The following is a 40,394-nucleotide window of genomic DNA, read 5'->3' on the forward strand; positions in this document are numbered from 1 at the left end:
AATCTTACGCTTCGTCATGCCTTGGCGCCTCTGGTGAGAAAAACCCAGTGTTTCTGTAAGGATCGGGCCCAAATGAGACGGCGTGTGACCTTCTTTCAAGCCTTCTATAATTTTGCCAGGCCACATATGAGTTTGCGCTTACCTTTGTCTGAGCAGGAAACATCCGCCTTGGGATTGATTCACCCCAAGTGGCAACATCGAACCCCTGGAATGGCTGCCGGACTGACGAATCATGTTTGGACATTTCGAGAGCTTCTGACCGCTAAATTTGAGCCGTTTCATAATCAAAGTATTAGCGGGTGAGCACCGTAAATTAAGGGATAGAATTAATGATAAAAAGTGAAGAAGCACTCTATTATGGCAATAGATCAATGTATATTCTGCGGAAATCTGAAGAAGCCATTGATGTATTCCCGTTTTGAATGTATGCAAAAACTTAAGTGTACACTGTTGATGATGTTTGGAGAAAGCGGATGAAACTAACTGAGTATACAGATGCGGCTATTAAAAAGCGTAAAAAAACAGATTCCTCATTAGCAGTAACAATCAAAAAGCTTTCAAAGGACGAATTAGCCAACATAGTTATAACTTATGCTCAAAAATATCCTGACGTGAAACGGGATTTGATGGTACGTTTGGAATCGAACAAAAAAGCTACTTTTGAGACGATTCGAAAACATATCTACAATGCCTTTTCCTCAATTGAATCACAGAATTATTCCACATCAACGATCTCTAAAAAACTTTCAACTATTTTGCAATCAGTCGAGGATGCATCGTCCGAAATGCAGGCAAAAGTTTATTGGGCTGCAGCAGATGCAACCCTCTCGGAGTTAAATGCATATGGCATATATGATGATCCCCTGGAAGATCTGATCATTGATACATTTGAATCATTAGTGAATATTTTTACGGATAATGAATCGCTGAACGATCTGAAATCAGATGTTATTGATGGACTTATGTCGTATTATATTTCGGGAAACTCCGGGATAACGGATCTTATTTATGAGACTGCTTCAGGGCTGTGTCGGGAGGAATCTGATTACCAGATCATGATTGACAGATTAAAACGGTCTGGAAGCTCATACCATAAAGATCTGCTGGCTGGCTTGTATGCAGCGATAGGCGACACTGATACCCAGCAAAAAGTCCTGGAAAGCAAACTTGAATACGGAATGGATTATTGGAAACTGGCAAAGTATTGGTTTGACCAGGGTGATCGCACGAAAGCATTCGATGTGATATTAGATGGCATTGAAAAAGGCAATGGTCGAAAAAACGAATTATATGAGGCATTACAAAAGCATTATCAAGAAGAGAATGATTACGACAACATCTTGAAATTACTAAAACAAAAAATCGACAAAAACGAACTTGACCAGCGGATGTTAAGGGATGATGGCGCCTATCAATGTCTATGGGAGTACTACAGCAGAACAAATGACTATTCACAGCAAAAACAGCTTCTGGAATTGTGTTTGATGAGAAATGAAGTTGATCTGTTTTTTTACAAGAAAGCTGAAAAGACCCTGAATAAAGAAGACTGGGAAAATTTTGAATCAAAAATTATAATAAATCTGCAGAACAGCATCACGCAGCAACAGGAAAAACTTAAATCCCAGAAATGGACTTATGATGCGCCTTATGGGAGTTATGAAACATCGATATTGGCGGAAATTTATAATTATAAAAAGGAAGTTGACAAGTTGTTTGAAATCGTCAGGGGGAATATTGACCTCCTGCGGACGTATGAATCGCTCCTGCTTCCAAACTATGCTTCCGAATACCTGAATGTGTACAGGAACCGCATTGATCGTTTAATCGCAGCTCGTGGGCGTAAGAATTATCAGACCGCAGTACCATATGTAAAAAAAGTGAAGCAGATTTATACTGAGATGTTGGAGAAACCCTCAGATTGGAAGGCCTATATTACACACCTGCGCACCTCCAATAAATCCTTGCCGGCATTACAGGAGGAGTTGTCAAGGATGTGATGTCTATACAGCTACATATGAGCTTAAATGTTTATTTATTCCAGGCAGTAGTGTTCGGTGATCAACGGTCAGAAGACGATTTGATGCACAGGGCTATGCATTCAAAAGAAGCAGGAAAAGGGAATGAAGTTAGCATACGACTTCAAGGATACTGGTCCTATTTTATACAATGCCACTGCATTAGGCCTTGTAGGAAGTATTTGGGGAATATTTATTGGAGGGTTATGTTTTTTTTTAACAGGGACTAAAAACCATTTTAGACAAAGGCTGAACAATATACAATGCTATCAGAATTGCTAATACCGGCGTAAAAAAAAATGATTAAATATAATGATATTGTTGAAGCCAGAAAACTGTTGAATCTGCCTGAGCGGGCATCAATGGAAGAAATTAAATCAAATTACAGAAAACTCATCATGCAATGGCATCCAGATAAATGCCCTGATAATAATGAAAAATGCAATGAAATGACGAAAAAACTAATCTCTGCATATAAGACAATTCTTCTTTACTGCAATCAATATAAATATTCTTTTAAAAAAGAAGAATTTGAGCAATATTTGTCGGCTGAAGATTGGTGGTTTGAGAGATTTGGCAACGATCCTTTATGGGGAAATACCAAAAAATCTTAAAATAATGTTTGGTATTGTGTATGGACCAGGCTTTAAGCGCAGGAAAACAGCCAATTTCATCACGTCAGAACTTGAAAGTAGGTTTCGTGTGGACGATGATTTTTACAAAAACTGTTTCGTCGATGAAACACTCACGTCGATAAATTGGGATAAACAGAACAGGTGTTGAACATGGAAAATTCATTCGGACCCGAATATGCCTCCCTGGAAGACACGGGCTTTGTTGCCAAGTACCAAGCCTCATGCTTTTGCGGGGCCGTCCTATATGAGGTGAGCGCTGATCCAGTGGATGCCAAGCTTTGCCATTGCACAACTTGCCAGAGGCTACATGGAGCACCTATGCAGTGGGCAGCGATTTTCCACAAATACCATGTAAGATTCACCGCTGGTTTGGAGAATTTGGGTTTTTATAACAGTGAACAAAACCGGCCAGAACGTATCCTCCCCTGTAAAGTTCGCTGCGGCAAATGTGGCACCCCCATTGCTGATGAAGGGCGTAGGATGTGGCTCGCTTTCCCATCATTGTTTAATTTCGGACATCCCGCCAAGGTGCCGGAGTTATTCAAACCAACTTGCCATCTTTTCTATGGATCAAGGGTTGTCGAGCCACAAGACGATCTGCCCAAGTGGTCCGGGCACAAAAATCATTCTCAACTGCTGTAAACTGTTTCATCAATGAAACAGCAAAAAATTATTTTGGGGGGAAAGGACTGGCTGAAGAAGTGCTCACCACCGCACTCAAAGTTCCAACGACACAATGCTGGAGTAGTCAACGCCTTGATTGGAAAGGCTATGGGGCCCCAATTATAGACAAATCTGTCGTTTTACTATTCCTCTAAAATTCTGATTCGTTAAGATTTTAAATGTTAGCGTTACTCTTCTGCGGTCCCGGCTTTTTACGCCCCGTCGCAAGAGCATTGTTGAAACGCCCATGTTAATTTTTTAGAATAGTCGAATTTCTGAATTAAGCTGCCTTGGTCTTACTCCCAGAGGAAGGAGGACAATCAAATTGAAAACTCACCAATCAACTTTTCTCATAATTTCCACCAAATGTCCGGGACCCTTTTTTTTGATGCTGATATTGTCTAAAAAAACCAAATGAAAGGAGGTGATCATATGTCAAAAGGTAGAACAAGGGGACCTTCAAGTCATCCTGGACAGGGCGGAAACTGGCCAAGCTCGACAGGCAAACCCTCAGGTGGCGGACGTGGTAATGCTCCCACAAAAGGCAAATAGTTTAAATAATGAAATCAAAAAGTCAGGAGAATTAAAATGGCATTAAATCCGGATTATGATTACAGCCAGGACGAACTTGATAACCATTCCAGAAATATGGATCCTGAACATGACCAATACTGGGATTCAAGAGGCGAAGACAGGCCAGATGACGACGATTAAACTTTAATCACCACTGCCCCTTTATCTATCTGATATTGGGGCAGTATATTTTTGAACAAAATAGTCGTAGTAGATGTTATAATCCTGAAAAAACTCTTCAATGTCCTGGTTCGAACCTTTGTAAAATCGCACCTTATTAATCATTTCATCAAGGCCATGAAAAATGAAATTGAAATGCTTAACCCATTTGTAAAACATATAATGATGGAAAGTGTAATGTTCAGGGAAAAGGCAGGCAAGTATTTCAAGCACTGTGGAATTCTTGGGTTTCACTTTCTCCAAAGACCACCGTCGAAATTGCCTTGCTAAAGATTGGGGGTCCAATTTCTCTGACTTAATCATGTATTCTTCATCTTCGAAATTATCTTTTTCTTGTTCTGAAAGTAGCCGTCCTAATCGCTTCTCTTGTTTCTTAACAATTTCCTGTTTTAGACACGCGTCTTTTTCAGAAATGATTTTTTCAGCTATTTCTTCCCAACTTCTGCATGCCGACCTTTTCATAAGATACTCAAACCACCTTTTGATAGGGGATTTAATTTCATTACTTTCAAAACAGGGCAAAAAATCTCGAAATTGGGATTTTTTCTCTGGAATGTCAAAAAGTTCCGCATCAAGAGAGGCCATACAATAAAGCAGAATTCTTAAAAAAAAGAGCATCGTAAATCGGCAATATTCATTCACTGATGTCGCTTTTCTACTGGCTAAAAGTATATCTTGTTCGAATTTTAATTTCGCCAACGACAACTCAGAAAAGCATTCAGAATGTTTAATAAAATCTTGGTTTTTCGCATATGTGCTGAATTCAAGTCCTCGCTGTTCTAAGAACAAAATGAGTTTTTTCGTTTCCGGCAGGTGTTTTTGACAGAATTTTTTATTCACAGGATTGTTAAAAAATAATTCCCAAGGATTTCCTGGTTCCAAATTTTTTAACATTTCTGGCTTCAAACCCATATCCATGCCAAATTCATTCAATATCGTTGTGTTATAGCCATCACATGCCTTTTGTATGGTGCTATCTCTCGGGCTCCTTTCATTGTTGAAAATTGACTTCCAGGTTTTTCGACCGACATCAGTTATTTTTTCACACTGGATGGCAAGGTCAATTTCTTCAACTGATTCCAAAAGAAAATTGGGATGAAAAAGCATTGAATCTCTCGCTATAAAATTAGTATTTCAAGATCATATACCACTGAAATAGATGAAGATGCCACATGTTTTAGAATTCTGATCATGGTCACACCTTTCAAATTCTGTCCGTCAAAGAACTTGCCAGCCATCTGCTCCAGGCAAATTACGATATCAGTACAATTCAGGAGCTTTTGGGACATAGTGACGTTAGAAGTACTATGATTTACACGCATACTGTAAACTCAAAAGCCCTTTGGATCTTTAAAAAACATTCAATCCTTGAAAAGAAGTAATCTAACGGCAAGCACTAATGGTATGATTGTAGGGAAGCCGCACCTCTCAGTACCCCCACCACTACCAAAAGCATTGTTCACCATAACAAAAAAAAGTCCAGCCATCACTACCGCAACTAAAGCTCACCCCAAAGCCTTCACCAAAGGATCATCACTTCTCAAAACAGTACAGGATTCGGTTCCCTGGTCAAAAACGATAACGGCCTTGCCGGACCTGAGCAGACCCAGCACTTGGGCAATCTTCGTGCCTAAAGGCATTTCAACCTCACCATAGTCCGTTCCATCCCTGGTTACAAATTCTTCAACAACACCATGCAAAGCTTCGGGGCTCAGTTGGTCGTATGGGATTTTGACAGCTTTCAATTTTCAGGTTTCCAGTCATTCAGTGTTGTTATTTTTTTGTGGGTCGGTGTTTTCTTGATTTGATATTCCAACTGGTAAATGTATCCTTGGGCATGAAAATAGGGTGATTATTGAAATTTATCTTCATTCAATTGGTGATGGAGAACGAGCAGCTGTAGAGCGTCTGGAAAAGAGATTTGATCAATTTTCTCACACAGACTCTCACTCAGAAAGCCTTTAAAACGCAAAAAAGCCTTCAACTAAAAACGCTGAAAGCCTTGTTGCTGTGATGGTGGGCCATCGGGGAGTCGAACCCAGGACCTACTGATTAAGAGTCAGTTGCTCTACCAATTGAGCTAATGGCCCATCAAATTAAAGCCGAATAGTATCCAAGACTGCCGTTATTGTCAATGATTTTTTGATCATGAGCCTTATGATAATTTGGGGTTTGAATCTGTTATGGGGTTTTGTGCCGAGCATGATCAAATTTTTTGGAAATTTTATGATTCTCATGTTAAATCTTCGATCTGGAATAATTTAAAAGACAAGGGAAAACACATTGCAGGAAACGTTCATAACCTTTGAAAACAGTTCGCCTATGTGCCTTTCCCAGGTGCCGTCCAAGCCGGTTTCACGCCTTGCACCAACTCCCAGTGGCTTTTTGCACCTTGGCAATGCCGTAAATTTTCTGGTGACCTGGGCCATTGTCAGAAGCCGTAACGGAAGCCTTCATCTGCGCATTGATGATATGGACGGTATCCGTTTTAGGCCCGATGTGCTGGAAGATATCTTTACCAGCCTTGACTGGCTGGGCCTGGACTGGGATACAGGGCCATCGGGACCGGATGATTTTTATCAAAACTTTTCGTTGCACAAAAAAAAGGAATATTACCGGGGCAGGTTACAAGCCCTTGATAAAATGAGGCGAAAGACTTTTGTGTGTAGATGCAGCAGGGCATCCATAAAAAAAGTATCTCCCAATGGACTGTATCCGGGCACATGCCGAAATGCCGACTTGGTATTTGAACCCGGTCTTCATGCTGTTCGGTTAAGGGTGGACAATGATACCGGCATTCAGGTCAATAATCATCGTATTGATCTGGCCGAAGCATTTGGAGATTTTGTCCTCTGGCGCAAGGATGATCAACCCAGTTATCACCTGGCAAGTCTTTTGGAAGATGAAGAAGGCGGTATCAATTTAATTGTCCGGGGCCAAGACCTGCTCTTTTCCACGGCAGCCCAGATTTATCTTGCCCAATGTTTTGGTTTCTCTTCATTTCCGGCATGCCGATTTCTTCATCACGGGCTTGTTTTGGGGGATAATGGCGAAAAGTTGTCAAAGTCAAGGGGTGCCTATGCCCTCAAAGACCTGAGGCAGTCTGGGGGCTCTCCTGCCTTCGCCGTAAAAACAGCAGCCCGGGTTTTAGGGCTTAAACACAATCCAATTCTTACCGCACAGGATCTAAAACACGCATTGATTTCATTGAACAGGCAAAACGCTTTTTTTAAACCCGCATGAACGGTCCGGGCATTTCAGAATTTTGCCATCCCGCTTTGTCTCTTTTTCCAGGAGGTAGGGGCTGCCGCAGTCCGGGCAGCTTTCGTTGACAGGTTTGTCCCAGGTGGCAAAGGTACAATCCGGATATTTGGAACACCCGTAGAATATTTTCCCCCGTTTTGAGTGTTTTTCCACAATTGTGCCGTCGCACCCTTTTTCAGGACAGGGTACGCCTGTATCTTTGCTTGAGTTCTCCTGGGCCACGGACTCCGTGTGTTTGCATTCGGGATATCCGGTACAGGCGATAAACAATCCGAATCTGCCGTCTTTTTGCACCATGGGCTTGCCGCATTTGGGACAGTCTTTGACCGGTTCGCTGTCCTGGATTTTTTCGACAATTTCAATATTGCCCTTTTCATCCCTTGTGTAATTACTGGTAAAGCTGCATTCGGGATATCCGGTACAGGCCAGAAAATGCCCGTTTTTGCCGATTTTGATATTCACGGGTTTTCCGCATAAAGGGCATTTGATATCGGTTTCAATGCCTACGCCCTTAACGGAAACCATATGGTCCTTGGCGTTATCCAAGGTGGTTTTAAAATTGGAATAAAATGCTTTTAACAGATCTACTTCGTTGAGTTTCCCCTGTTCCACATCATCAAGATTGGTCTCCATCTGGGCCGTGAATGAAATATCTAAAAGGTTGGGAAATGAACCCACTAAAAGATCATTAACAATAAAGCCAAGCTCGCTTGGGGTAAAATACCGTTTGATCAGATCCACGTATCCTTTATCCTGGATCACGGCCAGAATAGAGGCATAGGTGGATGGCCTGCCAATGCCGTTTTTTTCAAGCTCCTGGACAAGGGAGGCTTCTGAAAACCTGGGCGGAGGCTTGGTAAAATGCTGGTCAGGATTGATTTTCCGGGTTGTCAGCGCTTCCTTGGGTTCCACCGGCGGCAGGGATTGGATCTCTTTTTCACTGTTTTTTTCCTGGGTCGCATACAACCGCATGAACCCGTCAAATCGGGTCGTGGATCCGGAAACGGAAAACAGATACTTGTCCGTTGCCTCAATTAGGATGGATTTCTGGTCGATCAGGGCCTGGGCCATCTGGGAAGCCACAAACCGTTTCCATATCAGATCATAGAGTTTGAACTGATCCGGCGACAGAAAGGATTTAAGTTTTTCCGGGGTGTTGGAAACCGAGGTGGGGCGGATGGCTTCATGGGCATCCTGAACCTTGTTTTTGTTTTTAAAGAATCTGGGTGCATCCAAGGCATAGGCGTCTCCAAAGGTTTGGCGGATCAAATTTAAAGCCTCGTGGGCTGCTTCCGGGGCAATACGGGTGGAATCCGTACGCATGTAAGTGATCAGACCTTCGGGACCACCGCTGCCGATCTCAATGCCTTCATAGAGCTGCTGGGCCACAATCATGGTTTTTTTGGCGGAAAAGCGCAGCCGGTTAATGGCATCCTGCTGGAGTTTACTGGTGATAAACGGCGGTAAAGGATTGCGCTTGATGGTTTTGTTTTTGATCTCCAGGACAATGAAACTGGCCTTTTCAAGGTCTGCCACAATGGCATGGGCCTGGTCCGCATTGGTGACCTTGGCTTTTTTGCCGGATATTTTTATCAACGCTGCATTGAAAACAGGCGGATTTCCCGCCTCAAGATCCGCGGTAATGGTCCAGTACTCTTCCGGCTCAAACGCCCGGATCTCCCGCTCCCTGTCACAGATGATTTTAACGGCTACGGACTGAACCCGGCCGGCACTTAGTCCTCGTTGGATTTTTTGCCATAAAATCGGTGATATCTGGTAGCCCACCAGCCGATCCAGTTTTCTTCTGGCCTGCTGGGCGTCATACTTGTCCGCATCCGGTTGCGTGGGATGGGAAAGGGCTTCGGTAATCCCTTTTTTTGTTAATTCATGGATAAGAACCCGGTGGAATTTGCGGTCCTTTTTTTTCAAAACTTCCATGATATGAAAGGCAATGGCTTCCCCTTCGCGGTCCGGGTCAGGGGCAAGGAATATCTCATCTGTATCACCGGCGGTTTTTTTCAAATTGGAGATGATCTTTGATTTATCTTTTATATTGACGTAGTTGGCCTTAAAATTGTCGTCCACATCAATACCCAGCGTTTTCACCGGAAGGTCACGGATGTGGCCGGCACTGGCCGCCACATTATACTCCTTTCCGATATACTTTTTCAGGGTTTTGATTTTGGTTGGCGATTCGACAATGATAAGCGGCTTTGCCAATGTTATTCCTCCAAAATTGAAAATTTATTGCCTGGATGACGAACAATAAGTCCTGACAATTCCAAGTCAAGCAGGGCTGCAGAAACCTGCGCGCTTGTCAGACCGCTTGAAGCGGTAATATGATCAATATGTCCGGGATAAAGATCGAGGTGTTTATATACCATGGTCTGGATTTTGTCCATGGCTGGTTTATTTTTTGCCGGTTTTGGTGAAGTCGGTTTTTCTGCGGCATGGACAAACTGGGACAGTTCATCAATGATGTCCATCTCATTTTCTATGAGGCGCGCGCCCTGTTTAATCAGGTGGTGGGTGCCCCGGCTTTGGGTTGATTTGATGCTGCCCGGGACGGCAAATACCTCGCGGTTGTATTCCCCGGCTAATCGGGCAGTAATCAGGGACCCGCTTTTTTGGGCCGCTTCCACCACAACTGTGCCGCAGGACAGGCCTGCAATAATTCTGTTGCGCCGGGGAAAATTGGCGGGCAACGGGGCCGTGTCCGGAAAAAATTCGGAAATCACAGCCCCCTGTTTTCTGATCCGGCTGTACAAGGGGCGGTTGTGCCTGGGGTAGATATGGTTAAGGCCTGATCCGAGAACAGCCAGTGTCTGTCCGGTATCATTTTCAAGTGCGCCTTTATGGGCCGCGGTATCAATCCCCAGGGCCATGCCGGACACAATGGTAAAACCAAATGCCGTGAGGCGTCCGGCAAGGTAACTGGCTGTATCCATGCCGTACCGGGTGGCCTTTCGTGACCCCACAATGGAGATACAGGGGGCATGGGGATTAAATGTGCCGTCATAAAATAAAAGGGCAGGGGGATCGGGAATTTCTTTAAGCAGGGCAGGGTATTCAGGTTCGGTTAACACCACAGCCCGGTATCCGGAATCCTGGACCTGGGCAAGGCGTTTTCGGGCACCCGGTTCAAATTTTTTGTGTCCAAGAAGGCTTTTTATAGCTCTGGAAGATATAATAACATCCGGCACAGATAAAAGTTGTGTTTCAGATGCCTTTAAAATGGCTTGGGGTGTTTTAAAATACTGAATCAGATTTTTAATTACACGGGGGCTGAGCCCCGGCAGTTCCGTTAACATGAACCAAGGCAGATATGTATCCGGACAGTGCATCATTTAAATAATTACTGTGTCTGGGATAATTTTTGTTGGGCCTTGTCCGCTGCCAGTGAAAAGGGGTAGCGGGTGATGACTTGCTTGAAGTAGTGATTGGCCTGGTTCACATCATCCATGGACATGTAGGCATATCCTGTTTTAAGCAGGGCGTCCGGGACTTTTGAACCCTTGGGATAAGTCAGGACAAGCGTTTTAAAAATTTCTGCCGCTTTTTCATACTCGCCTGTGGTGTAACTGCATTCCCCAAGCCAGTAAAGGGCGTTGTCTGCCAGTTCATGATCTGGATATTTTCTGACAAAATCTGAAAACAGTGTCCGGGCCGTGGAAATATTACGTTCAAGCAGCAGGGCTCTTCCTTTGTTGTAAAGCTTGACAGGGTCTAAATCCCCGGTCGCTTCATGGGATGTTGGCTGATTTGGCTTGGCAGGGTACGCTGGGTACGCCTGATTGGGGACCGGAGGAGAGGATTTGCGCTGTGAATAAGATTTTTTTTCAAGCAGTGCAATCCGGTTTTCAAGCCGGGTGATTTTTTCTTCCATATGCCTGGTGCGGATATCCTGGTCAAGTGATGTATCTATTGGAACGTTGGTGGGAACGGATGTGCCGTCAGACACAGTCTCACTGGTGTTCTGTGTCTGACCGGCAGTCAGTGTATGTTTTTTTATGCACCCGCAGGAAGCGGTCAAAAAAAGAATGGAAAAAAGCAGCGCAATCCTTGAAACATTTCTTTTGGATGCGGGCATAGGCCTTATTTTTATCCTTTCTTATTTCTATGGGCCATAAAAACAATGGGGGATGCAATGAAAATGGATGAATAGGTACCCACCACAATACCGATGATCATGGCAAAGGCAAAGTTATGAATGATTTCTCCGCCAAGGAAGAAAAGAGCCAGCAGCACGACCAATGTGGTGAACGATGTCAATATGGTCCGTGACAGGGTTTCATTGATACTCCGGTTAAACAGGTCCGGTACCAGGGAATGGTCTGAATTCCCTTTGATATTTTCCCGGATTCGATCAAACACGATGATGGTGTCGTTCAATGAATACCCGATGATGGTTAAAAGGGCGGCAATGATCTGCAGGGAGAAATCAAGATTGAGCAGGGAAAATACGCCCACAGTAATGGTTACATCGTGGATCAGGGCCACAATGGCGCCAATGGCGTACTGAAGCTGAAGATACCAGAACAGTACCAGAGAGACAACCAGGGCTGCTGCAATCAAAAAAGGCATGGACAGGTTGAAGACGGATAAAAAATAAACCGCCGCCATCAATGCGCCTGCCGTGATTCCGGCGATGGTCCATTTCTGTTCAAAACGGCCGGATATGTAAATCGTGATAAACAGCAGGGAATAGAAAATGGCCAGAAGTGCCTTTTTCTTTAAGTCATTTCCCACCTGGGGGCCGACCATTTCCACACGCCGGATATCAGGCTCAAGGGAAGTTGCGTCCTTCAATCCTTTTGAAACGGTGTCAGAGAGCTGATTGCCCAGGGCGTCGGCATCACTGGAGGTGCGGATCAGGTATTCATGTGCCCCCTGTTCACCAAATCCCTGGACAGAGACATCTTTAAGGCCAATCTCGTCCAATCCTTTGCGGATGTCGGAAACATCAACTTTCTGGGAAAATTTAACCTGCACCAGGGTGCCGCCGGCAAAATCTATTCCGTAATTGGGGCCATTATGAATAATCAGGGAGACAATACCTGCCAGAATCAGGATCAGGGAAAAAATAAAACCCAATTTCCGCATTCCCATAAAATCGATATGAGTACCCGGCTTGATAAACTGCATGATGATAAGTTCCTTATATGCTCAATGCGTCGGATTGTTTGTTTGCAAGAATCAGATCGTAGATGCTCTTGGACAGGATCAGGGCAGTAAACAAACTGGCGACGATACCTAACCCCAGGGTTATGGCAAATCCCTTGATCGTGCCAGTGCCGAACTGGAACAGAACAATGGCTACGATCAGGGTGGTGACATTGGCATCCATGATGGTCAGTGTAGCACGGTCATATCCGGCATCCACAGCTGCCTTGGGAGATCGGCCGGCCCGAAGTTCCTCCCGGATCCGCTCAAAGATAATCACATTGGCATCCACTGCCATACCAATGGTCAGGATGATACCGGCAATACCCGGCAAGGTCAGGGTGGCACCGAAAACTGCCAGTCCGCCACCGATCAGAAGGATATTCACAATCAGGGCAAGGTCGGCGACCAGACCTGCTCCTTTGTAATAAATGATCATGAAAAAAATGACCAGGGCACCGCCCACCAGCATGGAAACCAGGCCCATGCGCACAGAGTCCGCACCCAGGGTGGGGCCAACGGTTCGTTCTTCAATGATTTTAACCGGCGCAGGCAAGGAACCGGCTCGCAGGGCAATGGCAAGGTCCGTGGCTTCTTCAAGGGTAAAATGTCCTGTGATCCGGGCTTTGCCGCCGGAAATACGGTCCTGGATATTGGGGGCGGAGTATACGTTTTTATCCAGTACAATGGCCAGGCGTTTGTTCACATTGGCACCGGTGATCCGTTCAAAGATTCTGGAACCTTTGCGGCTGAACTCAATACCTACCTGGGGCTGCTGGAACTGGTCAAACTCCACCCGGGCATTGGTTAAATGGCTGCCGTCAAGCTCCACATGTTTTTTGATCAGAAATGGCGTTCTGGTCTGGCTGCCTGTACCGGAGTTTTTTCTTACCTGGTAAAGGATCTCATCTCCCACAGGCGGTTTTCCGGCTAGGGCGGCATTGACGTCGCCCTGTTCATCCACAAGCTGGAATGTGAGCTGGGCGGTTTTGCCAATCAACCCTTTGGCACGTTCGGGATCACTGATGCCCGGCAGCTGAAGGAGAATTCTGTTGCCGCTCTGGATTCTGATATCCGGTTCACTGACACCGAATTCGTCAATACGGTTTCGAATGGTCTCCAACGCCTGCTCCGTAGCCATTTTCTTGATGGAATCCGATTCCTTATCAGGCAGACGCAGGGTAAAGGCAATGCCGCCGTCAATATTTTTAACCGAAGGAACCTCAAGGCCGGCATATTCATCTGACAACAATTTTTCCACCGCTGATCTGTTGTCTGCCCCGGATATTTGGGCGATTATTTTATGATCAGCGGTCTTGTCAATGCCCATGTGCTGTATTTTTTCATTTTTCAGGTCCAGTTTAAGCTGGCTGATGGTGCGGTCAATCTCGGCCTTGACCGCTTCTTCGCTTTGTACCTCAAGCACCAGATGCATGCCGCCCTGCAAATCAAGGCCAAGGTTTATTTTTTTATGCGGCCAGGTATTGGTGAATGTGGGCAGCAGGCATACAACAGCAGCGACAATGACCCCCAGAATCAATACGCGCTTTATGGTAAAGAATTTCAATCTCATCACTCCTGAAGGATTTGGTTAATTTTTTTCTTTGGGTGTTGCCGCAGCTTCATTTTCCGAGATCAGACCGCCGATGTTTCCCCGAGCTACCTTGATTTTAACTTTTTCAGCAATCTCAAGGCCAATGGTGGTGTCGTCCAGGGAGACAATGGTGCCGAAGATGCCGCCGGATGTTACAACCCGGTTGCCTTTTTTCAGATTGTCGATCATGGCCTTATGTTCTTTGGCCTTTTTTTGCTGGGGCCTGATGAGCAGGAAATAAAAAATGGCAAACAGAATAATAATGGGTAAAAATCCAGCCAGTCCGCCGGCTTGTCCGGCCTGTCCACCAGGGGCGCCCATGGCGTATGCAGTGCTAATAAACATGTTCCTCCTTAAATTGGGTAAGTTAACTTTTTAAAAATTAATGCACCGGTATCCAGATATTGCTTCCATCAAACCGGAGTCTATCCACATGATTAAAATCAATTTGTTCAAGCAGGGCAAATACCTCATCCATATTGTAGATGACCACTTTGCTTAAGGGGTCTATGATGTTTATATCCGCGGTTATTTTTTTTTCTTTTAGATTATAAGTAACCACCATGGTTTCCGAAAATTTTAAAATTTTACCTACACCCGAACTTATGCCTGAACGTTTGGGTTCATCAGCGGTTTTTCCCAGGTGAATACCTTTACGGGTATAAAAGTCTTTAAGCATCCTGAAGTGGATGTTCCAAATATTGTCGCCCGGCTGGACCACATATATCCCGTAAGTGGCTGATGCCACCGGCTTTTGGGCGCCGGATTCGTCAAGTTCCTTTTCAAGCACCTTGCCTTTGCCGGCAAAGGTCTGTTCAATCACCTTTTCCATGGAAATCGTATTTCCTCCCACGGTAAAGGCCTCATCGGATTTGACAATCAGATCCACACTGTCTTTGACACCCAGATCCTTTTTACGGGACGCCATCAGATCTTTTATAATACCTTCTTTTGCAAGCTCATTATAGTCAATGACTGCGGGTTTGTTTATCTGTTTGACCACCCCGCCCGGCAAAGGATCTGTTTTTTGGGCCCCGGATTTATCCTGGGGGAGTTCAGTCTTTTGGCCTTGGGGCGGTCCAGAGTTGCCGGGCTGCCTGCCCATGATAATCCAGACCACGACAAGAGCGGCTGCAATAACCACGGCAAGGGCGATGATAGGCATCATTGAGTGTCGTTTTTGTTTGTAAGTACGCACAGCCTCTCCTTTCTAAACTCACCTAAGGTTGCTTCAGATACAATAAAAAATCAGACATTGTCAAGTTGACCTTACTTGCAGATAACACTAATTAATGCTGTTCTGGCCGGAAATCATGGTATGGTCAATTTCAATATTTATGGTTACCTGGCGTTTTGTTTCAAGCTCAAGAAGTTCTTCTCTTTTGGTATTGAGCATGTAATAGGCGACGTCTTCGGGAACCCGGCAGGTAAATTTCTGATCAGGTTCCGCTTTCAGGGTTTTTAGCGCTAACTGTCGCAGCAGTGCAAGTGCCTGGACTTCAACAGAAGGCGTCATACCCCGGCCATTGCAATGTCTGCAGGTCTCATAGGCCCCGTAAGTGATGGAGTGGCGGATCCTTTGCCTGGACATTTCAAGAAGTCCGAACGCGGTGATCCCTCCTACCTTGGTTCTGGCCTTGTCAGTTTTTAAATGTTTTTTCATGGTTTTGGTAATTTCTGCCTTGTGGCGGCGTTCCTTCATGTCAATGAAATCCACCACAATAAGCCCGCCCATATCCCGCAGCCGCAACTGCCGCGCCACTTCTTCGGCCGCTTCAAGGTTGGTGTGAAAGGCTGTCTCCTCAATGCTGTTTCTTTTTGTAGACTTTCCGGAGTTGACATCAATGGAAACCAGGGCCTCGGTCTGTTCGATCACCAGAAAACCACCGGATTTTAAAGCCACTTCTCTTCTGTAAATGGAAGATATCTGCTCCTCAAGCTGGTATTTGGTAAAAATGGGTTTTTCACTTTTGAACAGCCGGACAATTTTTTTCTGTTTGGGTGCAATCATCCCGATAAAGTCCAGAACCTCCTTGTAGGTATCTGGATTGTCAATGAGTATCTCGGTGATATCTGTTGTAAAATAGTCCCTTAAAGAACGTACGGCAAGGCTTTGTTCCTTATAGAGAAGACAAGGCGCCTGGTTTTCCATGGCCAGTTTGTCGATGTTTTTCCATACGCGCATCAAATACCGAAGGTCCGAGGTCAGCAAGGTTTTGGTGGCGCCCTTGCCTGCGGTTCTGACAATCATTCCGAATCCTTCGGCAATTGTCAGGCCCTTGAGAACCCCAACCAGACGTTTTCGTTCCTCTTCTTCTTCAATTTTGCGGGAAACCCCCCTGGTATTGTTACCCGGCATTAGTACACCAAAGCGTCCGGGAAGGGAAATATAGGTGGTCAGCATGGCCCCTTTGAGATTAATCGGGTCTTTGGTGACCTGGACAATCATCTCCTGGCCTTTTTTAATTAAGTTGAACAGGGATCTGTCATTTTTTTCAACTTCCTGGAAATAATCCGGGTGGATTTCGTTTTTCTGCAGAAATCCGTTTTTCTCGGCGCCGTAATCCACGAATACGGCCTGCAGGCTGGGTTCCACCCGGATGACAATACCTTTATAGATATTCCCTTTGGTTGCCGCTTTGGCAGTTGTTTCGATGTGAAATTGATCCAGTTTGTTGTCAAAAACCATGGCAATACGGTTTTCTTCCGGATCCATTGCATTAATTAGAATTTTTCTGCTCATTCATGATCTCGTTTTTCGTTATAATCGTTTAAAATTGGGTATGTCTCTGCAATGCATTGAATGAAATATCTACAACGCGCTGCAGATTGATATGTCTTATATACCTGCCACAACTTTTTATCCGGCTATGGCAGCTTTTTTTTGTTTGAGAATATCGAAATATGTCCGGATACGCTCCACATAATGAACCGGTTCCCAGCCCCGGGCATATCCGTATTTTGTCTGGTTATAGTATTTTTCTTTGGACAACAAAGGAAGCGCCGCCTTCAGTCCTTTCCAGGTATTTGGGGCATACCCTTTTCCCTTTGCCAGGCTTATGGCGTCTTTAACGTGCCCGTATCCGATATTATAACTTGCCAGGGCAAACAACAGCCGCTGGGATTCATCTTTAATATAATCAAATCGCTTGTACATTAAAGCTAAATATTTTATTCCTGCGCGGATGCTTTGTTGGGGGTCTCTGCGGTTTTTAATGCCCATTTCCCTGGCGGTTTCTTCGGTAACCTGCATCAGCCCGCGAACATTGGTAAAGCTTTTTGCATTCGGATCAAAATGGGATTCCTGGTACACCATGGCTGCCACCAGGCGCCAGTCAAACCCGTGTCTTTCGCATTCTTCCTTGATCACGTCTTTGTATTTGGGCAGCCGGGTCTCTATACGCTCATGAAATTTTTTCATCTCATAGGCGTCAAAATTGTCGATATTATCATAATATTTGGCTGTAATGCGTTTTAATATACCCGTGTTGATGGCATGAAGGAAGAATTTATTGACCTGCTTGAGCATCTCTTCATCGTTTTTCCGAACCGCCCAGGCCAGGGACTCACGTTCCTGTACGGGAATGCCGATGCGTATGTCCGGAAAAAAACGCCGGGTGAGAAGGGCGATATTGGAATCGGCAATAGTGAATTTAATCTCCCTGTCATGGACCATGCCGATGAGCTCTTCTGTGGGGATGTTGTTATGCAGCACATACTCCAGATCCACGCCCGAAGCCTTTATTTCTGACAGCCTGCAATGGTAGGATGTTCCTCGCCTGACATGAAAAGTTCTGAATTCCATGTCGTTGATGTTCTTGGGACCAAAGGTGAGGTTGTGGTGGATAATACGCTGCTGTATGGTCATGTAGGGGATTGAAAAATCAGCATATTCCATGCGCGGGGCAGTAATGGAAAGCCCTGCAGCGATAAAATCACCTTTGCCCTGTTTGAGGTACTCGAACATGTTATTCCAGCCGGGTGTTATGACATCAAGTTCCACATTCATGAATTTGGCAAACTCCAGGGCCAGGTCATATTCAAATCCCGTGGGCTTGTTGTTGTACAGATAGTAGGTGTTTATGGCCTTGCTGGTAATCAGGCGCAGCTTGCCGTTTTTGCGTATTTTTTCAACGGTGTTCAGGGTACTGTCGATTTCCTGGTGGTGAATCAGCACACAAAACCGTACAAACCCTATGGTTACAATGATAAGCGTTAGTAATACAAAATGTTTATTTAAAAATAATTTCATGAATCCGTATCATCTGTAGCCGACTTGATGGGGATAATTTCAAGGTTATCAACGTTTCTGTATCCCCGGGGAAGCAGTTTTCCCCGCCGTCCCCTTGTGCCTGTGTAATCCTGCTGATTACCTGGCGTCAGCCGCAAGAAATGTTTGCCCGAATGTATAACAAGATTTGAACTTAAAGGCAATATTTTTAGAAGCTTAAGCTTCTCAGGCTGATTCTGGCCTTTTCCGGAAGCCGGAATATGAATGATTTTGTTGCCCTTGCCCTTTTTCAGGCGCGGCAGCTGGTTGGCCGGGAAAATCAGCATCCTGCCGCCGGTGGTGACTGCGGCAATGCGGTCGCAGTTGACATCGGGTATGGGAAGGGGTGCCATGGGCAGATCATTGTTGGATAAAGTGATCACTGCCTTGCCGTTTTTAAAATGGGTTAAAAAATCACTGAATTTGATGATATAGCCATACCCATTATCTGCGCCGGTGAGGAACAGGTCCTCATCTTCGGCGGCAACCATGTAGCAGATGGTGGTATCCGGGGCAAGGGTGAGATGCCCTGTAACAGGTTCCCCGTTTCCCCTGGCCGAGGGCAGGGCATGGGCGAACAGGGTGTAGGCCCGGCCCGACGTGTCGATGAGCACAATGGGTTTATCAGACCGGGTGTGCAGATGGCACAGCAGATCATCCCCGTTTTTAAATTTTACATTTGCAGGATCTATATCATGGCCCTTTGCTGCCCGTATCCATCCATTGGCGGACAGGATGATGGTTACCGGTTCCACCTCGATAACATCCGTAACCGAGAATGCTTCGGCATCTTTGCGTTCTTTAATGGGGGATCTGCGCTTGTCACCAAAGTTTTTGGCATCTTCTTCAATTTCTTTGATCATAAACGCTTTAAATGCATCAGGCGAGTTCAAAAGATTGTCCAGATGGGCCTTTTCCTTGGCCAGTTCAGTCATCTCCCCGGTGATTTTGATCTCTTCCATTCTGGCTAACTGGCGCAGCCGGATTTCCAGGATTGCCTTAACCTGGATTTCGGACAGGTCAAAGGTGTCCATGAGTTCTTTTGCCGGATCATCAGCCCTGCGGATAATTTCAATCACCTGATCAAGGTTGAGGTAAACGGTTTTAAATCCTTCCAGGAGATGCAGCCGGCTGACAATCTTTTCGAGACGAAACCGGAACTTTTTTTCAATGGTTGCTTTTCTGAAACCTAGCCATTCGTTCAGGATCTCTTTTAGATTTTTTACCTTTGGGCGGCCGTTCAGGCCGATCATGTTCATGTTGATTGAAAAGGATTTTTCAAGCTCCGTGGTGGCAAAAAGATGGTCTGCCAGGGCGTCAAAATCCACACGGTTTGACCGTGGAATCACCACCAGCCGGGTGGGGGCCTGGTGATCGGATTCATCGCGCAGATCCGATACCATGGGCAGTTTTTTGGCGCTGATCTGGGCGGCGATCTGCTCGTAAATCTTTTCAGTGGACGCATGATAGGGAAGGGCGGTGAATATCAGTTCCCCGTCTTCTATGATGTACCGGGCCCGCATTTTTACACGCCCTTTGCCTTTTTCATAGATGTCGCAGATCTCTTCTGCGGACGTTATGATTTCAGCTTCCGTTGGAAAGTCAGGGCCTTTAATGCATTTACAGATCTCTTTTGTGTCGGCATTTTCATTTTCAATGAGAAGAATCAATGCCTTTGCCACTTCCCTTAAATTGTGCGGCGGGATGGAAGTGGCCATGCCCACGGCAATGCCGGTGGTGCCGTTGAGCAGAATATTGGGCAGACGGGCCGGCATCAGGGACGGTTCTTCCAGGGTTCCGTCAAAATTGGGAACCCAGCCCACCGTGCCCTGTTCCAGTTCGTCCAAAAGAATTTTTGCATACCGGGACAGCCTTGATTCCGTATACCGCATGGCTGCAAAGGACTTGGGGTCATTGGGGTCTCCCCAGTTGCCCTGTCCGTCCACCAGGGGGTATCTTAACGAAAATGGCTGGGCCATCAGGACCATGGCCTCGTAACAGGCTGTATCTCCATGGGGGTGAAATTTGCCCAGGACATCACCCACGGTCCTGGCCGATTTTTTGAACTTGGCCGTGGAAGAGAGTCCAAGCTGGCTCATGGAGTATATGATTCGGCGCTGGACAGGTTTGAGCCCGTCACCGATATGGGGCAGTGCCCGGTCCAGAATGACATACATGGAATAGTTCAGGTAAGCGTTCTGGGTAAACTCCTGAAAGGGCAGACATTCAAATTCTTCTACATTGGAAGACGGGGTCTGAATCATGTGTATTAAATCTCTTTGATTACTCCATGGGTTTCAATCCAGTGTTTCCGGTCCCGGGTTCTTTTTTTGCTCAAAAGCATGTCCATGACCTGGATCACATCATCCTTTTCAGACGTCCGCAAATTATCTGTTGCCAATGGGACCGCCGAAGGCGTGTTTTCAGATGTGTCTGGTGACGCTTGGTTTTCTAAAACCCGGATATTTTCCTGGTCCTTGATACCTGGTTTATCTGAAACTGTGAGCTGGACCAGGCGTCTGGAGTCCGGAGCAATGGTGGTCTCCCGAAGCTGTGATGGATTCATCTCCCCTAATCCCTTGAAACGCTGGATATTGATTTTTGATGGCTTTTTCCTGCGGCTCAGCCGTTTGGTGATGGCGTTTCTTTCTGAATCATCAAGGGCGTAAAACACCTCTTTTCCCATATCAATCCGGTAAAGGGGCGGCATGGCCACAAATACATGGCCCTGCCGCACCACTTCCGGAAAATGCTTTAAAAAAAGTGCGCACAAAAGGGTAGCAATGTGCAGGCCATCGGAGTCTGCATCGGCCAGAATACATAATTTGTTGTACCGCAGTCTGGAAATATCATTTGATCCCGGGATCACGCCCAGTACCTGGGAAATGTCCCGGATTTCCTTGGATTCAAGAATGGCTGTAGAGCTTAAATCCCAGGTATTCAAAATTTTTCCCCGCAGGGGCATGATGGCCTGGAAACGCCTGTCTCTGGCCTGCTTGGCCGAACCGCCGGCAGAGTCCCCCTCCACAAAGAAAAGCTCCCGCTGGCTTTGGTCATCACTGGCGCAGTCTGACAGTTTGGCCGGCAAAGAGGCTCCGCTGGTCCGGGTTTTCAGGGGCACTTTTTTGCGTTTTCGTTCACGGTTTTTGGCATTTTCAATGGCTGCCCGGGCAAGGGTTGCGCCCAGGGCCACGTTCTGGTTCAGCCACAGACTGAACGCGTCCCGGACTTGAAGATTCACCAGGTTTGCACAGTGCCGTGAAGAGAGGCGTTCTTTGGTCTGGCCTGAGAACTGGGCTTCCACAAGTTTCACAGACAGTACATATCCCACATTCTGCCAGATATCCTCGGGGGTAAGAAACACGCCTTTGGGCAGAAGGTTCCGAAATTTGCAGAACTCTTTGACCGACTCCAGCAGGCCTGATCTGAATCCGTTGACATGGGTGCCCCCAAGTTTTGTGGGAATGAGGTTAACATAGCTCTCCTCAAGGTCAAGGCTGTCCGTTTCACCCCAGTTCACTGCCCATACGGCCTGGAATTCATCATTGTCCGAAGATCCTGTGAACGGTTCCGGAAAAAGGGTCTTTGTGTTTTTGACCCTCTCTCTAAAATATTGATCCAGACCCTGGTCGTAATGCCAGGTGTCGGTTTCGCCGGTTTGTTCAAGGGTAAAGGTTGTGATCAGCCCCTGGCACAGGACCGCCTTGGATTTCAGCGCTGCCCGGATGGCATCCGTATTGAATTGATTTGTGTCAAAATAGGCCGGGTCCGGTTTAAATTCCAGCCTGGTCCCGGTTTTGGCGGCTGTGCCGGTCTCTTCCAGGTCCTTTGTTTTCAGGCCTTTTTGAAATTCAATGGTGTACCGTTTGCCATCCCGGCAAATATCAATGCACAGATGAATGGACAGGGCATTGACCACCGAAACACCTACCCCGTGCAGCCCGCCTGAAAACGCATAATTCTTGGTTGAAAATTTGGCGCCTGCATGCAGCTTGGTCATGATCAGTTCAACACCGGAAATCCCTTCCTGGGGGTGGATGTCCACGGGCATTCCCCGGCCGTTGTCCGATACAATGATTCTGTTGTCCTGTGTCAGGGTGACATCAATGCGTGTGGCAAAGCCTGCAATGGCCTCATCCACACTGTTGTCAATCACTTCAAAGGCCAGGTGGTTCGGGCTTGACGTATCCGTGTACATGCCGGGTCTGCGCTTGACCGGGTCAAGGCCTTTGAGCACCTCTATGGACCGGGCGTCATACCCTGGGTCTGCGCTCTTGTTCTGTGTTCGGTCATCAAATAATTTCATAAAATGGTTCTGGTATGATATACAATATTGAAGCGTGTAACGAAGTTTTAAACTAAACCTAAATCATATACCAAATTTTAATTAAAATATAGCCCGGCATGACATAAAAAATTTGAAACTGCCTGGAATATAGGGATTGGCACAGCGATATGGATGACTCTAATCCTGGATTTAATCATCAGACCTTTGATGATTACTGGAAGGATCTTGATGAACAACAGCGTAAAGATTTGCTTCTTCAGGCACCACAATTTCCTGCCTACCTTGGTCTTCTTCCTATTTTAAGCAGTATCTTTTCAACCCATTACCCTTTAAGGGAAGCGGGAAGAAAGAGTTTGAACGAGATGGTTTTGATCCTCTGGAAGAATATTGAAACACCGCTGGAAAACAAGTCGCTAAAACAGGCACAAGCCGAAGCCTTTCAGGGGGCAGCCCTTATTTACCGTACAATCCTTGTGCAAATGGTATTTTCAGATAAAAGTGTCCTCATCCGGGCGCTTATGAATATCGGCAGTATTGGCGCTTTTTTTGCTTTTAAAGCGATTTACCTGGAACGGGTATCCCCGGACGTGATAAAAAAATGCCTCAAGGATCTGGATGACCGTCGTTGTCTGATTTTTGCCGACCAGTATCTCCAGGCAGACCCTGCCATCCGTCTGCGTTTTGCAACGCTGTTTCGCTATGTCCTTGCCAGCGTCCGGCAGCGCCAGGCGGTGACCTGGTATTATGCCGGCCTGTTTGACCAAGGGCGTGATGTTGATCCCTTTTTGAATAATATTGACACCGCGTTGCGAGACCCTTTTCTCATAGAGGAAAATGAGCTTTTGTCCCCGGAGCCCCAAGATAGAATTGCCGGCCTTAAAGCCATTTCAATGATGCGATCAAGGGTGCCTTTACAGATTCTTAAAAAAGCGCTGACCCAGGAAACCGTAAAAAAGGTCAGAATGGCTGTATACAGTCTGATTGAAAATTCATCCTTTGGACTGTACCCGGAACTGTTCGAGCCTGTATTTCAGCGGTTTCAAAATGCCCGGACAAATGAGGCTGTCAGCGCCTTTAAGGCCCTTGTTGTGACTGGCAGACACCCCTTTCACAAACTCATGGACATGGTTCGGGACACGTATCCTTCCATAATTCCCATCATACATATGGAAATCTCAGAGCTGTCCAGGCTCTCATTTTTTGCGCTCCAGGATATTGCCCTGAATAAGGGTGCGTATCAGGGTGAAAATTATGATGTCAATCTGGCATCTATTTTCGGCATGATCAAAAAACGTCCGGAACGGGTGGTCAGGATTTTAAAGGAGAACATAAAAATTTGCGGCTCGGACCGAATCAGGAACGAAGTGGACAGGCTCATGGTAAAAACCCAGCACCTGCTGCTCCAGGAACGCAAAAGCATTGCCGCGCCTTTCAAGAATATCCGGATGGAAATGCCCGAAAAAAAATCCATGGCCTCTTTTTTCAAGTCCATGCTCAAGGATCCGGTCCAAAAAAAACTGGATGATTTAAAGCAGCGGATTATTCCCCAGGACCTGGATTTGCGTAAGGCAATCATCCATGACCAGGATCTGTCCGGGATGAATTTGACCAGAGCCAGACTTGATCTGACCCATGCACAGATTGTCAATACTTTTTTAACAGGCATTCAAGTGTCAGGTGGTGTCTGCCGTAATGCCTTATTTTATCATATGAATCTGGATGAGGCGGTGTTTGATCTGACCTGTTTTGATCATGCCATATTTATCAATGTGTCTGCCCAAAATGCAAAATTCAGGCAGTGCAGTTTTCAAAACGCCTCTTTTTACAATTGTAATTTAAACGGGGCAGACATGAGCGATGCCCTGTTCATTGGCGCAGTCATCTCAAAATCTTTCTTTAACGAAACCAATTTGACCTGTGCTGTTTTCGCACATGCGCGACTATCCGGCCTTTCCTTTTCCAATGCCTGTCTTCACATGGCCGATTTTACCAATGCCAGGGCCAGGTTCTGCCGGTTTGCCTCCCATGGGGCCATTGATCTGCGCACCCGGGGCCTGAATTATAATGACAGGGAACACCAGCTCAGCTTCAATGACCTGCCAAGGATTGAACCCCGGATGGCCAATGAAATCAATATGCTCATTTTCTGCGAATTTATTCATTTCGGACAGTCAAAATTTCTTAAACAGAATAAATTGAGCCTTCTGACTGCCTTTGATATTTTCAAACCGGAGCAGGCGGACTTTTTTCAGCTTCTTCCCTTACTGATCCATGAAAATATTGCAATGCCGGAAATCCGCAAGATACCATCTACCACACCCTGCGGTGTGGTAGATTATCTGCCGTCAATGGAGACTGGACGGGTTGGCCGGCGGTATCTGGGGGGCAGCAATGTGATTGTCCGCCGGCATCCGGAGCCCTGCATACTTGCGTTATATGTCATGGGAAGCGTGGGATCCCTTGCACAGACTGCCCAGTCTGACATTGATTACTGGGTCTGTATAGATGAAAAGCGGTTGGGCCGCCAGGGTAACGAACTTTTGCGCCAGAAACTTGATGCCCTGGAACGTATGGCTCTGGATCGGTTTAAAATCCATGTCACCTTTTTTCTTGTGGACATTTTTAAAGCCCGTGACAATGATTTTGGCGGCTCCACCCAGGAAAGTTCGGGCTCTGCCCAGGCCCGGCTGCTCAAGGAGGAGTTTTATCGAACCATGATTCATGTGGCAGGCAGCCTTCCCCTGTGGACGGTGCTGCCCACCAGCATCAGTATTAATTATTATAATCTGATTTTTGATCGTATCAATCGCCTGCCCGGTACGAAACGGTATATTGATCTGGGTGATATCCATGCCATATCCTGTAATGAATATTTTGGCGCGTCTGTCTGGCAGATGTTTAAATGGCTGAAAAGCCCTTTTAAATCAGTTATTAAAATGGCGCTTCTGGAAAAATACATCAATACCTATGGCCGGGAGCCCATGTTGTGTAATGAGTACAAAAATGAATGGATGAATTCGGGAACCCATCTCAAGCCTGGGCAAAATGATTCTTATATCATTTTGCTTAACACCCTGATTCACTTTTATACAACGTCCGATGACACCCGCTCCATCAATCTGCTGCTCACCTGTTTTTTTCTTAAACTGGGAATTACAAAACAGTCGGAACTGAACTTCAGTGTTTTTGGCCTGCGGCGTATCCTTTTGGAAAGATGTATGCGGGAATGGGGATGGGATCAGGAAAAGGTGTTTGAGGTCGGCCGGTTCAGAATCTGGCCTTATACCGCTATCCACCGCCTGTCTCAAACCATTGAGCAGTATATGATAACACGGTATAAGGACCTTAAAACCCGGTTTCGGGATGATGACGGGTTATTTATTTCCGATCAGGACCGCATGGTTCTTGAACGTAAGGTGGATATTCAGTTCCAGGATAAGCCGGGTAAGATTAAAAAACTGCTTTTAGTTTCAAGCGGAGATCGTCATTTTTCAAAGCTTTACCTGAAATATCTGCCTGTGCCTGGAAAAATATACGGCCAGTGGGAGTTGATCCATAAATTGTCCAGCCAGGTCCGGTCGGATGAAGAGTCCATACTTACGGCAGGTTCTGTGGAAGAGATTGGCGCCTGGCTGATTCACAACCATCTTTATACAGACCGCACGTTCTTTTCCATGGCGCCTAATCCCACGGCAGTTTCCCATGACAGTATTGAAAAACTTTACAGAGCCATGCATGATTTTTTTATCCCTGAATTAACAAAACCGGTCAGCTTTGATGCGGTGAGAAAGATGCCGCTTATCACAAGTCTGTTTGTCTCGGTCAATTTTTATGCGAAAAAAACAAACGGCAGAATTTCGGATTTTACACTGGTTTACCTGAATTCCTGGGAAGAGATGTTTCTGAACACCGCAAGGCTTAAGGTGCCGGTGGAAGACCTTGAGCCGGTCAAAAAACAGATCTGCACACGGCTTGGTTTAAAGCAGCTGCCTGAAAAGACTGTTTTTCATGTCCCCAAAAAGGGGTACCCCATGATGACTTGATGATTTAACCATAGTCAGCAACGAGGTGAAGGCCGGTTGTAAAAGTTATCCACCATTTCAAGGGCCTGTTCCGGGGTATCAACCAGTGAAAACAGATCCATATCCTTGGGCGAAATTAATCCGTTTCCGGCAAGTGAGTTTTTAATCCAGTCCAGAAGCCCACCCCAGAATTCTTTATTCATTAGAATGACGGGCTTTTCACGGATACGCTGGGTTTGTACCAGTGTCAGGGTCTCAAACATTTCATCCATTGTGCCAAGTCCACCAGGCATAATGATATAGGCTTGGGCATATTTTACAAACATGACCTTGCGGACAAAAAAGTAATGAAAATTCAAAGATCGGGTCAGGTAGGCATTGCTTTCTTCCTCAAAGGGCAGGGCGATTTTCAATCCCACGGACTCTCCGTTCTGCTCTGATGCGCCCAGGTTTGCCGCTTCCATGATTCCCGGGCCCCCGCCCGTAATAACGGCATAACCGCCAGCTGCAAAACAGGCTGCCGTCTTTCTGGCAATTTCATAATCAGGCTTGCCCTTGGCCGTTCGCGCGGATCCGAAAATGGATACAGCCGGGCCCAGGTCATGAAGTCCGTCTATACCTTCAACAAATTCGCCCATTATTTTAAACAGACGCCATGATTCACCGGATTTGAAATCATCAATGGGATACTGGATGGTCTGGGGTGTGGTCATTTTCAACTCCTCATAAAACGGTTCAGGCTGCAGGTTCGGATCTGCCAATCCAACTGGCTAAAATATATTGAATGTGGTATATCTTATCCGTTTTGAACCGACGGATCAAGACGAACGGTTAACCGTTTCAATTTATTATTTTTTGATGGTAAACAAAGAAAAAACATTTGAAATGACTATAAATTTGGATTTTCAATATGCCGTATTCCGGAAGGCAGCTGTTGTTAATGCCTTGGGAATGCATGCGCGGCCTGCGGCAGTAATTGCCGGGATGGCTCAGGACGCCAGAGGCGACATCTGGTTGTCAAATGGAAAACGCATTGTGGATGCTGCAAGCATTATTGATATTCTATCACTGTGCGCAGGGACAGGGACAAAGGTATCCATTTTTACAGAAAAAAAAGAAGATTCTGCCATAGCGGATAAGATTAAAACATTTTTTGATATCGGATTTGGGGAAAATGAAAATGAATAGAACCGATACGGATCAAATTATTCTCAGGGGGATCAGCGGCTCTCCGGGTATCTGTATTGGAAAGGCTTATCTTGTTGACCGGGAGGGCGTTAATCTTATTATACGCTATCCTGTAAGCCCGGATATGATTCCCAATGAAATAGACCGGTTTAAAAATGCTGTGGATAAAGCCAAAAAAGACCATGCCAAGGCCATTGAGTCTATAGGGGATGATTTAAGCGAGAATCTGAATATCCTTGAAACCCATATGGTTTTGTTCAAGGATAAAATGCTTTACGGCAAAACCATTGATACCATTACCAATGACCAGATCAATGCGGAGTGGGCGCTTCGCCGAGTATCCAGGCGTATCAGCCGGATGTTTGATCAAATCAATGATCCCTACCTTCGGGCCAGGGGCAATGATATCATCCAGGTTTCAGACAAGATAATGAATTATCTGGTGGGCGGGGCTGACCTTCGGATCAGCGAGATTAACAAACGCGTCATCATTGTGGCCCATGACCTTTCCCCCGCAGATACCAGCCAGATTCAGCTTGAGCGTATCAAGGGATTTGTAACGGACCGAGGCGGCAAGGACTCCCATACAAGTATCGTGGCCAAATCCCTTAAGATTCCGTCGGTTTTAGGACTTGGCAATGCCACGGCAAATATAAAGAATGACGCTATCCTTATTATAGACGGATCAGCCGGGATTCTTATCATTAATCCGGATGAAGACACCCTGTTCCGGTATGAAGATAAGATGGCACGGTTTGAAGCCTTCAGGGCTGACATTGAACGGCAAAGCCATCTGCCTGCAATCACTGTCGACGGGATACCCATTAATCTTCTTGCCAATATTGAGCTTGTGGAAGAGGTGGTGTCTGCCAAGGATAATAAAGCGGCCGGTATCGGATTGTTCAGAACGGAATTTTTATGCCTGGACTTGAACCGTTTTCCCACCGAAGACCAAATGCTGCAAAAATACGGGGAACTTGTGGAATTAATGCACCCGGCTCCGGTGACTATACGGACCTTGGATATTAACGGGGACAAGTTTAATCCCTATCTTGATCCGGTGGAAGAGGCCAATCCGGCATTAGGGTTGAGAGCCATCAGGTTTTGTCTGGAGAATGAGGGTATTTTTATATCCCAGATCAAAGCTATTCTACGGGCTGCGGCTTTTGGCAATATTAATCTCCTTATTCCCATGATTTCCTGTGTTGAGGAAATTATCCGCGTTAAGTCATGTATTGACAAGGCGGTTATTGAGCTTGAGTCCGAAGACAAAATTTTTAATAAAGATATCCCGTTGGGTATTATGATTGAGGTTCCTTCTGCCGTGATGATGGCCCGGGAACTTGCCGGGCACGTTGATTTTTTCAGTATCGGCACCAATGATCTGATTCAGTACTCCATGGCCATTGACCGGAGCAATAGCAGGGTGGCGCATCTTTACCAGGCATTAAATCCTGCGGTGCTGAAAATGATTCGTCTCATCGTGGATGCGGCAGTTGAAAACAATATTGAACTATTCATGTGCGGTGAAATGGCCGGTGACGCCATTAATATCCCTGTGCTTCTTGGTCTGGGATTGACCAATCTGTCAATGAACGCCGGGGCTATCCCTGTCATAAAGAAAATGATCCGGTCCATGAATGTATCAAAAGCACGGAAAGATGTTCAGACCATTCTTGGGTTTCAAACGGTTCAGGAAATTGTAGATTATATTCAAAGGGAATACAGGGATCTTCTGCCATACAGGGATAACGAGGAATAAACCATGAATGAAAAATATACCAAACTGATTGCCACCAATAAAAAAGCCCGGCACAATTACCACATTGATGATGAATATGAAGCCGGCATTGTTCTGGTGGGCTCCGAGGTCAAAGCCATCAGAGAGGGCAGAGTCAGTTTCAAGGACTCTTACGCAGATATCAAACACGGCGAAGTGTTTTTACGTCGGCTTCATATCTCTCCTTATGAATATGCATATAATGCCAATCATGAATCCTTGCGCACCCGAAAACTTCTTTTACATAATTATGAAATCAAGAAATTGGTCGGAAAAATAAAAGAGCAGGGATACACCCTGGTGCCATTAAAAATTTATTTCAAAAGTGATAAAATCAAAGTACTTATCGGGCTTGGCAAAGGTAAGAAACTTTACGACAAAAGGGAAACCATTAAAAACCGGGATGTTAAACGAGATATGGACCGGGAAAGAAAAAAATATTCCTGATCATAATAATCATTGACTTCTATTCCGATAGCATTATATTAAGAACAGTTGTTTGATCTTTTAAAATTTGGGGGCGTAATGGTTTCGACGGAGATTTTGAGGTCCATGGTAGCATGTCGAGTGTTTGTCAACTCGTAAACTTGGCATATATAAACATAATCGCAGACGATTATAACTACGCTGTAGCTGCTTAATCAGCTTCCGTCCGCCTGATATCCTTCTTGCAGATTTCAGGACCGGGCGTCGACTTTGCAAGACCGCTTTTGAAATTTCCTGGCTTTCAAAAGTTAAATTTTTCAGGATATACCGGGTAGTATCCATCCTGAAGGAGCCTTCCCGGCCAATTATAAAGTTTAGGATAAGCATGTAGAAGCCTGGGTTGATTGTTTTCGGACGCGGGTTCAACTCCCGCCGCCTCCACCAATTTTATTTAATAAAATAAGCTACTTAATTTTATTTTTTAGGTCAAAAATGTTTAGCGGATGTTTAGCGCCTTTGTTCTGAATCTCGGTAACAGCTTGACGGGCCAGGCGGGATTCATTGACGTCAGGCAACATATATCTTTTAAATGCATCAGAAGCATGACCGGTGGCCCCCCGCTGGATCTGTTCCGGGGTCATAACCTGACCCAGGGCTGTAACGGTTGAATGTTTTGTTCCACCGTAAAGGTCCACACCTTCAATTCCTAAATTATTACAGGCTTTATCCCACCAGACTTTAAAATATTTAGGACCAAATTGTTTCCCTGCCTTAATGCCTTTCTTTGATTTGAGATGTCGAAAAAAGAATGTATCAGGAAGGGCAGGAGGGACCATATTTTTGATGTCTTTTATCATCTGGCAATCTTCCTGTGCCAGGTGAATAAATTTCCCCTTGTCCCCTTCTTTTGGATCTGGGTAAAAAATCCATCCATCTGTTAAATTTATATGCCCTTCTTTTACGTCCCGCATTTCACCTGGGCGGACCTTTGGAAATAATGACAAAAGCTTGATTCCCAACCAGATACGAGGATTTTCGGATTTTGATATATTCCAAATTTCATTTAGAATTTTGGCCTGATCTTCCATACTGACAATAGTACGCCACCCTAATTTATAATGGATATCAGGGAAAACCGGCATTTCAATTTTAGCATTCCGTCTTTCTCGACGAATAACCCAGGTCCAGAAATCATGTAAGGCGGTTTTGTAGTTTGACCGGGTCTTACTGGACAAATCTTTGATGTTAATGAAGAAATCATCAATTTCAGGTTCCTTTATATCCTTGATTTGCATAATGTCCCACAATTCCCCCGCCTTGTTTAAAACACTTTCAATGTGCCTGATTTGCTTCGGGGTTATGGCTTGAGTTTTTTTAAATTCAATAAATTTTTCCCGCAAAGTTAGAAAAGAAAGGGGTTGTTCTTTAGCCCATTCTCTTTGATCGAATTCCCCTCTATCAGTTTGAACCCGGACATGATTTAAATGTCTTTCAGCAGCATTGACAGATTTGAACCGTTTTGTATGTTCTCGACCAAAACGGACTTCACAAGCCCCGGTCCAAATCATTTCAGAATGTTCGGGGCATTGAAGAATACCACGGCCCTCTTTATATTTCAGGATTCCATTCTTCCCTGAATTTTGACACAGAAAACATTTTTGACGGGTGTAAATAGATCCCTTCATACATCCCCCCATAATAAAATCAGTATTGAACCGATTATTATATGTAGAATGCTGAATGAAAGTCAAATTCAGTTCTCTTAAATTTCTTGATCTAATTCACAATAGATGGGGCCTGCATCCGGTTCAATGTCCAGGGGCAGATCCACATTTTCACAGTGAGACACGACCGTGTAACCATCTCCGATCATTTCACCGCCGCATACAGGACAATGGTACATGTATTTCATACCATCGCCAGGTTTCCCCGCTTCAATTTTCATAGCCATTTTTACCCCTCAATTTGAATTGAAAAACTTGTGAATTTTTCCAGACTTCAAGACCCAATTTTGTTCCGAAATGAAGAATTATCTTGGGTTTGATAATTTTATTAAGATTTTCAATCCCATCTACCCATTCTTCATAGTATCCGTTACCTGGGCACCGAACCGCGATTATTGAGAAATCAGGGTATAAATCCTGATCCTGTTTGATTTGATCCGCAGAAACCCAATTTATTGATGGAATCACCCGGACCCCCATGTTTTGCCAGTAAGAGAAGACAGCCAGGGAACGATATAGTTGCCACCGGTTAACCAGGGCCGGAGCCGACGGATAAACAGAAAAATCGGGAGCGATGACAAAATTTAAATCCAAAACCCTTTTAAGCGATAATTCAGGATTGCGCCAACATCCCTCAAAACGGTAGTCCTCAGTGTAACAGTGAATATTTTCCGAATTAAAAACGCCCCAGGGGGACCAGGAAAGATTCTTGTCCAAATCTGCATACTTAAGGCGTGTTTCAATGGGCCATCTTTTTTGGAATACCGAAGGAATACCGTTCTGTCTCATTTTTTACGCCTTTCAAGCTCCTTTTCTGCCCAGTATGCAACGTCATGAATTGACCGGCCCGAAGGATCTTTTTTGCCTTCCAAATACATTGATCTTTTGATGTAATTTTTCAGGCGGTAGTCTTCTACATCCTTAAGCCAATCCCACCTGTCAGCGTTATCATTGTTTTTTTGTACATTTCCCCCTCGACCTCCCATGATGAGACCTCCATAATCAACTGTTTGTTCTGTCAATGCACGGCCGGCGTACTTGGCTACTGGACGGCATGAATTCTTATTATGCAAAAAGTTCTTGCTGAATCGGTTGGAACCCAGGAACAACCGGGGCAAAATATTTCCCGGCACTGCCCCATTGATCTGCCATGGCGTCAGCAATCCCATGGTAGGTCAGGCTCCTGATTTTGGCATCCTTAATTCGGGCATGTGTCGGGGAATGGCGTTTGCCGTCTGCTGTTTTGATCCAGATCGGTTTCACTGTTTTTGACGGAATCAGCAAAGGCAGATTTTTTAACCAAAGACCGGTTTTTTTAGATTCCGGATGTCCGAATTCATAGGGCTGGATATATTGATCCGGCTGGCGAATATAGGTGGAGATAACGCCCTGGGGGTTCTCAATGCAGATTTTTTCGATATCGGCATTAAGCAGGGCGTGGACAAAAAACATTGCGTCCAGGCGTTGTTTCCATCTTTCCGGATTATTTAAAAAAGACCTGTTGCCGGACACAGTAAGGTATGTACATGGCGGGTGAGCGATCATCATATCCCAACCGTCATTGATTACGTCAAAGACATCTCCCTGGTAATGTGGCCCTGGGGATTCTGTCGGAAGCAGATCACAGGACATGGCGTCGTGGCCCCGTTTCAAAAACGCATCACGGACCCGTCCGGAGTATTCACAGGCAACTAAAATTTTCATGGGCTTAAAATTCTTCAATATGATCCTCATGTTGGGGAATGGCGTTTGCCGTCTGCTGTTTTTATCCAAACCGGTTGCGATGTACTAAGCATTTCTATCTAAAACCGTAACCCTCAAGGATACAATAAGATGGAAATTTTCATGGGTTTCTGATTCATATGTAAAAATTTGACCAAACCCGGGAATCCATCCCAGAAGATGTCCCAAAATAGGAATATATGTTTTTGCTGATGCTGTTTCCTCGGTTTGATTACCACCAAGGAAAATAACACCACCGTTGGCAACCAAAATTGTAGATTCAATGCGCTGTTGATCTGTGACAATATCCACGGCATTCTGCTGTACCTGACTTTCGCTGGACACGGATGATACTTCCTGAACAACTTTTAATCTGACGAATTGCCCGTTTGATTCTACTTTAGGGGTAATCTGAAAAGTGACGCCAACGTCTTGGCGGCTAATGTCCGTTCCGGTAGTTTCCCCATCGTTTTTATCGATATTGGCCTTTGTGATGATGGGAACATTTTGACCCACAGTGATAATTCCATCTTGACCAGAGGCGACGGTTAAAACCGGGCTTTGGATTATTCTACCTTTTGAATTGCCTTTTTGGGCACATGCAGTTAACCCGAAAGAATTATTAAACCACTTAAGCAGAACACCTGAATTTTGGGTTAAAAGGGTGGCAGGTAAGATATCATTGAGTTCAAAAATTAAATTCGTGCTGGTGGTTGATAATTTGACTCCAAGTTCATCATATTGGCTGTCCGTAAGGTAGGCAATCACAGCTTCAACTTTTACTTGATAGGCAGTTCCATCAATTTCATGGATCAGGCAGGATGCTTTTTCTACCTGGGGAGTAAGCCCTGTCAACAAAATTTTATCTGTACCAATGACATTGACTGTCAAATCCGGAACTGCGGATTCCAGCAGGGTTTTCAATGCTTCGCCTTTTACTGTGTAAAAATATTCAAGCCGGTCAATACTGTCCAAAATAGGTTTATCTATGGTTTTTAAAATTTCTTTCACAGTATTACGAACGTCAGTGGAACCACGAATGACAATTGCCCGTTGCCAGTAATCCGGATAAAAAGACCCTAAATCAATCATTTTAGTATCAGTAAGACTTTGAATAGCCATTTTTACCGGAATATTTTTCAAAACATAGGATTCAATTTGAGATTCTTTGAACGTAATTTTTTTAATGATAGAATGGCAGTTTTTCAAAAAATCAGAAGTTCCGGTAACAATCACATTATCTTGAAAGAACGAAATACCAGCGGATTCACCGTAGAGCGAAATCAAAGATTGTGCGACTTGTTGAGAATCAGAAGAACCAACAGGATAAATACCAATGCCTTTCGCAAAGGTGTTTATCGTTTCGGTGTTGCGGATAACATACAACCCATTGCCAAGATCATCCACATAAAGACCGGTACCGGAAAGGATGGCAAATAAAGTATTTAAAAGGTTTTGTTTTAGAATCCCTCGCTGAACCCAATTGATAGACGAGTACGAGTTTATGGAATCACTGAAAATAAAGCTGGCTCCCGTAATATCAGAAATTGTGAAAATAACCTCCTCTAATGGTGTTGATTTAAATGAAAACGAATATAATCCCTGATCATTCGAACCTGCCAGGCAAGGAGACATCAGAAAATGAAACATAATTAAAAAAAATGAAAATAATTTTAAAAAAGATTCTTTCGGTATCATGTCGTTTCCTTTCAATATAATCCCCACTAAGCACATTCTGTGCAGCAATGGACTTGCCCAGGGCTTAAAACGGAACCCCGTTAACCTGGCTGCAATCCACACCGATCGAATCCAAAAATCGAATCAGCGTATCTTGATCAGCAAATAAAAAAGTTGAATATCCGTTAACAATCTGTTCATAAACACCAATGAATTTTTTATTTGATTTCAATTGTTTGTATTTTTTTAGAAACCGGCGAAACTGAATAGATTGATCTTTATTTAAAAATAAATGGCAGGGTGGAGGAATCTCACTTTTAAGGACTTTGGCATACCCCCAGGCGCGGCCTATGGATATCACTTCGCCGTTTTCGTCCTCAACTTCATTTGTCTTTCCAAAATATTTTCCAATATAGGATATGGCCTGCCGGGAATGGTGAATTTGCCGGAATGATCTTCTGTGGCATGCGACAACCAGGGCGTTATCATCATCGGTGCCAATAATATCAACCCACTTGGTTAAAATCTTGATACATGTCAGTTGCCAGTATTGGGCTTGTTGTTGTGACAGGCCGGTCAGTGCAATATGGTAATGCGGCAAATAAAAGCCTTTTAATTTTCCGGACTTCCGGTCCGTGAACTCTTTTTTCCAAATTTCTTTAAGGCCGATCGAATGAAGATAGCGTTTTAATTTCTGTAAGCATTCGTTTGCAAAATCCCGTCTTTCTGCAAGGGTTTTTCCAATCATAACGTCATCCGGAAAGGTAAAATCGATCCAAAGCCCTAAATCCAACACGCTTGCCAGAAATTTTTTCAGCCTGGTGGCTGATTTTTTCGATACATTCGTAATTATCCCACGGGTTTCATGGTCCGTTTTGTTAACAATATCCTTTTGTGCATATATGCGGGACTCTGAGCTGATCATTGCCAAATATTGGGCTTTTTCCAAATCCGTTCCATTTTCCGGAAATTTATCAAAATCATAACGATTTTCCCTATATTCATAATGCAGATCGTATTTCGCATTGACTTCCTTCCGGCTTTTTTCATCAAATGATTTGATTTGAGGACATTGTGAATTTTTTGATGTCTCCATGTGCGGATAAAACGGCCTTAATTCGACATAATTTTTATGTACAAAAATATCCTCACCCAGGAAGGCGGGGCGAAGACCATTGGGAATAATAGCGTTCCCAGATATGGCACTTATACAAGCGGGTGCCATAACTCCGGCTGCGCCTACGTTATTATATGTACAATTGTTCATATAATCATCCTCAAAAATAATGCTCCTGGCCGTCCGCTCCGGTGCACCGCTCGGGGGCGAGCCGCGTGCGCTCCGGTGCTCCGGCCAGGAGAAAAAACTTATTATTTTTTATTTTTTGACAAATAGCCTTTGGCATAATCCGCATAACAACGATTCAGATAGGTATTAAAATCAATTTTTCCGGTCATGTATTCATACTCAAGTTTTGTTATGCTGCTTTTGCCGTTTCTCTTTACCTGTTGATAAAGGTGGTCTTTCAATTCTCTTGGGTTCATCTTCTCCCCCTGTTTCTACGGGACAAAGGCAATACAGATCATTGCCGGAAACTTTGACTTTCATGTCAAATTCATTTAAAGGCACAAAGGCATTGGTCAATGGATGCATAACAGTCACATGCCCGTATCCATCCATCCAATAAGATACAGACCGCCATTCTTTTTCTATCTCTTTGGGTTTAGGGATTTTTGAACCTGGATTAGAACTTGAATTTTCGGAGTGAGCAGCCCCGCCGCCTAAATGACTTTTGGCATAATCAAAAAGGAATATAGATATAACCCCCATGCCCACGATAAATAAAAACAATCGAAAAACAGGTTTTTTTGTTTTAACGTCTTCTTTATGACTCATGGATTTATAGGTTTTATAAATGCGGGCATCGGGTTTTACGACAATGGGAATTTGATTTGTTTTGGTGTCGTCGGAATATTCGTTATATTTGAATTCACCAAATACGCTTAAGGTCCTTGGTTTGGCACGGGTTTCGGTCTCAAAAAGGGCAACAATGCCCCGATGCAGTTTTGTGCTGTGTTGGGTGTCGCAAAAAATTGAAAAACCAAAATGCCGATGCTTTTCAAAGAAAAAAAGAACATCGCGGACCCAATTAGCCCGGCCCAGCTCTTTGGAATCAAAATACCTTTGCGATTCTTCAATCAGATAAATAACCGGACCAAATTTATCCAAAAGCTGTTTTTGATAATCATAGGAAAAAAACCAGCGGACTTTTTCATCCAGGAATTTATAATAAAATTCGTCAATGACATCCTGCATGGAATCCATATCGATGTCATTGCCGCCAATATTTTTAATGAATGCCGCTTTGGCCAACTGCTGGCAACGCTCATTCATCAAAGTTTCTATGTCATAGTGTTGGAGGGTCAGGCCTTATATATTGGAAATGAGAACCTTGTCTTTATGTTCATCCTTCAGAACAAACCGTTCAGTCTCTTTGTCCCAGGTGCAAAACAGATCAATGAAGGATTTGACCATCAGGTAAGTTTTACCGGCTCCGGGAACGCCGGTATTTAGTTTCATCACCATGGCTTAGCCTTTATGTAAAAAACCGAGAACAAAACGCATCACAATAAAGGTCGAAAGGATTTGAAAACAGGTTTGCAATTGAAGTCTTTGGGCAATCCAGGCAGCCAAATCGGTAAATTCAACAACCGTGCTCTGATAGGCACTTCCGTCAAAATAAACATTAACAAATTCCAGAACCTTTTCGCCGACAGTATTGAAACTCTTATAAAGCGCCCAGGGAACCAACACCGTTGTCAAACCAAGCATGAGTGCTTTAAAGGCTTTCCAGACAAAAATTGTGATCAATATACTTTTTATTAGCCCAATTATTCTTGATAGATCGAAAACAGGCATTAGAACCCCTTTCCGGTGATCACATGGACCAATCCGATTAAAGTGGTGAAGGAGACTAAAAGATTTCCAAAGGCTATAAATCCGGCTTCTAAATCACTGATGTCCAGAATATGGGTACCTAATTCACCTAAATTCAAGGTTGCCGTTGGGGACCCGCTTGAATATTCAAAGCCGCTGTTCGTAAGGACCGTTGTAATTGGATTGCTGCTTATTAATTCTTGGACCCAGGTTTCCTCTATGAGTTTGCCATGGTCCTGGTAGTCGCCGTCTTCACCTTCAACGAGTTCACCGTTGATATCATCGCCAAGCAGCGAATCAATGTCCATATTTTCAAAATCTGTTTTTCCTTGATTAGCCTCTTCTTTATATTCTTTTTTTGTAGCTTTCAAAAAATCTTCAATATCACCAACGTTGCGATTAGTATTGGCTACAGCGGCCCGCATTTTTTTTACCTGTTCATCTAAAGATTTCCCATAACCAGCTATTTTCCCAAGGCCATCCACGGTTTTAGATGTATTATCAACGGTTTTGGTGGTTTTTTCTGCTTCTGTGTCTGTATCCTGGGAAGGGGTACCTGTTGGCATCTCCGGATCAGCAACAACAGGATCAGGCTGAGTGGGTATAACATCAGGTTCACCAATTTGGGGGAAATCATCATCAGATATGGGTTTATCTCCGGGAGTTTGCCAACCAGAATCATAAACTTTTTCTAAAGGATCAACGTCAACCTCAAAAATATCGCCAGTTACATATTTATCACCCCTGGAAGTTTCCCATAACTCGGCACAAATTATATCAGAGCCAGCACATTTATATTGCCCGATTTTGCGAATTAAATAAGGTTGTTCATCGTCCGGATAAAAATCGTTTTCGTCCGGTATGCCGTCGCCATCTGAATCACCAATTATACAAGCGGTCTGAGTGCCATAAGAGGCACAATACCATGGACCCCATAGCACGGGGACACCTGACACATTCCAACAACCATATTTATTGCGAAGACAAACTAACGATGCACCATTAATTATTATATTCTGATAAGAAGTATCCCACCAACCAGGATCACCAGATGAACATGTACCTATAGCATCAGATCCGGCCCCACTCTCGCGACTACTCTGTGCTATAGCCGAAGCCTCACTCAGAGTTTCTGCATGACCGACAATTTGATCAGAACTACTAAGCCCGGAAGCTACATTCACACAATCTGCATGTGCAAAAGGTGACATTAAACATGCAGATATCAGCACACCGATTAAAAAATATAATAATTGTTTCATTTTTCAATCCTTACAATCCTTATAAAAAAGGGCAGATAGTTGCCTACCTGCCCTTTCAGTGTTTGGGGAATCATGAAACCGGTCTCAGACTAACGGCCCAGGAGTCCCAGGCCTTTTTTGATGCCCCAGAAAGCTACCAGAGCACCAATCAGGAAAGTTGCAATTGCAACATAATCCGAAGTATCAACAGTGACCGTGGACAGATCCAGGGCGGCTTTAGCCGGTTTGGCAGTCAAAACGGTTCCGGTAATGCCCGCACCGATAGCGGCACATGCGGTTTTGGTTTTGTTGGACACTTTGGAAATGCCCGCACCAATGGCGGTGCATACGGTTTTCATTTTGGTGAATACTTTTTTTACGGTCTTTCTCATGGTTCTAATCCTTTTTTTTAAATGTTTTTAATGACGCCGTACCAGAACAGCGCCGCGACAACGATGCCGGCCAAACCCATAAGGCCGGAAAATAAGATTTCTTCGGTTAGTTCCATAGATTCCCCAATCTATGCCCGTTGAATCAGTTTGATAATTGCAACTGGGACAAAAGCTAACAGGCCACCGGCAGAGACAAGCGAGAAAAAGAAGTTGAACATGTCTGCGCCTTGTACGCCTGAAATGAATTCAATGATTATGAGTGAATTGCCGTCAATCATTACAGAACATCAAGGATGGTTATGGCCTGGCCGGACATATTAAGTACATGGACAAAAATAAATCCATATTAAGAAAACGAAACCGTAAATTCCTTACCGACGTTTGCCAATATATTATCTAACTCAGCTTTCAAAAATTCAAATCCTTTATAAGCTGAAGCTGATAACCAGAAGTACTTGATATGTCTCCATAAAATTTCAATCAGATTCAACTCCGGTGAATATTTGGGGATAAAGTAGAGAAAAAGCCCTCTTTCTTCCCATTTCTCAATTTGAGCCTTAAAAATGGAGCTGTGATGTATTGGAGCATTATCTATAACAACGATGGTTCTTTTGGTAATGTAAGATGAAAAAGCATCAAAGC

The 40,394-nt window shown here is 44.6% G+C and carries 37 protein-coding genes, 1 tRNA gene, 1 other RNA gene and 1 pseudogene; 12 read left to right on the forward strand and 28 right to left on the reverse strand.

Annotation, left to right across the window (positions count from 1 at the left end; all coding sequences use genetic code 11):
• The 5 genes and pseudogenes from Q366_RS21775 to Q366_RS22195 all read left to right on the forward strand — a co-directional run.
• Positions 1 to 303, forward strand: a pseudogene (locus Q366_RS21775) (hypothetical protein); the annotation flags it as partial.
• 170 nt (positions 304 to 473) lie between these two features.
• A complete protein-coding gene (locus tag Q366_RS16330; RefSeq protein ID WP_035240888.1) occupies positions 474 to 1,997 on the forward strand; it encodes a tetratricopeptide repeat protein in 1,524 nt (507 codons plus the stop codon).
• 317 nt (positions 1,998 to 2,314) lie between these two features.
• Positions 2,315 to 2,629, forward strand: a complete 315-nt coding sequence (locus Q366_RS16340; RefSeq protein ID WP_035240891.1) for a J domain-containing protein — start codon at positions 2,315 to 2,317, stop codon at positions 2,627 to 2,629.
• 171 nt (positions 2,630 to 2,800) lie between these two features.
• On the forward strand, positions 2,801 to 3,292 hold the full coding sequence (locus Q366_RS16345) for a GFA family protein (RefSeq protein ID WP_035240893.1): 492 nt from the start codon (positions 2,801 to 2,803) through the stop codon (positions 3,290 to 3,292).
• A gap of 609 nt (positions 3,293 to 3,901) precedes the next feature.
• Positions 3,902 to 4,027: a hypothetical protein gene (locus Q366_RS22195; RefSeq protein WP_281175501.1), complete on the forward strand. Its 126-nt coding sequence runs from the start codon at positions 3,902 to 3,904 to the stop codon at positions 4,025 to 4,027.
• 21 nt (positions 4,028 to 4,048) lie between these two features.
• On the opposite strand, the gene Q366_RS16350 is transcribed toward Q366_RS22195, so the two are convergent.
• Positions 4,049 to 5,173 carry a hypothetical protein gene (locus Q366_RS16350; protein ID WP_035240895.1) on the reverse strand — a complete coding sequence of 375 codons (1,125 nt, stop codon included), beginning with the start codon at positions 5,171 to 5,173 and terminating at the stop codon, positions 4,049 to 4,051.
• Positions 5,174 to 5,277: 104 nt separating this feature from the next.
• On the opposite strand from Q366_RS16350, the gene Q366_RS22300 reads away from it, so the two are divergent.
• The gene (locus Q366_RS22300) at positions 5,278 to 5,448 is read left to right on the forward strand and encodes a tyrosine-type recombinase/integrase (RefSeq protein WP_425388329.1); all 171 of its coding nucleotides are present in this window, start codon (positions 5,278 to 5,280) and stop codon (positions 5,446 to 5,448) included.
• Between the two features lie 123 nt (positions 5,449 to 5,571).
• On the opposite strand, the gene Q366_RS16355 is transcribed toward Q366_RS22300, so the two are convergent.
• Positions 5,572 to 5,811: a YheU family protein gene (locus tag Q366_RS16355; RefSeq protein WP_035240897.1), complete on the reverse strand. Its 240-nt coding sequence runs from the start codon at positions 5,809 to 5,811 to the stop codon at positions 5,572 to 5,574.
• A 269-nt stretch (positions 5,812 to 6,080) separates the two neighbouring features.
• Positions 6,081 to 6,156: transfer RNA gene (locus Q366_RS16360), tRNA-Lys, on the reverse strand.
• A gap of 193 nt (positions 6,157 to 6,349) precedes the next feature.
• Here Q366_RS16360 and Q366_RS16365 point away from each other — a divergent pair.
• The gene (locus Q366_RS16365) at positions 6,350 to 7,309 is read left to right on the forward strand and encodes a glutamate--tRNA ligase family protein (RefSeq protein ID WP_051958110.1); all 960 of its coding nucleotides are present in this window, start codon (positions 6,350 to 6,352) and stop codon (positions 7,307 to 7,309) included.
• Here Q366_RS16365 and topA read toward each other — a convergent pair.
• The 11 genes from topA to parE form a co-directional block, all read right to left on the reverse strand.
• Entirely contained in the window at positions 7,271 to 9,550 is a 2,280-nt protein-coding gene (gene topA, locus Q366_RS16370) for a type I DNA topoisomerase (protein WP_035240901.1), read from the reverse strand. The two genes, Q366_RS16365 and topA, sit on opposite strands and share 39 nt — an antisense overlap.
• A 2-nt stretch (positions 9,551 to 9,552) precedes the next feature.
• Positions 9,553 to 10,677 (reverse strand): DNA-processing protein DprA, encoded by a 1,125-nt coding sequence (gene dprA, locus Q366_RS16375; protein WP_035240903.1) that lies wholly within the window; start codon positions 10,675 to 10,677, stop codon positions 9,553 to 9,555.
• 8 nt (positions 10,678 to 10,685) lie between these two features.
• Positions 10,686 to 11,420, reverse strand: coding sequence for a tol-pal system protein YbgF (gene ybgF / locus Q366_RS16380; protein ID WP_035240904.1), 735 nt, complete (start codon positions 11,418 to 11,420; stop codon positions 10,686 to 10,688).
• 11 nt (positions 11,421 to 11,431) lie between these two features.
• Complete coding sequence (gene secF, locus Q366_RS16385; RefSeq protein WP_035240906.1) at positions 11,432 to 12,475, reverse strand: protein translocase subunit SecF; 1,044 nt, start codon at positions 12,473 to 12,475, stop codon at positions 11,432 to 11,434.
• A 13-nt stretch (positions 12,476 to 12,488) separates the two neighbouring features.
• Complete coding sequence (gene secD / locus Q366_RS16390; RefSeq protein WP_035240908.1) at positions 12,489 to 14,060, reverse strand: protein translocase subunit SecD; 1,572 nt, start codon at positions 14,058 to 14,060, stop codon at positions 12,489 to 12,491.
• Between the two features lie 24 nt (positions 14,061 to 14,084).
• Positions 14,085 to 14,432 (reverse strand): preprotein translocase subunit YajC, encoded by a 348-nt coding sequence (gene yajC / locus Q366_RS16395; RefSeq protein WP_035240910.1) that lies wholly within the window; start codon positions 14,430 to 14,432, stop codon positions 14,085 to 14,087.
• A gap of 37 nt (positions 14,433 to 14,469) precedes the next feature.
• On the reverse strand, positions 14,470 to 15,285 hold the full coding sequence (locus Q366_RS16400) for a hypothetical protein (RefSeq protein ID WP_035240911.1): 816 nt from the start codon (positions 15,283 to 15,285) through the stop codon (positions 14,470 to 14,472).
• Between the two features lie 87 nt (positions 15,286 to 15,372).
• Positions 15,373 to 16,830 carry an Rne/Rng family ribonuclease gene (locus Q366_RS16405; protein ID WP_035240913.1) on the reverse strand — a complete coding sequence of 486 codons (1,458 nt, stop codon included), beginning with the start codon at positions 16,828 to 16,830 and terminating at the stop codon, positions 15,373 to 15,375.
• 117 nt (positions 16,831 to 16,947) lie between these two features.
• A complete protein-coding gene (gene mltF / locus Q366_RS16410) occupies positions 16,948 to 18,339 on the reverse strand; it encodes a membrane-bound lytic murein transglycosylase MltF (RefSeq protein ID WP_035240914.1) in 1,392 nt (463 codons plus the stop codon).
• Positions 18,336 to 20,621 carry a DNA topoisomerase IV subunit A gene (gene parC / locus Q366_RS16415; RefSeq protein ID WP_035240916.1) on the reverse strand — a complete coding sequence of 762 codons (2,286 nt, stop codon included), beginning with the start codon at positions 20,619 to 20,621 and terminating at the stop codon, positions 18,336 to 18,338. Before parC ends, mltF begins: the two co-directional genes overlap by 4 nt.
• Before the next feature lie 5 nt (positions 20,622 to 20,626).
• Positions 20,627 to 22,663, reverse strand: coding sequence for a DNA topoisomerase IV subunit B (gene parE, locus Q366_RS16420; protein WP_035240918.1), 2,037 nt, complete (start codon positions 22,661 to 22,663; stop codon positions 20,627 to 20,629).
• A gap of 149 nt (positions 22,664 to 22,812) precedes the next feature.
• On the opposite strand from parE, the gene Q366_RS16425 reads away from it, so the two are divergent.
• The gene (locus Q366_RS16425) at positions 22,813 to 26,688 is read left to right on the forward strand and encodes a class I adenylate cyclase (protein WP_035240919.1); all 3,876 of its coding nucleotides are present in this window, start codon (positions 22,813 to 22,815) and stop codon (positions 26,686 to 26,688) included.
• A 14-nt stretch (positions 26,689 to 26,702) separates the two neighbouring features.
• On the opposite strand, the gene Q366_RS16430 is transcribed toward Q366_RS16425, so the two are convergent.
• On the reverse strand, positions 26,703 to 27,380 hold the full coding sequence (locus tag Q366_RS16430; RefSeq protein WP_035240922.1) for an LOG family protein: 678 nt from the start codon (positions 27,378 to 27,380) through the stop codon (positions 26,703 to 26,705).
• A 73-nt stretch (positions 27,381 to 27,453) separates the two neighbouring features.
• Between Q366_RS16430 and Q366_RS16435 the strand changes: the two genes are divergently transcribed.
• The 4 genes from Q366_RS16435 (at position 27,454) to ssrA (ending at position 30,505) form a co-directional block, all read left to right on the forward strand.
• On the forward strand, positions 27,454 to 27,855 hold the full coding sequence (locus Q366_RS16435; protein WP_245619989.1) for an HPr family phosphocarrier protein: 402 nt from the start codon (positions 27,454 to 27,456) through the stop codon (positions 27,853 to 27,855).
• Complete coding sequence (ptsP, locus tag Q366_RS16440) at positions 27,842 to 29,617, forward strand: phosphoenolpyruvate--protein phosphotransferase (protein WP_084691873.1); 1,776 nt, start codon at positions 27,842 to 27,844, stop codon at positions 29,615 to 29,617. The genes Q366_RS16435 and ptsP overlap by 14 nt, the downstream gene beginning before the upstream one ends.
• Before the next feature lie 3 nt (positions 29,618 to 29,620).
• Positions 29,621 to 30,082: an SsrA-binding protein SmpB gene (gene smpB, locus Q366_RS16445; RefSeq protein WP_035240925.1), complete on the forward strand. Its 462-nt coding sequence runs from the start codon at positions 29,621 to 29,623 to the stop codon at positions 30,080 to 30,082.
• 69 nt (positions 30,083 to 30,151) lie between these two features.
• Positions 30,152 to 30,505, forward strand: a transfer-messenger RNA (tmRNA) gene (gene ssrA, locus Q366_RS21015).
• A gap of 20 nt (positions 30,506 to 30,525) precedes the next feature.
• On the opposite strand, the gene Q366_RS16450 is transcribed toward ssrA, so the two are convergent.
• From Q366_RS16450 to Q366_RS16505, 13 genes are all read right to left on the reverse strand, one after another.
• On the reverse strand, positions 30,526 to 31,746 hold the full coding sequence (locus Q366_RS16450; RefSeq protein WP_035240927.1) for a site-specific integrase: 1,221 nt from the start codon (positions 31,744 to 31,746) through the stop codon (positions 30,526 to 30,528).
• 77 nt (positions 31,747 to 31,823) lie between these two features.
• Positions 31,824 to 32,006: a hypothetical protein gene (locus Q366_RS16455; RefSeq protein ID WP_035240929.1), complete on the reverse strand. Its 183-nt coding sequence runs from the start codon at positions 32,004 to 32,006 to the stop codon at positions 31,824 to 31,826.
• Complete coding sequence (locus Q366_RS16460) at positions 31,996 to 32,574, reverse strand: DUF4417 domain-containing protein (RefSeq protein ID WP_035240931.1); 579 nt, start codon at positions 32,572 to 32,574, stop codon at positions 31,996 to 31,998. Before Q366_RS16460 ends, Q366_RS16455 begins: the two co-directional genes overlap by 11 nt.
• Positions 32,571 to 32,807 carry a hypothetical protein gene (locus Q366_RS21625; protein WP_169742983.1) on the reverse strand — a complete coding sequence of 79 codons (237 nt, stop codon included), beginning with the start codon at positions 32,805 to 32,807 and terminating at the stop codon, positions 32,571 to 32,573. Before Q366_RS21625 ends, Q366_RS16460 begins: the two co-directional genes overlap by 4 nt.
• A 43-nt stretch (positions 32,808 to 32,850) precedes the next feature.
• The gene (locus tag Q366_RS16470) at positions 32,851 to 33,489 is read right to left on the reverse strand and encodes a hypothetical protein (RefSeq protein ID WP_051958111.1); all 639 of its coding nucleotides are present in this window, start codon (positions 33,487 to 33,489) and stop codon (positions 32,851 to 32,853) included.
• Positions 33,490 to 33,573: 84 nt separating this feature from the next.
• Positions 33,574 to 35,205, reverse strand: a complete 1,632-nt coding sequence (locus tag Q366_RS16475) for a type II secretion system protein GspD (protein ID WP_035240935.1) — start codon at positions 35,203 to 35,205, stop codon at positions 33,574 to 33,576.
• Positions 35,206 to 35,269: 64 nt separating this feature from the next.
• Positions 35,270 to 36,451, reverse strand: coding sequence for a hypothetical protein (locus Q366_RS16480; RefSeq protein WP_035240937.1), 1,182 nt, complete (start codon positions 36,449 to 36,451; stop codon positions 35,270 to 35,272).
• Between the two features lie 198 nt (positions 36,452 to 36,649).
• Positions 36,650 to 37,576: a zonular occludens toxin domain-containing protein gene (locus Q366_RS16485; RefSeq protein ID WP_035240942.1), complete on the reverse strand. Its 927-nt coding sequence runs from the start codon at positions 37,574 to 37,576 to the stop codon at positions 36,650 to 36,652.
• 36 nt (positions 37,577 to 37,612) lie between these two features.
• Entirely contained in the window at positions 37,613 to 37,762 is a 150-nt protein-coding gene (locus Q366_RS21380) for a hypothetical protein (protein WP_156968204.1), read from the reverse strand.
• A gap of 9 nt (positions 37,763 to 37,771) precedes the next feature.
• Positions 37,772 to 38,101, reverse strand: coding sequence for a hypothetical protein (locus tag Q366_RS16490; RefSeq protein ID WP_035240945.1), 330 nt, complete (start codon positions 38,099 to 38,101; stop codon positions 37,772 to 37,774).
• The gene (locus Q366_RS16495; protein ID WP_156968205.1) at positions 38,101 to 39,381 is read right to left on the reverse strand and encodes a hypothetical protein; all 1,281 of its coding nucleotides are present in this window, start codon (positions 39,379 to 39,381) and stop codon (positions 38,101 to 38,103) included. The genes Q366_RS16490 and Q366_RS16495 overlap by 1 nt, the downstream gene beginning before the upstream one ends.
• A gap of 89 nt (positions 39,382 to 39,470) precedes the next feature.
• Positions 39,471 to 39,752, reverse strand: a complete 282-nt coding sequence (locus Q366_RS16500) for a hypothetical protein (RefSeq protein ID WP_035240953.1) — start codon at positions 39,750 to 39,752, stop codon at positions 39,471 to 39,473.
• A gap of 346 nt (positions 39,753 to 40,098) precedes the next feature.
• On the reverse strand, positions 40,099 to 40,394 hold a 296-nt coding region (locus tag Q366_RS16505; RefSeq protein WP_035240955.1), incomplete at its 5' end, for a transposase.

Source organism: Desulfobacter vibrioformis DSM 8776, from assembly GCF_000745975.1.
Classification (GTDB): Bacteria; Desulfobacterota; Desulfobacteria; order Desulfobacterales; family Desulfobacteraceae; genus Desulfobacter; species Desulfobacter vibrioformis.

Bases quoted from the DNA above. Each gene is read 5' to 3' on its own strand.
- Q366_RS16330 (WP_035240888.1), top strand. From the start codon at position 474: ATGAAACTAACTGAGTATACAGATGCGGCTATTAAAAAGCGTAAAAAA.
- Q366_RS16340 (WP_035240891.1), top strand. From the start codon at position 2,315: ATGATTAAATATAATGATATTGTTGAAGCCAGAAAACTGTTGAATCTG.
- Q366_RS16345 (WP_035240893.1), top strand. From the start codon at position 2,801: ATGGAAAATTCATTCGGACCCGAATATGCCTCCCTGGAAGACACGGGC.
- Q366_RS22195 (WP_281175501.1), top strand. From the start codon at position 3,902: ATGGCATTAAATCCGGATTATGATTACAGCCAGGACGAACTTGATAAC.
- Q366_RS16350 (WP_035240895.1), bottom strand. From the start codon at position 5,173: ATGCTTTTTCATCCCAATTTTCTTTTGGAATCAGTTGAAGAAATTGAC.
- dprA (WP_035240903.1), bottom strand. From the start codon at position 10,677: ATGATGCACTGTCCGGATACATATCTGCCTTGGTTCATGTTAACGGAA.
- ybgF (WP_035240904.1), bottom strand. From the start codon at position 11,420: ATGCCCGCATCCAAAAGAAATGTTTCAAGGATTGCGCTGCTTTTTTCC.
- secF (WP_035240906.1), bottom strand. From the start codon at position 12,475: ATGCAGTTTATCAAGCCGGGTACTCATATCGATTTTATGGGAATGCGG.
- yajC (WP_035240910.1), bottom strand. From the start codon at position 14,432: ATGTTTATTAGCACTGCATACGCCATGGGCGCCCCTGGTGGACAGGCC.
- Q366_RS16405 (WP_035240913.1), bottom strand. From the start codon at position 16,830: ATGAGCAGAAAAATTCTAATTAATGCAATGGATCCGGAAGAAAACCGT.
- mltF (WP_035240914.1), bottom strand. From the start codon at position 18,339: ATGAAATTATTTTTAAATAAACATTTTGTATTACTAACGCTTATCATT.
- parC (WP_035240916.1), bottom strand. From the start codon at position 20,621: ATGATTCAGACCCCGTCTTCCAATGTAGAAGAATTTGAATGTCTGCCC.
- parE (WP_035240918.1), bottom strand. From the start codon at position 22,663: ATGAAATTATTTGATGACCGAACACAGAACAAGAGCGCAGACCCAGGG.
- Q366_RS16425 (WP_035240919.1), top strand. From the start codon at position 22,813: ATGGATGACTCTAATCCTGGATTTAATCATCAGACCTTTGATGATTAC.
- Q366_RS16430 (WP_035240922.1), bottom strand. From the start codon at position 27,380: ATGACCACACCCCAGACCATCCAGTATCCCATTGATGATTTCAAATCC.
- ptsP (WP_084691873.1), top strand. From the start codon at position 27,842: ATGAAAATGAATAGAACCGATACGGATCAAATTATTCTCAGGGGGATC.
- smpB (WP_035240925.1), top strand. From the start codon at position 29,621: ATGAATGAAAAATATACCAAACTGATTGCCACCAATAAAAAAGCCCGG.
- Q366_RS16450 (WP_035240927.1), bottom strand. From the start codon at position 31,746: ATGAAGGGATCTATTTACACCCGTCAAAAATGTTTTCTGTGTCAAAAT.
- Q366_RS16455 (WP_035240929.1), bottom strand. From the start codon at position 32,006: ATGAAAATTGAAGCGGGGAAACCTGGCGATGGTATGAAATACATGTAC.
- Q366_RS16460 (WP_035240931.1), bottom strand. From the start codon at position 32,574: ATGAGACAGAACGGTATTCCTTCGGTATTCCAAAAAAGATGGCCCATT.
- Q366_RS16470 (WP_051958111.1), bottom strand. From the start codon at position 33,489: ATGAAAATTTTAGTTGCCTGTGAATACTCCGGACGGGTCCGTGATGCG.
- Q366_RS16475 (WP_035240935.1), bottom strand. From the start codon at position 35,205: ATGATACCGAAAGAATCTTTTTTAAAATTATTTTCATTTTTTTTAATT.
- Q366_RS16480 (WP_035240937.1), bottom strand. From the start codon at position 36,451: ATGAACAATTGTACATATAATAACGTAGGCGCAGCCGGAGTTATGGCA.
- Q366_RS16485 (WP_035240942.1), bottom strand. From the start codon at position 37,576: ATGAATGAGCGTTGCCAGCAGTTGGCCAAAGCGGCATTCATTAAAAAT.
- Q366_RS21380 (WP_156968204.1), bottom strand. From the start codon at position 37,762: ATGAAACTAAATACCGGCGTTCCCGGAGCCGGTAAAACTTACCTGATG.
- Q366_RS16490 (WP_035240945.1), bottom strand. From the start codon at position 38,101: ATGCCTGTTTTCGATCTATCAAGAATAATTGGGCTAATAAAAAGTATA.
- Q366_RS16495 (WP_156968205.1), bottom strand. From the start codon at position 39,381: ATGAAACAATTATTATATTTTTTAATCGGTGTGCTGATATCTGCATGT.
- Q366_RS16500 (WP_035240953.1), bottom strand. From the start codon at position 39,752: ATGAGAAAGACCGTAAAAAAAGTATTCACCAAAATGAAAACCGTATGC.